Consider the following 56,214-nt stretch of genomic DNA (forward strand, 5'->3'; position numbering starts at 1 on the left):
TTGCGGGTCTGCTTGCGCTTACCGGCGTACTCGGCATCGGCGAAGGTCATTTGTTTCATCATCGAAAAGCTCGGCGATTGGTGTCCGGGGATTTTGCCAAATCAGGAAGTCTTTTTCAGGATTTCCCCAGCTGCGCCACAACGGCCATGGCAGGCTCCATTCTCTCCCCGCTTCAACGGCCACGACCCGAACAGCTCAAGAGCTTAGCACCGCCTTTTGCGGTTGCGTGCCTCACCACTCACGCTTACTCCCTTCCAGAACGCGCCAACTGCTAAGCTACATGAGGACGACTCGCCCACAGCGCAAAGCACCTGTGTTCGCGCTATTGGCTGTCCCGTGCGTTGTGGTGCTGACCGTCGATGACGAGTCGAACCTACTGTATGGGCACTGCGCGCGGCAGCCTTTCATGCGTGCCAGCTACGTGCCCAAGGTTGGACGCGGATCGAAGCGTGCGCAGGGTTTTTCGTGAAAGTATAAAATCTAATCAACTTTATCAGAAGAAAATATATGATCGTAAGAAACTTTGAATACTTGCTTGCTTTGCACCGTGAAGGCCATTTTGGCAACGCGGCCAAAAGCTGCAATGTTTCTCAGCCGACACTCTCCGCGGGCATTAAGCAATTGGAGGAAGACATGGGTGTCGAGATCGTGCGTCATGGCCGACGCTATGACGGCCTCACTTCTGAAGGGATGCGCGTACTGTCTTGGGCTCAGCAGATGTATGACGACTGCAAAGGGCTGGAGCGAGAACTCTCCGCACTACGGCGAGGTATAGAGGGGCAATTCCGGCTAGGGATACTCCCAGGAACTGCCGGTGTAGCGCCCACATTAAGCATCGCCCTTGCTGAAAAAACACCCTTACTTCAACAATCAGTTCTGGTTTCCGGCGCTTCTTCCCTGCTACAGGCGATTCGAGAAAACAATTTGGATATCGCACTCATGCATTTGGAGGATATCCCAGGGGAAGACTTCGATACTCACCTTCTGTACCGTGAACGCATTTTCCTTTTTCACGCCGCGAGAACACAGCAACCCCGAAGCACAACGTGGGACCATGTTCTCAATAGACAACTCTGCGTGCTGAACTCGGCAGTACCTGAACCCATTCAAGATAGGCTGATGCAATGTACCGCGCAGACTATTCGCACTGATTCAATTGACGTGCTATCGGCACACGTGGCGACAGGAAAATATTCGGCAGTTCTTCCGCAATCTCTCGCCGGCCAACTCGCGCACATTCCAAATCTCCACGCAATCGCAATCAATGGACCAATGTCGCACTCAAATGTCGGATTCGTTGCTGGGAAAAATGCGTTCGAGGCACCGTCATCGCGTGCATTGCTCGAAATGGTGCACACCCCCGAACTCGCCGCCACTCTTCAATCCGTTATATCGATCCATCGTCGGTTCCAGCCCAAAGCAGACTCATCTCAAAGCCCCCTGAAATAGCGAGTCTTGAAGAGCAACTCTGTATTGCTTCAACCAGGCGAAGATTGCAGGCATGCCGTGTGCGCCGCTAACAGGCGCCACGTGCTGAGCAACCCATCGAAGGCCACTAGGTCCAGGGGCAACTCGGGGGACAGGAGTACCTGCTGCATGCGGCCTCCTCATGTCTCGCTGGGTCGAGCTGACTGTTCCTAGATCAAGCTAGGAGGCGCGATGTAGCGATGATCGTTGCCCTCTCCCGGCTAGGAGACGAGCACGGCTCGACGATCCCGCGTAGATAGATCGTGCCTATCTGTACATAGATTATTCCAGTTTGACCACTTCTGAGCTTGATCCGATGCTGTCAAGACCGCAGAAGGAGACGCGGCCAACGGCTAGGCAGTACCACGATCGTTCTTCTTGACAGCGGTAAATTTCGTTTCCCACTTCGATTTAGAAGATGGAAACATTAACGCACAGAGGTGACGAAATGACTCCGACCGGTAACCGAATCGTGACTTTCGAGAAGCCCTTGGAAATGAAGGTCAACACCTTCAAATTTCCAGAGCTGATAACCCCTCAAGGGAAAAGCGCACCCCATGGCGCTATCCTCAAAATAGTTACCACAAATATCTGTGGCAGCGACCTTCACATTTATCGCGGTTCGTTTGCTGTTCCCAAGGGAATGACCATGGGCCATGAAATGACCGGCGAAGTGATCGAAGTGGGATCAGACGTCGAAGTCGTGAAGAAGGGCGACATCGTTTCCGTTCCCTTCAATGTGGGGTGTGGGCGTTGCTACAACTGCAAGCATATGCGCTCCGATGTATGCGAGAACACCAACCCCGAAATCGACTGCGGAGCCTACGGGTTCAACCTCGGTGGCTGGACGGGGGGGCAAGGTGATTATCTCTTCGTACCGTATGCGGATTTCAATCTCCTTCGCTTCCCTGACAAGGATGCCGCCATGGAAAAAATCCGCGACCTGACCCTTCTCTCTGACGTATTACCCACAGCTTTCCATGGGTTCGCTGGCCCAGACTGGCCAGCCGCGCCGGCCTACGTCGTCGGCGAAAACATCCTGATCTTCGGTGCCGGGCCGGTCGGCAGAGCGGGTGCCGCCTGCGCCAGACTTCTGGGTGCAGGCGCCATCATCGTTGCCGATTACATTCAAGAGCGGCTGGACCTTCTCAAGCCACACGGCGTGGAAACCATCAACCTTTCCGACGGCGTGCCGATCGAGGAGCATCTCGAACGCATTACCGGGCACAGGGAGGTGGATCGCGTCATCGACTATGTTGGTGTGGACTGCCGCGGGTTTGGCGCGGAGGCTGACAAGATCGTGGAGAGCGCTGTTACCAACGCAATGCTCAAATATGTCCGCTTCGGCGGAATGACCAGTACGGTCGGTGTGTACTGCGCAAACCCGATCTCGAAAGACCCGAAAGCCAAGAAAGGCCATATGGATCTGGAATGGTCCAACGCCTGGATCAAGTCGCCGCGAATGTCGGCTGGTCAATCTCCGACGGCCAACTACAACCACGCGTTAATGCGGGCGATACTGAACGATCGCATGCCTTACCTTTCGCCGATGATGAACACTAAGTTCATCAAGCTCGAAGACGCGCCCGCCGCGTACAAAGAGTTCGACGCGGGTTCTGCATACAAGTACGTCATCGACCCGCATGGTTCAGTGCGGCATTAAGCATCCGGCGCGGGCTAAGCATCAGGATGTCTCACACTTTCTGGTGAGAGGCATTCTGGTCCCGCCAGTCTCCGGGCAGCAACTGGAGCCGGCGAATATTTTCGCCGGCATTTGCCGTCTGCCCCAGGGTACTTGCCTTGGCTCGGACCAGGAGCAGAGCCTCAGCAATCCGCAGGTGATGATCAACCGCAAGCGTGTTCAAGCGCTTGGTTCGCAATCGGCCAAGGGTCAGACGGGGACGATGCACGGCATCCATTGACGTGCGTGGCTGGAGATAGCCTTCGTCTGATCCTTATCACCCCACGGACTTGATCAGGCTCGCCTAGTGTTGTGCCTGCCTCGGGCCATCGCACGGTCAACCCAGCCCTGGCTCATTCAGCCAGAAGTTTCCAATGATGTGGCCGAACTCGCCGCCGCCAGAATGGCAGTCACTTCTATAGGGAGATAGCACAGTGTTGGATAAGTCGGAACGGGAGGGTGGCCTATGGAGCTGCGCCATCTTCGCTGCTTCGTAGTTCTTGCTGAGGAGCTACATTTCACGCGGGCGGCTGAGCGCCTGCATATCGAACAACCACCGCTATCACGAGCCATCAAGGAACTTGAGGACGAGTTGGGCGTAGTGCTCTTCGACCGAAACCGACGAGGAACAGTTCTAACGGCGGCGGGCGCGGTCTTCTTGCAAGATGTTCGCCGTCTATTCACAGTGCTGGAACAGGCTCGTGAAAATGCCAAGGCTGTGGCATCGGGCTTGCGCGGTAGCCTGCGCATCGCTGTATCAGATGGGGCTATCGATCCACGGCTGTCGGCATTTCTGGCTCGTTGCCGCGCCGAGGAGCCGGAGATCGAAATACGCTTGTCAGAAGTGCCTCTGGCAGAGCAAGTGCGTGGCTTGCGTTCGGGCGACTTCATGATCGGGTTCGCGCACACGGGCGATGTCGGCGACGGTATCGCTGCCGAACCAATCTGGCACGACCCGCTGGTGATTGCGGTGCCAGCTCGTCACTCATTGCTCACCTACAAGGAGGTGCCACTTCAAGAACTTCAAGGCCATCCACTTGTCCTGTGCGACCCGCAGGTATGCGAGGGCTATTGCCGCGAACTCAAGCGGCTGCTCAACACGTTGGAGCACAAGCTGAATGTTGTCGAGGAAGTGTCCTCGCTGGACATGATGCTCACGTTGGTCGGCGCCGGCTACGGCATCGGCTTCATGACGGCGACCAAGATTCCCATCTCCCAACGGCCGGATGTGGTGATCCGCCCCTTGGCGATGGATTCTGCCGTGATCACCACCTACCTGCTTCGGCCGGACGGCGGCAATTTATCGGCTTCGGTGGAGCGATTTATCGTTCGCCTTCGCGACTCTTCGGACGGTTGACGGAGCCTGGCAGGCTAGACACTCAGGGATCAGTGTCGGCACGCAGATTGCGTTCGGTCGCCGTCATCAGGTCAGCCGCGCTTATTCCAAGTGCCGTAGAAATTTTCAGTATGAGCGGAAGCGTGGGCACGTGCTCACCACGCTCGATCTTACCCATGTGAGAACGCGAAATGCTTGCCCGAGATGCGAACTCGTCTTGCGCGACTCCTTGAGCGACGCGCGCAGCGCGCACGGCCTGTCCGAAGGCTAACGCCGACTCGGATTCATACGTCGATGTGCCAGAAGGACGGCCTGGCTGAATTGTTGATTTCTGCATTAGCAGAAGCGTCAAACAATCTGCCACAATTAACCACGTTAAAGATAACGACGTTAAACTTCACTCTTTCCTGAAACGCTGGTTTGCCTTTCTGGACAGATCGCTTATTGGGGGCCCTCATGCATGACGCCACCAGCCAGTTTTCCCATTTCAGGCTTGCTATCGCGCCCGGAGTGCCATCCTCTTGCCTCACAACGCTTCTTGCCCTACAGCGCGCGGAGGAACCAGAAGTCACCATCACGTTCTTTGAGACCTCAGCCGATGATCTGTTGACGGGCCTTGAGGAAGGCCGCTACGACGCTGGAATGACGCTTCGGAACGCTGGTGCTCCGGCTGTGAAAAGCCAACCGCTCTGGGTGGAGAACGTGGCTGTTGCAGTGCCGCTGGGGTCCCCCTTAGTTGCCCAGGCGAAGATCACGCTTGCCGAGCTTCTGGACTATCCGGTGTTTCGCTGGCCGGCGGAGGCTTGCCTACTGCTGGATCAGCGACTGTCCTTTCTTCCGTTGAGCCAGCAGAGCATTCAGCACGTGACTTCGTTCGAGATGATGGCGCTTTGGGTGACCGCTGGCTACGGAGTGGGGCTCTCCGCGCAATCGCGCATTGAGCGTGCCCATGCGTGGGGGATCACTATGCGACCGCTTTCAGACGGCCCCTACGAGATCGTGACATACCTGCAGCGACCCCACGGACGAGCCAATGTTGTTTCTGAGCGGTTCGAGCACAGGGCAATGCTGGTTGCCAGGGACAGGGCGGCTTGCTCGAATACCCCATAGCCCGCTCTCGCCGAGGCTGCGTGCGGGTAATTGCAGCGGCACGCGCCTGTTAGCGCGCCAGTGATAGCGCTTCCATCTCTGGCAATATGATGAATTAACATGGTCTTTGGAGGCACGAATGGTTGGAAGTGGTTGGGATCGAGTACCAATTGACTCGCAAAGCATCGATGCGCCGCTGTCGCGCGCGGCGGTGTTTCTCACGTTGACGGTCGCCGAGGGCCACGAGGCCCTTCAGGCGGTCGCCGGCGTCTTGGACGGGCTGGACGACCTGATCAAAACGGTGGGCTTCCGCGATCTCAACGGCCGGCTGTCGTGCATCACTGCACTGGGATCGGCGCTATGGGACCGTTTCCAGACCGGGAAGCGCCCGAAGGAACTACGGCCCTTCGTGCCCATCGAGGGTGCCAAGCACACCGCGCCTGCCACGCCCGGCGACCTGTTCTTTCACATCCGTGCCGAACGCGAGGACCTCTGTTTTGAATTCGAGCGCCTGCTGCTGGACCAACTGGGCAGCAGCGTGACGGTGGCCGACGAGGTGGTCGGTTTTCGCTACTTCGACTCCCGCGACCTGCTTGGCTTTGTCGATGGCACGGCCAACCCGACCGGGCACGACATCGGCGCCTCGACGCTGGTCGGCAGTGAAGATCAGGCGTTCGCCGGCGGCAGCTACTTGGTGGTGCAGAAGTATCTGCACCAAATGCAGCCGTGGGCTCGGCTCGCCAAGGACGAGCAAGAGCGGATCATCGGCCGGGAGATCGTCAGCAATGTCGAATTGCCCGACGCGACGAGCGGCCAGAAATCGCACAAGACCCTCGCCACGATCGTGGACGACGACGGCACCGAGCACGACATCCTGCGCGACAACATGCCCTTCGGCCGCCCCGGCCAGGGCGAATATGGCACCTACTTCATCGGCTACTCCAGGCATCTGTGGGTGACGCAGAAGATGCTGGAGCGCATGTTCCTCGGCGATCCGCCAGGCATGCACGACCGCCTGCTCGATTTCTCGACGGCGCACACCGGCGCCGTGTTCTTCGCTCCCGCACCGCGCACGCTGAGCGAACTCGTGGAGGCGGTGCAAGCGTAATGCAGGGGCCGCAAGGCCCCTGCAAGGTTTGAGAGCCCTATGCTCCGTCTAGAACTACTGCGCTATCCACCAGCCGACGAACGCTTTGCCGCACATCCTCGGGGATGGGGTACGGGGCAATGGCCTCGGGCATATCCGCATAGTGCTGGTAGTCGCCCATGATGACCTGGATGATCGCCGGTACGTTGGTCGGCGTGACCGCATCAATGGCCGCGCGGTCCCCCAGGTCAGGGTGCGGCTGGGTCAGCATGCGGTACAGATCCCACGAATCCGCGTGCGGGCACTGGTTCATGAGCACCTGGGCCAGCTTGTGCTTGAGCGGCACCAGTTGCCAATCGGGAACACGCTGCCCCCGATTGCCCAAACTGATGGACAGCAACTTGCCCGCTTTCAGTTCGCGGTTGATCTGGTCCTTGGACTTTCCGGCCAGCTTGCCGAACAGCGGGACCGGCAAGCTGCTTGGAGACTCGTAGATGGTCAGCATTTCCTCGCGCTCGCGCTGGATCGCGGACACTTCCGGCTCTGGGGCATGCGTCGGAGGCGGCGGTACCTGAGACAGCCGCTGGAACGTGATGCCGCCGCTGCTCGGGGTTACGACAATAGGCGTGGCCACGACGGGCGGGACGCCGGGAGGAGTGGGCTCGGCCATCGCGAGGGTCGCATCCACCGCTTCCTCCACTTCTGCCATCGCCGGCGCCCCGTCGATACGGATGGTCAGATGCGCGCTCGCGGCTTCCACTTCGCCCTGTTCGAGCAGGTCGAGCCGATCGGCCCAGTCCTGCATCATCCGACGGCGCGGCTCAACGTACTTGGCGTGGTTGTAGGACGAACTCACCTTGTTGGGGTCGGAATGGGAAAGCTGCGCGTCCACCCAAATCTTCGGGTAGCCAATCTCGTTGAGCGCCGTCGAGATAGTGCCGCGGATGCCGTGGCCGGTCAGGCGCCCCTCATAGCCCATGAGCTGCACGGCCTTGTTGAGGGTGTTCTCGCTGATGCGCTTCTTGAGTTCGCTGCGGTGTGACAGCAAGTACTTCTGCGCCGGCCGCATCACCCCCAGGAGATAGCGCACGATCTCGATGGCCTGCAGGGATAGCGGCACGATATAGGGGGGCACATCCTGCGGCCGCTTCCCTGCCTTGCGCATTTCATCCTGGAGCTGCTTGACGATCTGCGGTGGGATGATCCACAAGCCCCTGTCGAGGTCGAACTGTTCGGGTTCGGCCAATCGCAGTTCGCCGGTGCGCACCCCGGTCAGGAACAGCAGCCGGACGCCAAGCTGGGTCTGCCAGCCACGGGGGTTGTAGAGCCGGAGCTTCTGGAGGAACTCGGGCATCTCGGGCAGGTGCAGGTAGGGATTGTGGGCTACGGGGGGCTTGGGCTCTGCCACCACGTCCAGGTCGGCGGCCGGGTTGACTTCCAACCCCTCGGCAATGACCAGGGCATAGCGGAACAACTGGTTGAACCAGGTGCGGACCTTCTCGGCGGTGGTGAACGCCTTGCGTTTCTCGATCGCCGCCAAGACGCCCAGGAGTTGGGGGCGGCGAATGTCGTAGATCGACATTCTTCCCAGGGTGGGCAACACGTCCTTGTTGAAGATGCGCAGGATCTGCGACAGCGTGCTTTGACGGCCTTCCTTGAGTTCCTTGCGGCGATGCTCGACCCAGGCATCGAAGACGGTCTTGAAGGTGTATTCGCCCGCCAGCTTGGCCGCGTGCCGTTTCTGGTCGCGCTCGACCTGAGGATCGATCCCCCTGGCGAGCAGGGCCTGGGCCTTGTCTCGCTCGATCCGGGCCTCGCGCAGGCTGAGAGCAGGATAGCCGCCCAGGCACAGGCGCTTTTGCTTGCCCAGCCAGTAGTAGCGGAATTGCCATGACTTGCCGCCTGCGGCTGAGACCATCAGGCCCAGGCAGTCGTTGTCGGAGAGGGTGTAGCGTTTTCCGGTGGTCTTCGCCTGCCGGACGGTCAGATCAGAGAGCGCCATTTCGAGACTCCTAAGTAATGACTTAGGCCCTATGCTCGTCATGGTCCCCGCTCAGCCCCAGCAACTATCCGGTAGCCGACCCACCCGTATTCTTGTGCCTTATTTGGTCACTCAAAAACGGTAGCTGTGGGTGGATTTCCGTGGCACTCGCTGGAATGAAAAAAGGAGCCGAAGCTCCTTTTTTCAATGACCTACAGACCCCAGTAGAAGTCTGTGGATCAAAATTTGGAGCGGGAAACGAGACTCGAACTCGCGACCCCGACCTTGGCAAGGTCGTGCTCTACCAACTGAGCTATTCCCGCTTTGGTGTTGCCTGGTTACCACGACTATCCGGTATCGGATAAAAAAATCCAGTTACCAATCAGCAACTGGATTTTCGGGGATTTTTGGTCGGGACGGAGTGATTCGAACACTCGACCCCTTGCACCCCATGCAAGTGCGCTACCGGGCTGCGCTACGCCCCGACTGCATTCTCGATGTTGCTGAGAACGATGAGGAATCTACCTTAAGCTTTTGAATTTTGGAAGGATTATTTTCATAACCCTGGCAAAACCTGTCTCAGGTCACTTCTTCAGCACCACCAGCACGTCTTCCAACTCGACAATCATCTGCCGGATCAGCTGTTTATACTGGGTGGTGTCGTCCTTGGCTTCATCACTGGACAGGCGCAAACGCGCACCGCCGATGGTGAAGCCCTGGTCGTAGAGCAAGGCGCGGATCTGACGGATCATCAGCACGTCCTGGCGCTGGTAATACCGACGGTTGCCGCGGCGCTTGACCGGGTTGAGTTGCGGGAACTCCTGCTCCCAGTAACGGAGCACGTGCGGTTTTACCGCACAGAGCTCACTGACCTCACCGATGGTGAAGTAACGTTTTCCCGGGATAGGCGGGAGTTCGTCGTTATGGCTTGGTTCCAGCATAAGCCTCAACCCGGGCCTTCAGTTTCTGCCCTGGACGAAAGGTGACGACGCGGCGTGCCGTGATCGGGATTTCTTCCCCGGTTTTCGGGTTGCGTCCCGGACGCTGGCGTTTGTCGCGCAGGTCGAAATTGCCGAAACCGGACAATTTGACCTGCTCGTTGTCTTCAAGAGCGTGCCTGATTTCCTCAAAGAACAGTTCGACCAGTTCTTTGGCTTCACGCTTGTTCAGGCCCAGCTCCTCGTACAGCCGTTCTGCCATCTCAGCTTTCGTCAGAGCACCCATACGCTATTTCCTTAACGTGGTGTTCAACCTTTGTTCGAGCGAGGTGAGGATGTTTTGGGTCGTGGCATTCACCTCATCGTCGTTAAGAGTGCGCGATGGATGCTGCCAGGTCAAGCCGACTGCCAGGCTTTTTCTATCAGGATCAATACCTTTACCCTGGTAGACATCAAACAGCCTGAGGTCCGTGAGCCATTCCCCTGCATTGTCACGAATTACTTCAAGTACTGCACTCGAAGCCACATCACGATCGGCGATCAAGGCCAGGTCACGACGCACTTCCGGGAACTTCGAGAGTTCATGGAACTTCGGCAGGCGCCCTTCCACGACTTCGTCCAATACCAACTCGAAGAGGAACACGCTGCGGTCCAGGCCGAGGGTCTTGGCCAGTTCCGGGTGCAGCGCACCGAGGAAGCCGACTTCGCGACCATTGCGCTCGATGCGCGCGGTCTGGCCCGGGTGCAGCGCCGGGTGCTTGCCCGCAGCGAAGGTGAACTCGCCCAGCGAACCGGAAGAATTCAGCAGCGCTTCGACATCCGCTTTCACGTCGAAGAAGTCGATGCCTTCACGGCCGTTGGCCCAGGCTTCCGGCAGACGGCTGCCGCAGACCACACCGGCCAGCATCGGCTGCTGTTGCAGGCCTTCCAGTTGACCGACGAAGCGCAGGCCGCTTTCGAACAGGCGCACGCGGTCCTGCTGGCGGTTGAGGTTGTGCTGCAGCGCCTTGACCAGACCTGGCCACAGGGACGCACGCATGGCGGCCATGTCGCTGGAGATCGGGTTGGCCAGCAGCAACGGCTCGACGCCCGGAGTGAATAGTTCGAACAGTTTCGGATCGATGAAGCTGTAGGTGATCGCTTCCTGGTAACCACGGGCAACCAGCAGACGGCGCAGGGCCGGCAGCTCGCCACGGGCTTCGGCACGGGCCTGAGGCGCCAGGCGTGCTTGCGGGTAACGAACCGGCAGGCGGTTGTAACCGTACAGGCGGCCCAGTTCTTCGATCAGGTCGACTTCGAGGCTGATATCGAAGCGATGGCTTGGCACGTCAACCTGCCATTGGCCTTCGCCGGCGGTGGTTTTCAGGCCCAGGGCGTTGAGCAGTTGCTCGACTTCGGCGCTGGCCATTTCCATGCCCAGCATCTGGCTGATGCGCTCGGCACGCAGGGTGATCGGCGCCACTTGCGGCAGGTGCTGCTCGCTCAGGGCCTCGATGACCGGACCGGCTTCACCGCCAACGATTTCCAGCAGCAGGCCGGTGGCGCGCTCCATGGCTTCGCGGGCCAGTTGCGAATCGACACCGCGCTCGTAGCGGTGCGAGGCATCGGTGTGCAGGCCGTAGGAACGGGCCTTGCCGGCGACGGAAATCGGCTCGAAGAAAGCGCTTTCCAGGAAGATGTCACGAGTGGTCGCGGACACGCCACTGTGCTCGCCGCCCATCACTCCGGCGATGGCCAGGGCGCGGCTATGGTCGGCGATGACCAGGGTGTCGGGACGCAGGGTGACTTCCTGGCCGTCCAGCAGGACCAGCTTCTCGCCCTCTTCCGCCATGCGCACGCGGATGCCGCCGTTGATCTCGGCAAGATCGAAGGCGTGCAGCGGCTGACCGAGTTCGAGCATCACGTAGTTGGTGATATCCACGGCCGCATCGATGCTGCGCACGTCAGCGCGACGCAGGCGCTCGACCATCCACAGCGGGGTCGGACGCGACAGATCGACATTGCGGATCACCCGGCCCAGATAACGTGGGCAGGCAGCAGGGGCCAGCACTTCGACCGGACGTACTTCGTCGTGCACGGCGTTGACCGCAGGCACCACCGGACGGGTGACCGGCGCGGCGTACAGGGCGCCGACTTCACGGGCCAGACCGGCCAGGGACAGGCAGTCGCCGCGGTTCGGGGTCAGGTCGACCTCGATGCTGGCGTCGTCCAGGTCCAGGTACACACGGATGTCCTGGCCGACCGGCGCATCGGCAGCCAGCTCCAGCAGGCCGTCGTTGTCGTCGCTGATCTGCAGCTCGGAGGCCGAGCAGAGCATGCCGTTGGACTCGACACCGCGCAGCTTGGCCTTCTTGATCTTGAAGTCGCCTGGCAGCTCGGCGCCGATCATGGCGAACGGAATCTTCAGGCCCGGGCGCACGTTCGGCGCGCCGCAGACGACCTGGAAGGTCTCGCTGCCATTGCTCACCTGGCAAACGCGCAGCTTGTCGGCGTCAGGGTGCTGCTCGGTGCTCAGCACCTCGCCCACCACGATACCGCTGAATTGGCCGGCGGCCGGGGTCACGCTGTCGACTTCCAGACCCGCCATCGACAGACGGGCTACCAGCTCGTCACGGGAAACCTGCGGGTTGACCCAACCGCGCAGCCACTTTTCACTGAATTTCATCCTGCTCTCCTAAAGATTCGTTACGGGTGCGCGACCTAGCGAAATTGCGCGAGGAACCGCAAATCGTTGTCGAAGAACAGGCGCAAATCGTTGACGCCGTAACGCAGCATGGCCAGGCGCTCGGCCCCCATGCCGAAAGCGAAGCCCGAGAACTCTTCCGGGTCGATGCCGGACATGCGCAGCACGTTCGGGTGCACCATGCCGCAGCCCATGACTTCCAGCCAGCCGGTCTGCTTGCACACGCGGCAGCCTTTGCCGCTGCACATCACGCACTGGATATCGACTTCAGCCGAAGGCTCGGTGAAGGGGAAGAACGAAGGACGGAAACGCACCGCCAGCTCTTTCTCGAAGAACACGCGAAGGAACTCTTCGATGGTGCCCTTGAGGTCGGCGAAGTTGATGTCGCGATCGACCAGCAGGCCTTCGACCTGGTGGAACATCGGCGAGTGGGTCAGGTCCGAGTCGCAGCGATAGACGCGGCCCGGGCAGACAATGCGGATTGGCGGCTGCGAGGATTCCATGGTCCGCACCTGCACCGGCGAGGTGTGGGTACGCAGCAGCATATTGGCATTGAAATAGAAGGTGTCGTGCATTGCCCGGGCCGGGTGGTGGCCGGGAATGTTGAGCGCTTCGAAGTTGTGGTAGTCGTCTTCGACCTCAGGGCCTTCGGCGATGCCGTAGCCGATATGGGTGAAGAACTGCTCGATGCGCTCGAGGGTACGGGTGATCGGGTGCAAACCACCGGAAGTCTGGCCACGGCCCGGCAAGGTCACGTCAATGCATTCGGCCGCCAGGCGAGCGCTGAGCTCGGCTTCTTCGAAGGCGGCCTTGCGCGCATTGAGCACTTCGGTGACGCGTTCCTTGGCGTCGTTGATCAGCGCGCCGACTTTCGGGCGCTCGTCGGCAGGCAGGTTGCCCAGGGTCTTCATCACCTGGGTCAGTTCGCCTTTCTTGCCAAGGAATTGAACCCGGATCTGCTCCAGGGCATTGATGTCTTCAGCGCGTTCCACAGCCTCCAGGGCTTGGGAGACCAGCGCATCCAGGTTTTCCATGTACAGACTCCAGATACGAAATAGGGGAAGAGCTTACAGGCTCTTCCCCTATTTATGACGTTTAACATTCGCCGCCGGAATCGACGGCGAATGATTGTCGTGGGTACTTAAGCCAGGACGGCTTTAGCTTTCTCGACAATCGCAGCAAACGCCGCTTTTTCGTTCACTGCCAGATCAGCCAGAACCTTACGGTCGATCTCGATGGACGCCTTTTTCAGACCGGCGATCAGACGGCTGTAGGACAGACCGTTGTTGCGAGCACCAGCGTTGATACGAGCGATCCACAGAGCGCGGAACTGACGTTTTTTCTGGCGACGGTCGCGGTAGGCGTATTGGCCTGCCTTGATGACCGCTTGCTTGGCAACACGGAATACGCGGGAACGCGCGCCGTAGTAGCCTTTAGCCAGTTTCAGGATTTTCTTGTGACGCTTACGAGCGATGACGCCACGCTTTACACGAGCCATGAGTTACTTCCTCTATCTTTGACCGAAATTAACGTACGCGCAGCATGCGCTCGACTTTTGCAACGTCAGACGGGTGCAGCAGGCTGCTACCACGCAGTTGACGCTTACGCTTGGTCGACATTTTGGTCAGGATGTGGCTCTTGAAAGCGTGCTTGTGCTTGAAGCCGGAAGCGGTTTTCAGGAAACGCTTCGCTGCACCGCTTTTGGTTTTCATCTTTGGCATGTTCGGATACTCCGCATTCAGTGGATAAACATAACCGCAAGGCCTGCCGTGCCCTGGTGGTTATTTCTTTTTCTTGGGGGCGATGACCATCATAAGCTGGCGTCCTTCCATCTTCGGATGCTGCTCAACGGTGCCGTATTCGGCGAGGTCAACCTCGACCCGCTTCAACAGCTCCATGCCCAGCTCCTGGTGGGCCATCTCACGGCCACGGAATCTCAGAGAGATCTTGGCCTTGTCCCCATCACTAAGGAAACGTACCAGGTTGCGTAGTTTTACCTGGTAATCCCCTTCCTCCGTCCCTGGACGAAACTTGATTTCTTTGATCTGGATCTGCTTCTGGTTCTTCTTCGCCGCAGCCTGCTGCTTCTTCTTCTCGAAGAGGCTCTTGCCGTAGTCCATGACCCGGCACACAGGGGGTACAGCGTCAGCAGAAATTTCTACCAGGTCCAGCTTCGCTTCATCAGCGATACGAAGCGCTTCATCAATCGAGACGATGCCAATCTGCTCGCCGTCAGCGCCAATTAACCGAACCTCGCGTGCCGAGATATTCTCGTTGATCGGGGCCTTCGGTGCAGTTCGTTTATCCTGTCTCATATCACGCTTAATGGTAATTACTCCGAATCTTGGCGACCACGCCGGGAAACCGCTTGCGCAAGCAAGTCCGCGAACTGGGCGACGGGCATGGAACCCAGGTCAGCACCTTCACGGGTACGCACAGCGACAGTTTGCGTTTCGACTTCCCGATCTCCAATAACCAAGAGATAGGGAACCTTGAGCAAGGTATGCTCGCGGATTTTAAAGCCGATCTTTTCATTTCTCAAGTCGGACTTGGCACGGAATCCGCTATTGAGCAGTGTTTTTTCCACCTGGAGGGCGAAATCAGCCTGCTTGTCGGTGATATTCATCACCACAGCCTGGGTTGGCGCCAGCCAGGCCGGGAATGCACCTTCGTAGTGCTCGATCAGAATTCCGACGAAACGCTCGAACGAACCGAGGATGGCGCGGTGCAGCATCACCGGATGCTTGCGGCCGTTGTCTTCGGAAACGTACTCGGCGCCGAGACGGATCGGCAGGTTGAAGTCCAACTGCAGGGTACCACACTGCCAGACACGGCCCAGGCAGTCCTTGAGCGAGAACTCGATCTTCGGACCGTAGAAGGCGCCCTCGCCCGGCTGCAGGTCATACGGCAGGCCGGCGTTGTCCAGGGCAGCGGCCAGCGCAGCCTCGGCACGATCCCACAGCTCGTCGGAACCGACACGTTTTTCCGGACGGGTGGACAGCTTGAGCTGGATGTCCTGGAAGCCGAAGTCGGAGTACACGTCCATGGTCAGCTTGATGAACGCCGCCGATTCGGACTGCATCTGCTCTTCGGTGCAGAAGATGTGCGCGTCGTCCTGGGTGAAGCCACGCACGCGCATGATGCCGTGCAGTGCACCGGACGCTTCGTTGCGGTGGCAGGCACCGAACTCGGCCAGGCGCAGCGGCAGCTCGCGGTAGCTCTTCAGACCCTGATTGAACACCTGCACGTGGCACGGGCAGTTCATCGGCTTGACCGCGTAGTCGCGGTTTTCCGACTGGGTGGTGAACATGTTGTCGGCGTAGTTGGCCCAGTGACCCGACTTTTCCCACAGGGTGCGATCGACCACCTGCGGCGTCTTGATCTCCAGGTAGCCGTTCTCGCGCTGGATCTGGCGCATGTACTGCTCCAGCACCTGGTACAGGGTCCAGCCGTTCGGGTGCCAGAACACCATGCCCGGGGCTTCTTCCTGGAGGTGGAACAGGCCGAGGCGCTTGCCGATCTTGCGGTGATCGCGTTTTTCCGCTTCCTCGATGCGCTGGATGTAGGCAGCCAGTTGCTTCTTGTCGGCCCAGGCGGTGCCGTAGACACGCTGCAACTGCTCGTTCTTGGCGTCGCCGCGCCAGTAGGCACCGGACAGCTTGGTCAGCTTGAACGACTTGAGGAAACGGGTGTTCGGCACGTGCGGACCGCGGCACATGTCGACGTATTCTTCGTGATAGTACAGGCCCATGGCCTGCTCATCCGGCATGTCCTCGACCAGGCGCAGCTTGTAGTCCTCGCCACGGGCCTTGAACACTTCGATCACCTCGGCGCGCGGGGTGACCTTCTTGATGACGTCGTAGTCCTTGTCGATCAGCTGCTGCATGCGCTGCTCGATCGCCGCCATGTCGTCAGGCGTGAAAGGACGCTCGTAGGCGATGTCGTAGTAGAAGCCTTCGTCGATGACCGGACCGATGACCATTTTTGCGGTCGGGTACAGTTGTTTCACCGCGTGACCGACAAGGTGCGCGCAGGAGTGACGAATGATTTCCAGCCCCTCTTCGTCCTTGGGCGTAATGATTTGCAGACGGGCGTCGTGTTCGATCAGGTCGCACGCGTCGACCAGCTTGCCGTCGACCTTGCCGGCGACGGTGGCCTTGGCCAGACCGGCACCAATGGATGCGGCGACCTCGGCGACGGTAACCGCCTGGTCGAACGTACGTTGACTGCCATCGGGAAGAGTAATTACGGGCATGGCGCCTCCTCTCCTAGTGGTGACCCCTACCAAAGGTCACGTGGGTTGGGATGAGCCAGTACGCGATTCGCCCCTGTCCTTTCTTGCGAAAGGCCTGCCTCACAGTGGCAGAAGTCGGATGCCTGTCAGGGAACGAACCAGAGTGACTGGAACAGAAATAAGTAAGTACGGAAACGCACGGAACAGACGTCCAGCGAACCCGAGCCGGGCATGCTAGCACATGGATTGGCACCTGCGTCGCGCCTGAGCGGCGCCAAGTGGAAATATTTGGAAAAAGGACCGATCGGTGAACTCCTGCGGATTTTTCCCGCTCAGAGTTACTGAAGCGTCCTACTCTTCCATGAGACCAAAAACCCAAGGAGTGCCTGGTTATGCGACTTCATTCTCTTCTGGCCCTGACGGCCGCTGGAGCCCTGCTGCTGCCCCTGGCTGCCAATGCCGGACCATGGCCTGATGGCAAGAAAGGCGAATACATGGACCAGTGCGTGCAGGTTGCCAGCAGCCAGCAGGGTGTCACCGCCGTCCAGGCGGACAAGCACTGCAAGTGCGGCGCAGACGCCATCGAGAAGAACTTCACCACGGCGGAAATCGAACAACTGGACAGCAAGACCGGCATCGACCCCAAGCTGAGGGACCGGGCCCAGGCTGCGGTGACGGCCGCCTGCAAGTCTAAATAATGAAGATGATCCGGCTCAATCTTGCGCCAGATCAGCATTAGATGAAGCTAAAAGCCACCACACGCGAATATTTAGACTATGATGTCCCGGTGCATCCTGTTGGCTCTCGGCGACACCGCACTACCGAAAAAAATCAAGTTTCCTGGAGATACACCCCATGTCCAATCGCCAAAACGGCACCGTCAAATGGTTCAACGATGAGAAAGGCTACGGCTTCATCACTCCTGCAGGCGGCGGCGACGATCTGTTCGTACACTTCAAGGCCATCGAATCCGACGGTTTCAAATCGTTGAAAGAAGGTCAGACCGTATCCTTCGTGGCCGAGAAAGGTCAGAAAGGCATGCAGGCTGCACAGGTTCGCCCAGAGTAATTTCTCTGCCGAATTAAAAAACCCGTCGCTCGCGACGGGTTTTTTATGCCTGCAATTGGCTGCTCAACCGCAGTTGACGCGGCTGATCACGCCCTTGTCATCGGCATGCAGGTTCAGACGCTCGGAGCGGTACTCCAGGGTAATCGCGTCAGTCGGCTTGAGGATGCGGGCCAGTTGTGCCCCGCTCGCCTTGCGCGCCTGCTCGAGCAGATCTGCAGACGCTGGCTTGCCGACCGCGAATCCGGCATTGCTGGCTTCGCAACGACCATCGGTGTTGGCAGGCGCTGCGGGCTCGGGCGTTTTCGATGCGCTACCGCCGCTGCTGCAGCCAACCAGGACTGCGGCGGCCAACAGGCTCACCAGTGATGCACGCATGGGAAACATGAATCCTCCTTAGGGATGCTGAATGCTGTTCGATCCGACAGCACTTGATGCGAGTTGTTGCAAAAGCATGTCAGTCTGCCCGAGTCGTCCCTGCAGGGGAAATGACAATAGTGTCTGGATTTTGCGCAGCAACGGCAGCTCAATACAGGTCGATATAGTCGCTGGACGGCTTGGGCCAGTTGTCCTGCAAGGCCTTGAACACCTGCCGCACCCAGCGCTCATCCTCTGCGGCCACCGGGCCGACGCAACCGGAGCCGGCGGCCCAGGTCTCCAGGCGGAACAGCAAGCCGTCAAGCTGGGCACCGCCGACCACCTCGGACAACCAGGCCTGCCCCGCCCGGTTGACGCGCAGCTGGTTGTGCCTGGCCCCATTGCCACAGGCAATCAGTTGGCGAACCTGTTCGAGAGTGAATTGCTGCGGGTCCTTGAGATCGATAGTCATGCTGTGGTCGCGCTGCTGGATAAATACCGATAGTTTGCCACGCTGCCGCTCTTATGCCTAAGTCGCAGAGCCGCATTGCACCCGGGATGGGTAAACTGGAAGCGTAGCGACAGACAATGGCGAACGGCCGCCGAACCGCCCAGGGCCCGGCCTTCAACCTCGACAGAATGGGCCACCCAGAGACTTCCATGACCAGCCACAGCATCGATGCCGACATCAAGGTGAAATGGCCCGAAGGCCAGAGCGCCTACAGCCCAGGGACAGCGGAAGAGCTGAGCCTTATCGCGATCGACCTGCTGGTCAAGGAAATGGGCAGCGACGCTGCGCGCAGCTTTATCGACCAGGTCTTCGAACGCTACCGTCACGAGCCGATCGCAGCGCCCGCCCAGGTGCTCACGGGCCGACCTCAGCCAGACCCGGAATCGACGGCTGAGCCCCTGCACGAGTGACGGAGATAGCCGCTGCACGCTGACCGAAAGCGACTGCCTCGCGCTCGCTGCAACCCCGTGCCAGCGCCGCAGCGAAGGCACCGACAAAGGTGTCACCGGCCGCCGTGGTGTCCAGCGCCTGCACAACCGGCGCGGCAAAGTGCTCACTGGCCTGCCCGGTTACCAGCAAGGCGCCCTGCGCACCCAGCGTGACAATTACCCGTGCCAACCCGAGATCGCACAAATGCCCGGCCGCCAACTGCGCCGAGGACTGGTCATGTACCGGCAAGCCAGCCAGGGCCGCCGCTTCGCTTTCGTTGGGAATCAGGTAGTCGATATTGCCCAGCCACTCTCCAGGCAAAGGCCCGCTGGCCGGCGCCGGATTGAGAATCACCGTCTTGCCCAGCGCACGCGCCCGCGCAAGCGTGAACGCAACGGTCTGCGGCGGGACTTCCATCTGGCAAACGACCACATCGGAAGCCTGCAGCAAGGCGTCGAAGCGTTCTATCGAGGGCGGCAACAAGTGCCCGTTGCTGCCGGCGACAATGACAATGGCATTCTGGCTTGCCGCATCCACCACGATCAGCGCCACGCCGCTGGAGACACCGGCAACCTCCTCCACCGCCTGGCAATCGATACCCTCGGCGCACAAGCCAGCCAGCAGTTGCCGGCCATAGGCATCGTCGCCCACGCAACCGACCATCGCCACCTGCGCCCCCAGCCGTGCAGCCGCAACCGCCTGGTTCGCCCCCTTGCCGCCGGGGACGGTGAAGAAGGAGTCGCCTGCCAGCGTTTCACCCGCCTGCGGCAAACGTCCGGCACGCACTACCAGGTCCATGTTGAGACTGCCCACCACCACTACCCTGCCTTGCATGATGCGCCCTCAGTCTTGTTCAGCGAACAGGTCCGGGCTACGCCCGGTGGACTCGCGCAGGACGATCTTCGGCGCGACGATCCGCTGCTCCACAGGGAGCACCCCGGGGCCGCCGATACGCCGCAGCAACATCGAGGCAGCCATTTCGCCAAGGTCACGAATCGACTGCCCGACCGTAGTCAGCGCCGGATAGACGTACTGACACATCTGGATATCGTCGAAGCCGATCACCGACAGTTCACCCGGCACCGTGATATGACGCTCGGCAGCGGCACGCAGTACGCCCATGCCGATCATGTCGTTACCGGCAAAGATCGCCGTCGGCCGATTGCGCCCGAGCAACTGAGCCGCCACGCCATAACCGCCAAGGCTGGTGAAGTCGCTGTTCACCACCCGCCCCTCGCCCAGCGTCACACCGGCCTCGACCAGCGCACGCTGGAAGCCGGCCAGGCGCATCTTCGCCACGCTGGTGTCCGCCGGGCCGTTGATGCAGGCAATATCCACATGCCCCAGGTCGAGCAGGTGGCGGGTTGCCAGATACGCACCCTGCTCGTGGTCGATGCGCACGAGGTCGGCGTCCACGCCTTCCAGCGCGCGATCAAGGATGACCATCGGGGTGCGTACGCTGGACAGGCTGGCGAGCAGGTCGCGGTCCTCACCGACCGAAGCGACGATGAGGCCGTCGATACGCTTCTCCAGCAACACGCGCAGGTAGCTGCGCTGCTTCTGCGGATTGTCGTCGGAGTTGCACAGGATCACGCAGTAGCCATTGCGTTCGCAGGCATCCTCGATGCCCCGGGCCAGCTCGGCGAAATACGGGTTGACACTGTTGGGCACCAACAGGCCGATGGTCGCGGTGCTGCGCGCCTTGAGCGACCGCGCCACGGCACTGGGCACGTAGTCGAGCTCGGCAATCGCGGCCTCGACCTTCAGGCGCACCGGCTCGCTGACCGGACGGGTCTTGTTCAGCACATGGGACACGGTGGTGTAGGAAATGCCGGCCAGCGCCGCTACGTCTTTAATGGTTGCCATGCTTTCAATTCCGTCGGCCCGCGCGCCGGCTGCGATAAGTGTCGAGCACCACGGCGATCACGATGACCGCCCCGGTGATGATGCGTTTGGTCGGTTCGGAGGCGCCGATCTGCGCCAGCCCCGCCGCCAGTACCGAAATGATCAGTACGCCGAAGAAGGTGCTGACGACCGAGCCACGCCCGCCCATCAGGCTGGTCCCACCGATCACCACCGCGGCGATGACCTGCAGTTCCAGGCCGGAGCCGGCATTGGGGTCGGCCGCTTCCAGGCGAGAGATCTGGAACAGCGCGGCCAGCCCGGCCAGCAGGCCCATCAGGGCAAACACCATGATCTTCCGGGGGCGCGGATCGACCCCGGCCAGGCGCACGGCCTCTTCGTTGGTACCGATGCCCACAAGGTAGCGTCCGAACACCGTGCGACTTAGCACCAGTTGCGCCACGACCACCACAGCCAGGGCAATCAGGAAGGACGGCGAGATGCCCAGGGCAACGGGGTTGGATAACCAGGCCAGGGCATCGCCGATATACGCGGTGCGCGAATCGGTGAGCTGATAGGCCGCGCCCCGGGCAATCTCCAGCACGCCAAGGGAGACGATGAAGGAGGGAATACGCCAGGCCACGGTAATCGCCCCGGTCAGGCTGCCGACCAGCGCCGCGCAGGCCATGCCCAGCAGGGCCGCCGGCAGGACACCCCAGCCCCAGCCGAGCATGGCCACGCTCACTACCGAGCCGGCCAGGGCCAGTACCGAACCGACGGACAGGTCGATGCCGCCGATGATCAGCACGAAGGTCATGCCCACCGCCAGCACCATCAGGTCAGGAATCTGGTTGGCCAGGGTGCTGAAGGTGGCGTACGAGAGAAAGTGGCTGCTGAGCAAGGAAAACAGCACCACCATGCTTAGCAAGGCGCCGGAAAGGCCAAGGTAGGTACCGAGTGAAAGCTGGCTGGCGCCGCGCCGGGCGGCCGCTGCCGGGCCAGGAGAGGATGTCTTCATGAGGCGCTTCCATGCGCTGCGTCGGACAGCAGCGCGTCACGTTTCTGATAGCCGGAAAAGGCCGCAGCCAGCAACGCATCCTGGCTCCAGTCATCCCGTCCGAAGGTGTCCACCAGGCGTCCCGCGCTGAGCACACCGATGCGGTCGCAAATCAGCATCAACTCGCGCAAGTCGCTGGATACCACCAACAGTGCCTTGCCCTGGCGCGCCAGCTCGGCGAGCAGAGCGTAGATGTCCAGCTTGGCCCCGACATCGATACCCCGGGTCGGCTCGTCGAACAGCAGCACCTGACAGTCACGCTCGAGCCAGCGCCCGATCACGACTTTCTGCTGGTTGCCACCCGACAGTTCGCCAACCGCCTGCCAGGCACCCGCGCTGCGAATGCGCAGGGCGGCGATACGACGCTCGGCCAGTGCCTGTTCGGCATTGCGGTCCAGTACGCCTGCGCGGGACACCGCCTCGAGATTGCCCAGCACCAGGTTGGCACTGATCGATTCGCCCAGGAGCAAGCCTTCGCCCTTGCGGTCCTCGCTGACCAGGGCGATGCCCTCGCGCACCGCCGCCATCGGCGAATCGATGCGACAGACCCGCAAGGGACGCCCCAGCTCCAGCGTGCCCCGGTCGGCAGGGTCGGCGCCGTAGATCAGACGCAAGAGCTCGGTTCGCCCAGCTCCTACCAGCCCGCACAAACCGAAGACTTCGCCGGCTCGCACCTCGAAGGAAACATCGACGACCTTGTCGCCGCGCCCGAGGCCGCTGACCCGCAGCAGCGGCTCGCCGATCTGCCGGTCCGGCGCCTCGATATGCTCGCCCAGCTCGCGCCCCACCATCAGCCTGACCAGTTCCTCGCTGCTGTAGCGCTCGATCGGTTCGACGCAGACCAGGCGCCCATCGCGCAGCACAGCGATGCGCTGGGCCACGCGCTTGAGCTCTTCAAGCCGGTGGGAAATGTAGATGATCGCCACCCCGCGCTGACGCAAGGCGTCGATCTGCACGAAAAGCAGTTCCACCTCCCGCTCGGTGAGCATCGCAGTGGGTTCGTCGAGAATCAGCAGGTGGCAGTCGCCGATGAGGTTGCGGGCGATCTCGACCATCTGCTGGTGGCCGATCCCCAGCTCAGCCACCGGCGTGTCCGGATCGATCGCGTCCAGCCCCATGCGCGCCATCGCCACCTCGGCCTGCTGGCGCAGGCGGGTGCGGTCGATCCAGCCGAAGCGTCCGGGCAGGTCGTGGAGAAAGAGGTTTTCCGCGACGCTCAAGGTCGGCAGCAGGTTCAGTTCCTGCATCACCATGCGCACACCGAGACGTTCGGCCGCGGCGCGACCGCCGGGCTGATAGGGTTGCCCCTGCAACGTCATGCTGCCGACGCTGGCGGCTTCGAGACCGGCAATGATCTTCGACAGCGTGCTCTTGCCCGCGCCGTTCTCGCCTGTGAGGGCCAGCACCTCGCCCCGCCGCAGGCTCAGGTCGATGCCATCGAGCACAGGGTGCGCGTAGGTCTTGCCCACTGCGTTGACGGTGAGCAGCACGTCGCCGTTCATTGCTTGCCGGTCACCAGGTCAACCGGGGTCTGGATGACATTGTCGGCATCCACTTCGGGCTTCTCGCCCTTGAGCATCTTCAACGCGGCCTCGATGCCGAACACCGCCTGCCGGGCGGCGTACTGGTCGGCGGTAGCGAGCACGCGGCCATCCGCCAGCATCGGTGCGATGGCCTTGATATTGTCGTAACCCACCACCTGCACCTGACCGCTACGGCCGGCGGAACGCACCGCCGATACCGCGCCCAGGGCCATGCTGTCGTTGCCGGTGAGCAGGGCCTTGAGGTTCGGGTACTCGTTGAGCATCGCCGAAGCCACCGCATTGCCCTTGTTGATCTCCCAGTTACCGGACTGCACCGAGACGATCTTCATCTGCGCCGCCTCCATCGCATCCTTGAAGCCGGCGGTGCGCTGCTGGGCATTGGTGGTGGTCGGCACACCCTCGATGATGCCGACCTCGTCACCGGCCGTAAGCCTGCCGGCCAGGTAGTCGCCGACCAGACGGGCACCCTTGCGGTTGTCCGGCCCTACGAACGGCACGCTGAGCTGCTTGCTTTTCAGAACGTCGGGATCGAGACGGTTATCGATATTGACCACCGTGATACCCGCATCCATGGCGCGCTTGATCACCGGCACCAGGGCCTTGGAGTCAGCCGGGGCGATCACCAGGGCGTTGACCTTCGAAACGATCATCTGCTCGACGATACGGATCTGCGCCCCGGTATCGGACTCGTCCTTGATACCGTTGGACACCAGATCGAAGTCGCCGGCGTGTTCTTTCTGGTAGGCCTTGGCCCCGTCTTCCATGGTCAGGAAGAATTCGTTGGCAAGGGATTTCATGACCAGCGCGACCTTGGGGCGGTCTTCGGCATGTGCGAAAGAGGCAAGTGAGAGAACGGCGAGCAAGGCCACGGCCTGAATCCGTCCACGGGAAGGCAAGTGCATGTAGTTTACTCCGCATTTTATGCTTTTTATCGGATCGCAAACGTTTGCGTTACCCCACTATGGGAACGGAACCTGACTTTGTCAAATGTGCGGAAAGGCACCAGGCAGGAACCGCGGCGCGGGAATTGTCACTCAAACGCTCGGAAAACCGAACTTTTAATTGGAATCGTCCGGATTTCCGGAGGCAGACAAAGTGCCCTTCCGATTCTAGGCAATGGGCCAGCGTTTGCTGAGTCCTACGCGACCTTGTTGAACGCTGGTGGAAAATTGTTTTGCCACCCATGCAGCAAATACGCGGCGAAGCGGTCATACAGCCTCTTTGAACCGACGAGCTGTTGCGAAAACTCCTACAGTTAAATACTGTATGCGCATACAGCAAAAACAAGGAACCCTTGCGTGGCCACTTCCTCCGCAATCACTCCCGCCAGCAGCTACGAACAGCTCGGCGTGCGCATCCAGAAAATCATCAACTCTCCGACTGCCCAGCGCTCGAAGGCCGCACTGATCTTCCGCCTCGAACACGAGTCGGTGGATGACTGGGAAACCCTGCTCGAAGAAATCGCCGAGAACGACAACGTCACCCTCGCCCACCGCGACGATGGCGGCGTGCAGATTTTCTGGACGGTACCGAAGGAAGACTGACGCGGATGAGATTCATGGTATTGGCAGCCAGCTGCCTGTTGTTCAGCCTCACCGCCCACGCCGATGCACCCCGTACCTTCAGCGAAGCGAAAAAGGTCGCCTGGCGCCTGTACGCGCCGCAATCGACCGAGTTCTATTGCGGCTGCAAGTACAACGGCAACAAGGTCGACCTCGCCGGCTGCGGGTATGTCCCGCGCAAGAATGCCAATCGCGCCTCGCGCATCGAGTGGGAACACATCGTGCCGGCCTGGCAGATCGGCCATCAGCGTCAATGCTGGCAGAGCGGCGGTCGCAAGAACTGCTCGCGCAACGACACCGTCTACCAGCGCGCCGAAGCCGACCTGCACAACCTGGTACCGAGCATTGGCGAGGTCAATGGCGATCGCAGCAACTTCAGCTTCGGCTGGCTGCCCGAGCAGCATGGGCAATATGGCTCATGCCTGACCCAGGTGGATTTCAAGGCGAAGAAGGTCATGCCGCGTCCATCCATTCGAGGGATGATCGCACGCACCTATTTCTACATGAGCAAGCAATACAACCTTAACCTGTCCAGACAGGATCGGCAGTTGTACGAAGCCTGGAACAAAACCTATCCGGCCCAGGCCTGGGAAATCCAGCGCAACCAGCGCGTTGCCTGCGTGATGGGGCATGGCAACGAATTCGTCGGCCCGGTGAACCTCAAGGCCTGTAGCTGAAGTTCAGGCCAGCGTCTGCAGGTAGGCGCTGGCCTGCTGGCAACGTTGCAGGCGGGCGATGTCGGCGGGACCGGGCACCACGATGCGGGTCGGGTCACTTTCATCGGCCAGGTCCGCCAGCTTGACCACCCGCGCCAGGGGATCGCTGCCGATCCTGATGACGAATTCCTCATCGCTTTCATCGCAACGCGGACTCAGGGCCTGCACCGCCGCGAGGATCTTCAGGGCGAAGCCCTCGCGAGCCAGGTCGGACAGCGTCATGGGCGACTCCTGCAGCACTTCGTGCAGCACCGCGACGATACGCTGCTCGGTGGTCGACACCCGCAGCATCACCCGCAGTGGGTGCAGGATGTATGCTGCGCCCCCTTTGTCCCTGTGCCCCTCATGGGCGCGGGCTGCAACCGTAATGGCTCGCTCCAGCGTGGACATGGCCCCCTCCTCACCGTTGCTGCACTCAGCGATAAACACCTTCCTCAATGAGCATAGCTGGCAGGGGCGCAATGGACAGGTCTATCGCGGCGCGTCGTGCTGGATGACCACCGAGTCGGTACCCAGGCGGGCCATCACGTCGTTCTTGCTGGCTTCGGCTTCGGCCTTGTCCATGAACGGGCCAAGCAACACCACGGGCTTCTCGTTGCGGTAGACCACGGAAGAAGGAATGCCCTTCTCGATCAGGCGCGCGGTGATGTCGCTGAGGGCGCCCATGTTCGGGCCCTGGACGATCTCCACATCCCAGCCCTGCGGCGCCGGCTCGTTGGCGATGGCCTCGGCGCGGCGCTGCAGGTCGGCACCGCCGCACACTTCACGGATGCGCAGGTCGTTGCCGGTTTCGTCGATGATGATGTTGTAATCCGCGCCGTTCTTGATCGCCACGTAGCTGCGATACGGCAGGTAGTTGCCGCTGTCGTCCTTGCCACGGAACTGGCCGCAGATGTCGCCCTGGGTGTTGAACCGCACGTTGGCGAACTTGGCCGTCTTGGGGTTCTGCAAGTGCTCGGCAACCTGCTTGTGAACCCGCTCGGCATCGTTGTTACAGCCGGCCAGGGCCAGGACTGCCATTACCATCGCCACTTTGCGCACGCGTCTACCTCCTGAATTCAAGCGGCGGATTCTAGCACCTGGCCGCCAGCCGGGTCCGCTACTCCTTGACGCAGTCCACGGTGTAGACCCGTACTCCTTCTATTTCCTCATGTTGCAGACCATGCACATCGGCGACGAATCCGGGGAAACCGGTATCGAAGGCGCGGGCGAAAGCGAGGTAATCGAGAATGGACCGGGTCGCCTCGGTGAAGCGCTCGCCAGGCATGATCAACGGGATGCCCGGCGGATACGGGACCAGCATCACCGCCGCGACGCGCCCCAGCAGTTGCTCGATGGGCACGGCTTCGACGTCGCCGCGAACCAGCTTGTCGTAGGCCATCGACGGTTTCATCACCGCTTCCGGCAGGCGCGTGTAAAGGCGCTTGAGCTGCTTGGCGGTGGCGTTGCTGCGATAGCAGGCGTGCAATTCATCACAGAGATCGCGCAAGCCCATGCCGCGATAGCGCTGCGGGTCCAGGCCAGCGACACAGGGCAGGCACTGGCTCAGCTCGGTGTTGGCGTCATAGTTGCGTTTGAACTCCAGCAACTCGGTGAGCAAGGTGCTCCACTTGCCCTTGGTGATCCCCATCGAGAACAGCACCAGGAAGGAATACAGCCCGGTCTTCTCCACCACCAGCCCGCGCTCCCAGAGAAACTTGCTGACCACTGCCGCCGGGATGCCATGGCGGTCCAGGCTGCCTCCGGCGTCCAGGCCAGGCATGACCAGGGTCACCTTGATCGGGTCGAGCAGCACGTAGTCCTCGCTGACGTCGCCGAAGCCGTGCCAGTGCGCCTGGGGCTCGAGCAGCCAGTCCTCGGTGGCGACGCGATGGATGCCTTCGACCCGCGGCGGCTGCCAGACGCTGAACCACCAATCCTCGGCAGCCAGGTGCTCACGCAGGTTGGCCAATGCACGGCGGAAGCTCAGGGCCTCGTCGAACATCTCCTGCAGCAGCGAACGCCCCGCCGGCCCTTCCATCATCGCCGAGGAGACATCCAGCGAAGCGAGGATGCTGTACTGCGGCGACGTGGAGATATGCATCATGAAGGCTTCATTGAAACGGTCGCGGTCCAGTTGCCGGCGACCGCCATCCTGCACATGGATCATCGACGCCTGGCTGAAGGCGGCGAGCAGCTTGTGGGTGGAATGGGTACTGAAGACCAAAGGGCTATCGTCGCTGCGCGAGGTGCCCATGGCATAACGCCCGGCGAAGAATTCATGGAAGGCCGCGTAGGCGTACCAGGCCTCGTCGAAATGCAGGACCTCGACACTGTTGCCCAGGGTCTGCTTGATCATCTCGGCGTTGTAGCAAAGGCCGTCGTAGGTGGAGTTGGTCACCACCGCCATCTTCACCCGCGGCTCGCGATCACGGGTCAGCGGATTGGCGAGGACCTTGGCCTGGATCGATTCGGGACTGAATTCGCTGAGGGGGATCGGGCCGATGATGCCCAGCTCGTTGCGCTCCGGGCACAGGTACAGAGGAATCGCGCCGGTCATGATGATCGCGTGCAGCACCGACTTGTGGCAGTTGCGGTCCACCAGCACGAGATCGTCGCGCCCCACCATCGAGTGCCAGACGATCTTGTTCGCTGTCGAAGTGCCGTTGATCACGAAGAAGGTGTGGTCGGCGCCGAAGTTGCGCGCTGCGCGGGCTTCGGCCTCCGCCAGCGGGCCCGTGTGGTCCAGCAGCGAGCCCAGTTCAGGCACCGAGACCGACAGGTCGGAACGCAGGGTGTTCTCCCCGAAGAACTGGTGGAACGCCTGCCCGACCGGGCTCTTGCGATAAGCCACCCCGCCGCCATGGCCGGGTGTGTGCCAGGAATAGTTGGACTGCGCGGTGTGCTGTACCAGCGCCTTGAAGAAGGGTGGCAGCAAACCGTCGAGGTAGTTGTGCGCGGCGCGGGCGACCTGACGGGCGAGAAAAGGCACGGTGTCTTCGAACAGGTAGAGGATGCCGCGCAACTGGTTCAGCTCGCTCATGGCATCGGCCGGGGCATTTTCCAGGGTGACCTGCTCGCCCAGGGCGAATATGGGCAGATGAGGTGCCCGGGACCGGGCCAGGCGAATCAGCTCGACCATGTTCTGCAACAGGTGGGTATTTTCGCCTGCGCCTTCGGCAGCGATCAGCATGCAGGCGAGGCCATGATGGGTCGCCGCGACCAGGCGGCCTTCGGCGTAATCCACGGCGCTGAGGATGGTAAAGCCATCCTGCGCCAGCTCCTGGGCGATACCGCGGACGCGGTCGCCGGCTACGGTGTCGGACTTGATATCACGGTGAACGATCAGAACGGGGAACTTGAGATCCTTGTACATGGGCGGCGCTACCTTGTTCCTGCGACGGGCCTCGTGGGCCGTTCATCTCAGGGTAGAAGGTCGCCGCCATCACGTGCGGGAAATGCCTTGGGGACTGATGCCATTAACCCGTTCGAAAGCACGGCGCGGACCCTGTGGGAGCTGGCTTGCCAGCGATAGCGGTAGTGGATTCACCGACGTCATCGCTGCGGTGCGGCGGTCCGACAAGCCAGCTCCCACAAGGTTCGTGCAGGACCTCAAGATTTTATTGAAGTTGTTGCCACAGCGCCGGGCCACCGGCCGACTTGGCCACGGCCTCGAGGCGCGCGACATGGGCTTCCAGTTCTTCCGGCGTAGCGCGAATGATCCGCCCGGCCTGACGGCTCGCAGGCAACCGGCGGATCTCGCTGCCCTGATTGGCGGCGCCCTCGCCTTCACCATCGTTGCCAGCCAGCGAAAGGCTGGTCTGGCCACCGGTCATGGCCAGGAAGACATCCGCCAGCAACTCGGAGTCGAGCAAGGCGCCGTGCAGTTCACGGCCGGAGTTGTCGATGCCGTAGCGTTTGCACAAGGCATCGAGGCTGTTGCGCTGGCCCGGATGACGCTCGCGGGCCATCACCAGGGTGTCGAGGATGTCGCAATACTGCGACAGATCGGCGCGATCCTGCTGGCCGATCAGGGCGAATTCGTTATTGAGGAAGCCGACGTCGAACGCCGCGTTGTGGATGACCAGGCGCGCGCCCTGGATAAAGTCGAAGAACTCGTCGGCGACTTCGGCGAAACGCGGCTTGCCCACCAGGAAGGCATCGGTGATGCCGTGGACGCCGATGGCGCCTTCGTCACTCGGGCGGTCCGGCTGCAGGTAGACGTGGAAATGGCGCCCGCTCAAGCGGCGGCCAATCAGTTCGACGCAGCCGATCTCGATGACCCGGTGGCCATCGGTTACCGGCATACCGGTGGTTTCGGTATCGAGGACTACCGACCTGTTGTTCTGCAAATCCACGCCGGTGCTCTCCTGCCGTGTTGCTCAAAGCGACGAATCTTAACCCAGCTTCGCCGCGGCGTCCCGGAGATTCATCGGCACGCGCTCAGCGCACGCCGCGAACCTCGTCGACCCCGCGATTGGCCAACTGGTCGGCGCGCTCGTTGCCATGATGGCCGATATGCCCACGCACCCACTGCCACTTGACCTTGTGTCGATTGACCTGCTCGTCGAGCAATTGCCAGAGGTCGGCGTTCTTCACCGGCTCCTTGGCCGCGGTTTTCCAGCCGCGTTTCTTCCAGTTGGTCATCCATTCGGTGATGCCTTTCATCACGTACTGCGAGTCGGTCACCAGCAACACGTCACACTCGCGGCGCAGCGCCTCGAGGCCCTTGATCGCCGCCATCAGCTCCATGCGGTTGTTGGTGGTCTCGCGTTCGCCGCCCCAGAGCTCCTTCTCGACGCCCTTGTAGATCATCAGGACGCCCCAGCCGCCAGGGCCCGGATTGCCCTTGCAGGCGCCATCGGTGTAGATCTCTACGCTATCGCTCATGTACAGCCTTTTTCATCGTTGAAGGGTCTGCCTTCCGGGTGCGGCGCCTGGCGGTTGACCTTGGCCAGCGGCAGCGGCAGAAGCTTGCCCATTGGCTCGCGGCGCTCGCGGCGAAGCGGGCGCAGGCCGACCACCATCTTGCGCGCCACCAGCAGGTAGACACCGCCGCCGGAGCCTTGCCAGCGTCCGGCCAACCGCTCCCAACCCGCCAGGCGGGCCTGCCAGGCCGGTGAGGCAAGCGGCGGACGATAGCACCCGAACCGGCGTTTCTCCAGCGCGAAACCGAGCAGGTTGAGCCAGTCACCAACCCGCGATGGCGAGATGCAGCGCGCCTTGCGCAGCGCGTCATGGGCGAAGACCCGGCGCACGCCCCAACTGCTCCAGGGGTTGATCCCGACGATCAGCAGATGCCCGCCGGGACGCACGCTGCTGGCCGCCTCGCGCAGCAGCCCGTGGGGAGACAGGGAAAAGTCCAGGCCATGCTGCAGCACCACCACGTCGGCCGCGTGCTCGCTCAACGGCCAGGCCTGTTCCTCGCAAACGATCTCCACCCCAGGCAGCGGCGCGCCGAGGCGCACGTTGCGCTGCACCTGCGGCGCGGTGGGCGGCGGCTCGGCGCCAGGCCCGTAATGCACCAGGTAGCCGCCGAAATAGCGGCCAAGCTCGTCCTCCAGAAGGCGCTGCTCTTCGGCGAGCATCAATTGCCCCAGCGGACCGGCGAACCAGTCACGGGCCAGGCTGATCAGTTCGAGCCACTCAGGATCGGCCTGGGCGAAGGCTTGATCGGTCATTGCGTTCTCCCTGGAAGGTTCTCGACGGGACACATAGCTACTAAGATGCACCCTTGTCCCACGTTTGGCGAATCGCTCGATGATACAGATAGAAGCCTTGCCCGCTTTCAATGACAACTACATCTGGTTGTTGCAGGATCCCGCCAGCCGCCGCTGCGCGGTGATCGATCCGGGCGACGCGGCACCGGTGCTGGCGTGGCTCGAAGCCCATCCGGACTGGCGCCTGGAAGATATCCTGATCACCCATCATCACAACGACCACGTCGGCGGCGTCGAGGCCCTCAAGGCCAGGACCGGGGCGCGGGTCAGCGGGCCGGCCAGCGAACGCATTCCGGCGCGTGACGTAGACCTGGAAGACAACGCCGTGGTCCGGGTCCTGGATACCGATTTCCAGGTGTTCGCGGTGCCCGGCCATACCCTCGGGCATATCGCCTATTTCAGCGACCAACCGGAGACGCCCCTGCTGTTTAGCGGCGACACCCTGTTCGCGGCCGGCTGCGGCCGTCTGTTCGAGGGCACGCCGGAGCAGATGCACCGCTCGCTGCAGCGCCTGGCGGCCCTGCCCGGGGCCACCGAGGTGTATTGCGCCCACGAATACACCCTGAGCAATATGCGCTTCGCCTGTGCCGTCGAGCCGAACAATCCGCAGGTTCTCGCACGGTTCGAGGAAGTTTCCCGCTTGCGCGCGGAAAATCGCATCACGTTGCCATCAACCATCGAGCTGGAGCGGCTGACCAACCCCTTTTTACGGGTCGACGAAACATCCGTTAAAGAAAAAGCAGACGAACGGACCGGCGCCTTAAACCCTACGCCAAGTGCTGTTTTTGCTGGGTTGCGGGCTTGGAAGGATAGGTTCTAAGGATTGCCGCTTGATGACTGCACAGTTCTGAAAGGTTGACCCGGTTGGGGGCGCTTTCTAGAATCGCCCGACATTTTCGCCCGGAACTCTCTCCCAGCCAATGTCGTCCAATCGCCGCAGAACCTTCAAATCCGTCGCCCTGACGCGCCTGGCACAGGCCGTCGCGCTCGGCCTGACAGCCACCCTCGTGGGCTGCCAGAGCACCAGTCACCTGGGTGACGACGAAAGCGTTCGCGTCCACGTCCAGCCCCGCGTGAAGCACAAGCCTGTGTTCGTCCAGGCCAAGCCCGCGGAGCAGGTGCCACAGGACGTCTGGGAACGCATTCGCCAGGGCTTCCAGCTGCAGGACGATATCGGCGTGAACCCGCGTATCGAGCAGCAGCGCCTGTGGTTCGCCAGCAACCCGAGCTTCCTGCAGACCGCAGGCGACCGCAGCAGCCTGTATATCCACTACATTGTCGAGCGCCTCGAAGAGCGCGACATGCCGCTGGAACTGGCCCTGCTCCCGGCCATCGAGAGCGCCTACAACCCGATGGCCTACTCCCGCGCCCATGCAGTCGGCCTGTGGCAGTTCATTCCGTCCACCGGGCGGCACTACAACCTGCGCCAGACCAATTTCTACGATGGCCGTCGCGACATCACCGCCTCGACCAACGCCGCACTGAACTACCTGAGCCGCCTGCACGACATGTTCAATGGCGACTGGCTGCTGGCCCTGGCGGCCTACAACGCCGGCGAAGGCACGGTCAGCCGGGCGATCGAGCGCAACGAGCGCGTCGGCCTGCCCACCGACTATTGGAACCTGCCACTGCCCCAGGAAACCCGTGACTACGTGCCGAAGCTGCTGGCCCTGTCCCAGGTGGTGCTGACCCCGGACGCCTACGGCGTCAACCTCAACCCGATCGCCAACGAACCCTACTTCGAAGCGGTGGCCATCAAGGACCGCCTCGACCTGTCGCGGGTCGCCGCCCTGGCGGAGATCGACGAGGACGAACTGTTCCAGTTGAACCCGGCCTTCAAGAAGCGCATGACCGTGGATGGCCCGCACCAGCTGCTGGTACCGACCGCCAAGGCGCAGTTGCTGACCAGCAGCCTGTCGAGCATGAAGCCCGAGGAGCTGCTGGCCCTGCAGCCCAAGGCTGCCGTGTTCGAGGCCGCCCTGGCCGAAGCCAAGGCCCCGCCAGCGCGTAGCGTGCGCTACCGGGTCAAGCGCGGCGACAGCCTGGGCAGCATCGCCCAGGCCAACCGGGTCAGCGTCAAGGACCTGCAGCGCTGGAACAAGCTCAAGGGCAATCGCCTGACCGCCGGCCAGACCCTGGTCATGCAAAGCAGCCAGCCAGCGATCAAGCTGGCCTCCGCATCGAAGCCTGCTCCTGCCTCCAGCAACAAGCAGCGCGCGACCCAATACAAGGTGCGCAAGGGCGATTCGCTGTATCTGGTCGCCAAACGCTTCAACGTCGAAATGCAGCACCTCAAGCGCTGGAATCCGCGTAGCGGCCAGGCGCTGAAGCCCGGTCAGACCCTGACCGTCTACCTGCCTCACTGATATAAGGAAGGCACCGCCCGAGGGCGGTGCCAGACGCCACGGATGCGCTCTTTTTCCTGTCGATACAAGCTGTTACTGTAGGACGCATAAAGCCCAAGCCGCCTGGACCGGATCGCCGACTTGATACGTCCCCTCCTGCTGTCACTCAGCCTGGTCTTGAGCTTTCCCGCAGGCGCGACCATCACCGAGAGTCACGGTTACGCCCAGTTCGGCACGCTCAAGTACCCAGCCAAATTCACCCACTTCGACTGGGTCAATCCGCAAGCGCCCAAGGGCGGTACCTTGCGCGCGATGGCGTTCGGCACCTTCGACACCCTCAACCCCTACACCTTCAAGGGCAGCAGTCCGGTGACCACACCGAACTTCCTGCAATACGGGGTCAACGAGCTCAACGAAACCCTGATGGTCGGCACCGGCCAATATGATCCGTCCGGGGACGAGGCCACCTCCAGCTACGGGCTGATCGCCCGTTCGGTGGAGTACGCCGAAGACCGCAGCTGGGTGGTGTTCAACCTGCGCCCGGAAGCACGCTTCCACGATGGCAAGCCTATTACCTCCGCGGATGTGGCGTTTTCCTACCGCACCCTGCTCAAGGAAGGCCACCCGATCTACCGCACCAACCTCCAGGAAGTGGCACGGGTCGATGTGCTCAATCCGCTGCGAATCCGCTTCGTCTTCAAGCGTGCCGGCAACCCCCTGCTGATCCTGCGCCTTGGCGAAATGCCGGTACTGCCACAGCACTATTGGAAAGATCGCGACTTCAAGGCCACCACCTTCGAGCCGCCGCTGGGCAGCGGCCCTTATCGCATCACCGAGGTCCAGCCGGGCCGGCGCCTGGTGTTCGAGCGGGTCAAGGACTGGTGGGGCAAGGACCTTGCGGTCAATCGCGGCAAGTACAATTTCAACCGCGTCGAGTACGAGTTCTACCGCGACAGCGACGTGGCCTTCGAAGCCTTCAAGGCCGGCGAGTTCGACATCTATATCGAGCACCAGGCGAAGAACTGGGCCAACGGCTACAACTTCCCGGCGGTTCGCCGCGGCCAGGTGATCCAGGCGCAGATCAAGCACCAGATCCCGACCCAGACCCAGGGCCTGTTCATGAACAGCCGGCGCGCCGCCTTCGCCGATCGCCACGCGCGCGAGGCACTGGGCCTGATGTTCGACTTCGAATGGACCAACCGCGCCCTTTTCAGCAGCGCCTATCGGCGCGCCACCAGCTTCTACCCCAACAGCGAGTTCAGCGCCGAGGGTTTGCCGGTGGGCAAGGAATGGCTGTTGCTGGCGCCCTATCGTGATCAACTGCCCGCTGCCCTGTTCACCAAGCCCTTCGCCGTCAGTCAGACCGATGGCCGCGGTATCGGCCGCGACAACCTGCGCCGGGCCCTGGAGCTGCTGGGCAAGGCCGGCTGGAAACTCAACGGCCAGCGCCTGCTCAACAGCAACGGCCAGCCGCTGAAGCTGGAGATTCTCCTGGTCAATCCCAACCTGGAACGCATTCTCCAGCCTTATGTGGAGAACCTTGCCAGCATCGGCGTCGACGCGCGCCTGCGCACCGTCGACCGCGCCCAGTACAAGCAGCGTCTGGATCAGTTCGACTTCGACATGATCCTGATGACCATGGCCCAGACCCTCAGCCCCGGACTGGAGCAATGGCAATACTTCCACTCCAGCCAGGCCAGCACCAAGGGCAGCAAGAACTATGCTGGCGTCGACGACCCGGTGGTCGACCACCTGCTCGACGCCCTGCTCGCCGCCCAGACCCGCGATGACCAGGTGGCGGCCACCCGCGCCCTGGATCGGGTCCTGCTGTGGCAGCACTACATGATTCCCAACTGGTATCTCGACTATCACCGCCTGGCCTACCGCAACCGGTTCGCCTTCGTCACCACGCCGCCCTACACCCTGGGGCTGAACAGCTGGTGGCTCAAGCCTTCGGAGAACGCCCAATGATGCCGATGCCCCGTTTGCGCCTGATGCTCGGCGGCCTGCTGCTGGCCGGCCTGAGCCTGCCGGCCCTGGCCGCGCCGCAGCATGCCGTGACCCTGTACAACGAAGCACCGAAGTACCCGGCGGACTTCAAGCACTTCGACTATGTGAACCCGGATGCGCCCAAGGGCGGCATCTTCCGCGAAAACGGATTCGGCAGCTTCGACAGCCTCAACCCGTTCATCAGCAAGGGCGTGCCGGCGGACAATATCGACCTGGTCTACGACACCCTGGCCCGGGCGAGCCTGGACGAGCCGTTCACCGAATACGGCCTGCTCGCCAGGCAGATCGAGAAAGCCCCGGACAACAGTTGGGTGCGCTTCTACCTGCGCCCGGAAGCACGCTTCCAGGACGGCACGCCGGTCCGCGCCGAGGACGTGGTGTTTACCTTCAACACCCTGATGAAAAGCGGCGCCCCGCTGTTCCGCGGTTATTACGCCGACGTCGCCGAAGTGGTCGCCGAAGACCCGCTCAAGGTGCTGTTCAAGTTCAAGCACAGCAACAACCGTGAACTGCCGTTGATCCTCGGCCAGATCGCGGTACTGCCCAAGCACTTCTGGGAAGGCAAGGACTTCACCAAGGGCGGCCTGGAGATCCCGGTGGGCAGCGGGCCGTACAAGGTCGGCGAGGTCAAGCCGGGGCGTTCCATCCGCCTGGTGCGGGACAAGAACTATTGGGGCAAGGACCTGCCAATCAACCGCGGCTTCTACAACTTCGACACCATCAGCGTCGACTACTACCGCGACAACACCGTGGCGCTCGAGGCCCTCAAGGCCGGGCAGTTCGATTACTGGTTCGAGACCAGCGCGAAGAACTGGGCAACGGCCTACAACATCCCTGCAGTAAGGGAAAAACGCCTGATTCGCGAAGAAATCCTCAACGGCACCCCGACCGGCATGCAGGGCTTCGTGTTCAACCTGCGCCGCCCGGTGTTCCAGGACGTGCGGGTGCGCCAGGCGCTGAGCCTGCTGCTGGACTTCGAATGGACCAACAAGCAACTGTTCAACGGCGCCTACACCCGCACTGGCAGCTACTTCGAGAACTCGGAAATGGCCGCCCAGGGCCTGCCGGGGCCGGATGAGCTGAAACTGCTGGAGCCACTGCGCGGCCAGATCCCCGAGCAGGTGTTCACCGAGGCATTCAAGAACCCGGTCACCGATGCCAGCGGCATGATCCGCGACCAGCAACGCCAGGCCTACAAGCTGCTGCAGGAAGCCGGCTGGCGCATCGAGAACGACAAGATGGTGGATGCCCAGGGCAAGCCGCTGACCATCGAGTTCCTCCTCGCCCAGACCGAGTTCGAACGCATCCTCCTGCCCTACAAGCGCAACCTCGCCGACCTCGGCATCACCCTCACTATCCGCCGCGTCGACGTCGCCGAGTACATCAACCGCCTGCGTTCGCGGGACTTCGACATGATCGTCGGCGGCTTCCCCCAGTCCAACTCCCCGGGCAACGAGCAGCGGGAGTTCTGGCAGACCGGCAGCGCCGACAATCCCGGCAGCCGCAACTACATGGGCCTGAAGGACCCGGCGGTGGACAGCCTGGTGGAATCGCTGATCAATGCCGACTCGCGGCAGAGCCTGGTCGCCCATACCCGCGCCCTCGATCGCGTGCTGCTGTGGGGCTACTACGTGGTGCCGAACTGGCATATCAAGACCTGGCGCGTGGCCTACTGGAATCACATCGGCCACCCGGCAACACCGCCCAAGTACGACATCGGCATCAATACCTGGTGGGTCAAGCCCGAGGTGAAACCCGCTACCCCGGAGGCGCCTGAAGACGCCACCGCGAACGGGGACCACTGAGATGCTGGCCTATATCCTGCGACGCCTGCTGCTGATCATTCCGACCCTGTTCGGCATCCTGATCATCAACTTCATCATCATCCAGGCCGCGCCCGGCGGCCCGGTGGAACAGATGATCGCCAAGCTCGAAGGCTTCGAAGGCGCCACCAGCCGGATCGCCGGCGGCGGCGCCGAAGTCTCGGTGGCCGGCTCCAACTACCGCGGCGCGCAAGGCCTGGACCCGGCGCTGGTGAAGGAGATCGAGCGCATGTACGGCTTCGACAAGTCGGCACCGGAACGCCTGTGGATCATGGTCAAGAACTACGCCCAGCTGGACTTTGGCGACAGCTTCTTCCGCGATGCCAAGGTGGTCGACCTGATCGCCGAGAAGCTGCCGGTGTCCATTTCCCTCGGGCTATGGAGCACCCTGATCATGTACCTGGTGTCGATCCCCCTGGGGATCGCCAAGGCCACCCGGCACGGCAGCCATTTCGATGTGTGGACCAGCTCGGCGATCATCATCGGCTACGCCATTCCCGCCTTCCTCTTCGCCATCCTGCTGATCGTGGTGTTCGCCGGCGGCAGTTACCTGGACTGGTTCCCGTTGCGCGGATTGACCTCGAGCAACTTCGACGAGCTGAGCACCTGGGGCAAGATCGGTGACTACTTCTGGCACCTGGCACTGCCGATCACCGCTCTGGTCATCGGCAACTTCGCCACCATGACCCTGCTGACCAAGAACAGCTTCCTCGACGAGATCAACAAGCAGTACGTGGTCACCGCCAAGGCCAAGGGCCTGACGCCGAATCGCGTGCTCTACGGTCACGTATTCCGCAACGCCATGCTGCTGGTGATCGCCGGCTTTCCCTCGGCCTTCATCGGCATCTTCTTCACCGGCTCGCTGCTGGTGGAGGTGATCTTCTCCCTCGACGGCCTCGGCCTGATGAGCTTCGAAGCGGCGATCAACCGCGATTACCCGGTGGTCTTCGGCACCCTGTTCATCTTCACCCTGCTCGGGCTGGTGGTGAAATTGATCGGCGACCTGACCTACACCCTGGTCGATCCACGCATCGACTTCGAAAGCCGGGAGCACTGAGATGAACCTGTCCCCTCTCAACCGCCGCCGCTTCGAGCGCTTCAAGGCCAACCGCCGCGGCTGGTGGTCGCTGTGGCTGTTCCTGATCCTGTTCGGCCTGAGCCTGGGCGCCGAGCTGATCGCCAACGACAAACCGCTGGTGGTGCGCTACGACGGCGAGTTCTACTTCCCGGCGTTCAAGCGCTACCCTGAAACCACTTTCGGTGGTGAGTTCCCCCTCGAAGCCAACTACAAGAGCCCGTATATCCGCGACCTGCTGGAGAAAAAGCAGAGCTGGGTGGTCTGGGCGCCGATTCCGTTCAGCTACCAGAGCATCAACTACGACCTCAAGGTCCCGGCCCCTGCCCCGCCCTCGGCGCAGAACTGGCTGGGCACCGATGACCAGGGCCGCGACGTGCTCGCGCGGGTGATCTACGGCTTCCGCATCTCGGTGCTGTTCGCCCTGACCCTGACCGTGCTCAGTTCCATCATCGGCGTGATCGCCGGCGCCCTGCAGGGCTTCTATGGCGGCTGGGTGGATCTGGCCGGACAGCGCTTCCTGGAGATCTGGTCGGGCCTGCCGGTGCTCTACCTGCTGATCATCCTCGCCAGCTTCGTGCAACCCAACTTCTGGTGGCTGCTGGGCATCATGCTGCTGTTCTCCTGGATGAGCCTGGTGGACGTGGTGCGCGCCGAGTTCCTCCGTGGGCGCAACCTGGAGTACGTGCGTGCAGCACGGGCGCTGGGCATGCAGAACGCGGCGATCATGTACCGGCATATCCTGCCCAACGCCATGGTCTCGACCATGACCTTCCTGCCGTTCATCCTCACCGGCGCCATCGGCACCCTGACGGCCCTCGACTTCCTCGGCTTCGGCCTGCCGCCGGGCGCGCCGTCGCTGGGCGAGCTGGTCGCCCAGGGCAAGTCCAATCTGCAGGCGCCGTGGCTGGGCATCAGCGCCTTTGCCGTACTGGCGCTGATGCTGAGCCTGCTGGTATTTATCGGCGAATCCGCTCGCGACGCCTTCGACCCGAGGAAATAAGATGAACACGGACACCTTGATCGAAGTGCGCGACCTCGCCGTCGAGTTCGTCAGCGGCACGCAACAGCAACGCGTGGTGGAGAGCGTGAACTTCGATATCCGCCGCGGCGAGACCCTGGCCCTGGTCGGCGAAAGCGGCTCGGGCAAATCGGTCACCGCCCACTCGATCCTGCGCCTGCTGCCCTATCCGCTGGCCCGCCATCCGGCCGGGACCATCCGCTACGACAACCAGGACCTGCTGCACCTGGACGAGAAGAAGATGCGCCATATCCGGGGCAACCGCATCGCCATGATCTTCCAGGAACCGATGACCTCGCTGAACCCGCTGCACAACATCGAGAAGCAGATCAACGAAGTGCTGATGCTGCACAAGGGCCTGCGCGGCAAGGAAGCCACCGCGCGGACCCTGGAGCTGCTGGAACTGGTCGGCATCCCCGACCCGGTCAAGCGCCTCAAGGCCCTGCCCCACGAACTGTCTGGCGGCCAACGGCAACGGGTGATGATCGCCATGGCCCTGGCCAACGAGCCGGAGCTGCTGATCGCCGACGAGCCAACCACGGCCCTGGACGTCACCGTCCAGTTGAAGATCCTGGAGTTGCTCAAGCATTTGCAGGCCAAACTGGGCATGGCGCTGTTACTGATCAGTCACGATCTGAACCTGGTGAAAAGAATTGCGCACCGCGTATGTGTCATGCAGCGCGGTTGCATCGTCGAACAGGCGTCGTGTGAAGAACTGTTCCGCGCTCCGCAGCATCCGTACACGAAAATGCTGCTCGGCGCCGAGCCCAGTGGCGGGCCGGCCGGCAACCCGGAAGGCGCGCCATTGCTGGAAGTCGAGGACCTGCGCGTCTGGTTCCCGATCAAGAAAGGCCTGCTGCGCCGCACCGTGGACCATGTAAAGGCGGTGGACGGCATCAACTTCAGCCTGCCCCAGGGCCAGACCCTCGGGATCGTTGGCGAAAGTGGCTCGGGCAAGTCTACGCTGGGTCTGGCGATCCTGCGGCTGATCGCCAGCCAGGGCGCCATCCGCTTCGAGAACCAGCGGCTGGATGGCATGAGCCAGCAGCAGGTACGCCCGCTGCGGCGGGAGATGCAGGTGGTGTTCCAGGACCCCTTCGGCAGCCTCAGCCCGCGCATGTGCGTGAGCGATATCGTCGGGGAAGGCCTGCGCATTCATCGGATAGGCACGGAGGCGGAACAGGAACAGGCCATCATGGAGGCACTCAGGGAAGTAGGTCTGGACCCGGAAACCCGGCACCGCTACCCTCACGAGTTTTCCGGAGGCCAACGACAACGGATTGCCATTGCCCGGGCACTGGTATTGAAACCGGCGCTGATCCTGCTGGACGAGCCCACTTCGGCGCTCGACCGCACCGTTCAGCGCCAGGTAGTGGAACTGCTGCGCGCGCTGCAGACCAAGTACAACCTGACCTACCTGTTCATCAGCCACGACCTGGCGGTGGTCAAGGCGCTCAGCCACCAGTTGATGGTGGTCAAGCAGGGTCAGGTGGTGGAACAAGGTCCGGCCGCACAGATTTTTGCTGCACCACAACATTCCTATACACAGCAGCTGCTGGAAGCCGCCTTTTTGGCTCCCACGGCTGTCGATATAACCTGAAGAGGAACAACACATGGGTTTTCTCGCCGGTAAGCGCGTACTGATCGTCGGTGTCGCCAGCAAACTGTCCATCGCATCCGGCATCGCTGCCGCCATGCATCGCGAGGGTGCAGAACTTGCCTTCACCTACCAGAACGAAAAGCTCAAGGGCCGCGTCGAAGAGTTCGCCGCTGGCTGGGGCTCCAACCCTGAGCTGTGCTTCCCTTGCGACGTTGCCAACGATGACGACATCGCCAAGGTCTTCGAGGAACTGAGCAAGAAGTGGGACGGCCTGGACTGCATCGTCCACTCCGTAGGCTTCGCTCCGGGCGACCAGCTCGACGGCGACTTCACCGAAGTCACCACTCGCGAAGGCTTCCGCATTGCCCACGACATCAGCGCCTACAGCTTCGTGGCCCTGGCCAAGGCCGGTCGCGACATGATGAAAGGCCGCAATGGCAGCCTGCTGACCCTGTCGTACCTGGGCGCCGAGCGCACCATGCCGAACTACAACGTCATGGGCATGGCCAAGGCCAGCCTGGAAGCCGGCGTTCGCTACCTGGCCGGCAGCCTCGGCCCGGAAGGCACTCGCGTCAACGCCATCTCCGCGGGCCCGATCCGCACCCTGGCCGCTTCCGGCATCAAGAGCTTCCGCAAGATGCTCGCGGCCAACGAAGCCCAGACTCCGCTGCGTCGCAACGTCACCATCGACGAAGTCGGCAACGCCGGCGCCTTCCTCTGCTCCGACCTGGCGTCGGGTGTCAGCGGTGAAATCATGTACGTGGACGGTGGCTTCAACACTACCGCCATGGGCGATATCTCGGAGTAAGACTTCGGGAAACGAGAAAAGGCCGCTGATGCGGCCTTTTCTTTTGCCTGGTGTTTTGTTGTCGCTCTTTCGGGCCTCATCGCCGACAACGCCGGCTCCCACAGGTATTGTGTGCACCACCGAACCTTGTGGGAGCCGGCGTTGCCGGCGATGAGGCCATTGAATCCAGCACATGAAAAAGGCCGCTTGCGCGGCCTTTTTCATTGCGGTGGGAACACTCAGTAACGAGTGATCTCCGCCTTGGCTTCCAGCTGCTTGCGATAAGCCGCAAAGTCCTGCTGGCCGGCACGCGAAGCCAGGTAGCGGCGGTACTCGCCCTTCTCCTGCTCGCTCGCCGCGCTGCCTTCGTTGACGCCATTCAGGCGCAGGACGACGACGCTGCCATCCGCCAGGGTGACGGTGGAATACACCGCCTTGTCCTTGGCCTCAGGCTTGCCCATGCGGAACAGCGCCTGCAGTGCAACCGGGTCGACACCCTCCTGCATCCGGGTAGCCGCTTCCTGAACCTTCCAGGCCTGGCCTTCCTGCGTTGCCGTATAAGGGATGCTGCCATCGCGCAGACCCGCCACCAGGGCATCGGTCTTGCTCTTCACGGCAGCGGTCGCCTGCTCCTGGGCCAGATGGTCGCGGATCGGGCCGGAAACGGCTTCCAGCGGCAGTTGCGCGGGCTTGCGGTGTTCCTTCGCACGGACCACCACGACGGTCTCGGGATCCAGCTCGATCGCCGAGCTGTTGGAGCCTTCGTCCAGCACTTCAGGGCTGAACGCCGCCTGGATCACCTGACGGTTGGCAGTGATGCCATCGCCACCTTCACGACCGAACGGCGCGGAAGTCTGCACCTTCAGGCCCAGGTCCTGGGCCGGCTGGGCCAGGTCCGAGGCTTCGAACGCCGAGTCTTCCAATTGCTTGGTCGCTTCGACGAAGCGCTGCTCGACCTGCTGGGTCTTCAGTTCACGGGTCAGCTTGTCCTTCAGGCTGGCGAAGGTAGGCACCTCCGGCGCCTGCACACCCAGCAGCTTGATCAGGTGGAAACCGAACTCGGTACGCACCGGAGCGGAAACCTGGTCCTTGTTCAGCGCATACAGCGCGTCTTCGAAGGCCTGGTCATAGACGCCCTTGCCAGCGAAACCAAGGTCACCGCCATTGTTGGCCGAACCAGGGTCCTGGGAGAACTCCTTGGCCAGCGTGGCGAAGTCTTCACCCTTGGCCAGGCGCTGCTGGATCTCGTCGAGGCGGGCCTTGGCCTTGGCTTCATCCTGCTGGTCATTGACCTCGACCAGGATATGCGCGGCATGGCGTTGCTCGGCGAGGTTGGCGATTTCCTTCTGGTACAGCGCCTGGAGCTCGTCGTCGTTGACCTTGACCGCGTCGAAGAACGCCGCCTTCTTGAGCTCGATGTAGTCGATCACGACCTGGTCGGGGCTCATGAACTCCTTGGCATGCTGGTCGTAGTGGGCCTTGATCTGCTCGTCGGTTACGTTGACGGCGGCAGGGTCGGCCTTGAAGGTCAGCGAGGCGAAGTCACGAGTCTGCTTTTCCAGACGGGCGAAAGCGTCGACCTGGGCGTCAGTGACGAAACCGCTGCCGGCCAGACCGGCACGCAGCTGACCGATCAGCATTTCCTGGGCGAGCATGTCGCGGAATTGCATGCGGCCGTAACCCAGTTGGCGAATGACCTGGTCGAAACGCTCGGCGCTGAACTTGCCATCCACCTGGAATTCAGGGGTCTGCAGGATCACCTGGTCGAGTGCAGCTTCGGAGAAGGCGAACTTGGCATCACTCGCGCCCTGCAGCAGCAGTTGGCGCTCGATCAGGCCTTTGAGTGCCGCTTCGCGCAGCATCTTGTCGTCCAGCAAGGAAGGATCGAAATCCTTGCCCAGCCGTTGCATCAGTTGACGACGCTGGGTATCGACGGCCTGGCTCAGCTCGTTCTGGCTGATGGTGTCGCCGTTGACCTTGGCAGCATCCTTGTCGTGGCTGACGGCCTGGAAGATGGCATCGAAGCCGGTCAGCGCCATCAGTACCACGATGACACCGATGATGGTCTTGGCAATCCAACCTTGTGAATTGTCCCTGATATTTTGCAGCATGCGTCCCCCAGAAACGGCTGTGGCGGCTGCACAACCGCGGAGCGTGGGTAGAGTCCTGATAGAAGAAAGGCGCATCCGGGGATGCGCCTTCTCGTAACAGACGGAGCAGAGGAACTCTTTTTCCTCTCCACTCCGCCTACGGGCCAGTCGCGGGAACCGGCCCGACCAGGCTGAAGCCTGAAAAAAGCGTCTTAGTTGACCGCGTCTTTCAGTGCCTTGCCAGCCTTGAAGCCAGGCTTCTTGGCAGCTGGGATTTCCAGAGTCTTGCCGGTCTGCGGGTTGCGACCGGTACGAGCAGGACGGTCGGTGACCGAGAAGGTACCGAAGCCAACCAGAACCACGGAATCACCGGCCTTCAGGGCACCGGTGACGGACTCGATGACTGCGTCCAGCGCACGGCCGGCGGCAGCTTTTGGAATATCAGCAGATGCAGCGATAGCGTCAATCAGTTCCGACTTGTTCACTCTAAGTCCCCTTATCTCTATTTTGAGTTTGTTTCTAACTATGTAAATTCAATCAACGCTGAATGGCCCGTGACACTTGAGTGCCTTTTAATGGCAAGGACCTGGAAAACAGTCAGGCGGGCCACCCAGCTAAATACTTTCAATGCGTACTGATTCGTTCCTTTGAATCACCGTCGCGTTTTTCATCCTTGGCAACGATCTCGGGAGCCACATCCGGCAAGGGCTCCGGGGCGTATTGCAGCGCAATTTGGAGGACTTCGTCAATCCATTTAACCGGCTTAATCTGAAGATCCTGCTTTATATTGTCAGGAATCTCTTTCAGATCACGCACGTTTTCTTCCGGAATGATCACGGTCTTGATTCCGCCACGGTGTGCGGCCAGCAATTTTTCCTTCAGGCCACCGATCGCCAGGACCTGGCCACGCAGGGTGATTTCACCGGTCATCGCCACATCGGCACGCACCGGGATTTGCGTCAGCGCGGAAACCAGGGCGGTGCACATGCCGATACCGGCACTTGGACCATCCTTTGGCGTCGCACCTTCCGGCATGTGGATGTGGGTGTCGCGCTTCTCGTGGAAATCAGCCGGGATACCCAGGCTTTGCGCACGGCTGCGCACCACGGTCTGCGCGGCCGTGATCGATTCGACCATGACGTCGCCAAGGGAACCGGTCTTGATCAACTGACCCTTGCCCGGAATCACCGCCGCCTCGATGGTCAGCAACTCGCCGCCCACCTGGGTCCAGGCCAGGCCGGTGACCTGGCCGACCTGGTCCTGCTGCTCGGCCAGGCCGTAGCGGAACTTGCGTACGCCGAGGAAGTGCTCAAGCTGGTCGCTGCCGACCTTGACCTGGGCCTGCTTCTGCCCGGTGTATTCCTTGACCACCTTGCGGCAGACCTTGGCGATCTGCCGCTCCAGGCCACGCACACCGGCTTCGCGGGTGTAGTAGCGGATGATGTCGCGGATCGCCGCGACCTCCACGTCCAGCTCGCCTTTCTTCAGGCCATTGGCCTTGATCTGCTTCGGCACCAGGTACTTCACCGCGATGTTGATCTTCTCATCCTCGGTGTAGCCCGGGAGACGGATCACTTCCATCCGGTCCAGCAGCGCCGGCGGGATGTTCATCGAGTTGGAGGTACAGAGGAACATCACGTCCGACAGGTCGTAATCGACCTCCAGGTAGTGATCGTTGAAATTGTGGTTCTGCTCGGGATCGAGCACTTCCAGCAGCGCCGAGGCCGGATCGCCGCGCATGTCGCTGCCCATCTTGTCGATTTCATCAAGCAGGAACAGCGGGTTGCGCACCCCGACCTTGGTCATTTTCTGGATCAGGCGACCCGGCATCGAACCAATGTAGGTGCGGCGGTGGCCGCGGATCTCGGCTTCGTCACGCACACCACCGAGGGCCATGCGCACGAACTTGCGGTTGGTGGCACTGGCGATGGACTCGGCCAGGGAGGTCTTGCCCACCCCAGGCGGTCCCACCAGGCAGAGTACCGGTCCACGGATCTTCTTCACCCGCTTCTGCACCGCGAGGTATTCGAGGATCCGCTCCTTGACCTCTTCCAGCCCATAGTGGTCGGCATCGAGGATTTCCTCGGCCTTGGCCAGGTCCAGGCGTACCTTGCTCTGAGCCTTCCACGGCACCTGCACCAGCCAGTCGAGGTACGAACGCACCACGGTGGCTTCGGCCGACATCGGCGACATCTGCTTGAGCTTGTTCAGCTCGGCCTGGGCCTTGGCGTAGGCATCCTTGGGCAGGCCGGCGGCATCGAGGCGCTTCTTCAGCTCTTCGACTTCGTTATGACCTTCATCACCATCGCCGAGCTCTTTCTGAATGGCCTTCATCTGCTCATTCAGATAGTACTCGCGCTGGCTGCGCTCCATCTGCTTCTTGACCCGCCCGCGAATGCGCTTCTCGACCTGCAACAGGTCGATCTCTGCATCCAGCAGTGCCAGCACGTGCTCGACACGGGCGGCCAGGTCGATGATCTCGAGGATTTCCTGCTTCTGCTCGATCTTCAGCGCCATGTGCGCCGCCATGGTATCCACCAGGCGACCAGGCTCATCGATGCTGTTGAGGGAAGACAGGACTTCGGCAGGAACCTTCTTGCCGAGCTGGACATATTGCTCGAACTGGGACAGCAGGCTGCGCACGAACACTTCGGATTCGCGGTCAGGGGCTTCGGTTTCATCGATCAGGGCGACCTCGGCACGGATGTGCCCTTCGACCTCGACAAAACGCTCGACAGCACCGCGCTGCTCGCCCTCGACCAGCACCTTGACGGTGCCATCGGGCAATTTCAGCAACTGCAGGACGGTAGCGATGGTGCCGACCCGATACAGGGCGTCTTCGCCTGGATCATCGTCAGCGGGATTCTTCTGAGCCAGCAAAAGGATTTGCTTCTCACCGGTCATCGCGGCCTCGAGGGCCTCGATGGACTTTTCACGCCCCACGAACAGCGGGATAACCATGTGCGGGTAAACAACGACATCGCGCAATGGCAAAAGAGGCAAGTCGAGGGTTGTCTTCATGATTTCGCCTCTACAGCGGCCTTGTGGCCGTAATCCGATGGAAATTTGAGCTTGGACTTAATGTGGGGGCAGCCCCGGAAAAAAACAAGCTCTGCGACAGGAAAAGCAAAGGGGCCCGTAGGCCCCTTGCTGGTTTCGCTGTCTTTCAGACTCAGGCGTCTGGTGCGACCTTGGCTGGCGGCTCGCTGTTCTCATAGATCAGCAGCGGCTGCGAAGTGCCATCGATGACGCTCTCGTCGATCACCACCTTGCTGACATCCTTCTGCGAAGGAATCTCATACATGGTGTCGAGCAGGATGCCTTCGAGGATCGAACGCAGGCCACGGGCGCCAGTCTTGCGCTCCAGCGCCTTGCGGGCCACGGACTTCAGCGCATCGCTGCGGAACTCCAGGTCCACGCCTTCCATCTCGAACAACTTGCCATATTGCTTGGTCAAGGCGTTCTTCGGCTCGGTAAGGATCTGCATCAGCGCAGCCTCGTCCAGTTCGTCGAGGGTTGCCAGAACCGGCAGACGCCCTACGAACTCGGGGATCAGGCCGAACTTGACCAGATCGTCCGGCTCGACTTCACGCAGCGACTCGCCGACCTTCTTGCCCTCCTCCTTGCTGCGCACTTCGGCACCAAAGCCGATGCCGCCGCGGGTGGAGCGCTGCTGGATGACCTTCTCCAGACCGGAGAACGCACCGCCGCAGATGAACAGGATGTTGCGCGTATCGACCTGCAGGAACTCCTGCTGAGGATGCTTGCGACCACCTTGCGGTGGCACCGAGGCGACAGTGCCCTCGATCAGCTTCAGCAACGCCTGCTGCACGCCTTCGCCCGAGACATCGCGGGTGATCGACGGGTTGTCGGACTTGCGCGAGATCTTGTCGATCTCGTCGATGTAGACAATGCCCATCTGGGCCTTTTCCACATCGTAGTCACACTTCTGCAGCAACTTCTGAATGATGTTCTCGACGTCTTCGCCCACATAACCAGCTTCGGTCAGGGTGGTGGCGTCAGCGATGGTGAACGGAACATTCAGCAGTCGGGCGAGGGTTTCCGCGAGCAGGGTCTTGCCCGAGCCGGTCGGGCCGATGAGCAGGATGTTGCTCTTGCCCAGTTCGACGTCGTCGGCTTTCTTGTCGCGTTGGTTCAGGCGCTTGTAGTGGTTGTACACCGCTACGGCCAGAACCTTTTTCGCGCGCTCCTGACCAATGACGTACTGGTCCAGGATGGCGCTGATTTCTTTCGGCGAAGGCAATTTATGCGCGCTGCTCTCGGCCTGGGCTTCCTGCACCTCCTCACGGATGATGTCGTTGCACAGGTCGACGCACTCGTCGCAGATAAATACCGAGGGGCCGGCAATCAACTTGCGCACTTCATGCTGGCTTTTGCCGCAGAAGGAGCAATAGAGCAATTTGCCGTTGTCCTCGCCGTTACGGGTGTCAGTCATTCGATCGATCCAATCCGGTAGGCTTGCAACACAAGATGAAGGCAATTGCGGGCTTTTTCAAGTCCGCGGGTAGGCACTTTCCGCGCCTACCCGCTCTGGCACCCAGGATCAGGAGACCAGTTGCCGCTTGTCGTAGACCGAGTCGATCAGGCCGTACTCGGCCGCGCGCTGGGCGCTCATGAAGTTGTCGCGTTCGGTATCGCGCTTGATGGTTTCGAGATCCTGGCCAGTATGGTGTGCCAGCAGTTCGTTCAGGCGCGACTTGATGTTGAGGATTTCCTGGGCGTGGATCTCGATATCGGTCGCCTGACCCTGGAAACCACCCAGTGGCTGGTGAATCATCACCCGCGAGTTGGGCAGGCAGTGACGCTTGCCTGCAGCACCGGCAGCAAGCAGGAACGCGCCCATGCTGCAGGCCTGGCCGATGCAGATGGTGGACACGTCCGGCTTGATGAACTGCATGGTGTCGTAGATCGACATGCCTGCAGTGACCGAACCGCCTGGGGAGTTGATGTACAGATGGATATCCTTGTCCGGGTTTTCCGCTTCAAGGAACAGCAGTTGCGCCACTACCAGGTTGGCCATGTAGTCTTCTACCGGACCCACCAGGAAGATCACGCGCTCCTTCAGGAGGCGCGAGTAGATGTCATAGGCGCGTTCGCCACGGGCGGACTGCTCGATAACCATCGGGACCAGGCCACCGGCGGCCTGGATGTCAGAGCTCTGCTGAATATAAGAATTGCGGGACATGTCCTGCACTCACTCCCAAATAGTCATGGCTTGAATACGCACAAGCCAGCGCGAAGGCTGGCTTGTGGGGTTTTCCTACGAAGGAGGAAATCACTCAGCGGCGGCAGGTGCCTGTGCTGGCTTGACAGCTTCTTCGTACGAGACCGACTTGTCGGTCACAGTCGCTTTCTGCAGGACAGTATCTACAACTTGTTCTTCCAGCACAACCGAACGGACTTCGTTCAGTTGCTGGTCGTTCTTGTAGTACCAGGCCACGACTTGTTCTGGTTCCTGGTAGGCCGAAGCCATTTCCTGGATCAGTTCGCGAACGCGGGCTTCGTCCGGCTTCAGCTCGTTCTGCTTGACCACTTCGGCGACGATCAGGCCCAGCACGACGCGGCGCTTGGCTTGCTCTTCGAACAGTTCGGCCGGCAGTTGCTCAGGCTTGATGTTGCCACCGAATTGCTGAACGGCTTGAACGCGCAGGCGGTTCACTTCGTTTTCCAGCAGGGCTTTCGGAACTTCGATCGGGTTGGCAGCCAGCAGGCCGTCCATTACCTGGTTCTTGACCTTGGTCTTGATCGCCTGGCGCAGCTCACGCTCCATGTTCTTGCGAACTTCGGTGCGGAAGCCGTCGATGCCGGTTTCCTTGATACCGAACTGGGCGAAGAACTCTTCGTTCAGGTCAGGCAGTTTCGGCTCGGAAACGCTGTTGACAGTAACGGTGAACTCGGCGGCTTTGCCAGCCAGGTCCAGGTTCTGGTAGTCCTCGGGGAAGGTCAGGGTCAGAACGCGCTCTTCACCCGCCTTGGCGCCAACCAGGCCTTCTTCGAAACCAGGGATCATGCGGCCGGAACCCAGGACCAGCTGGGTGCCCTTGGCGGAACCGCCAGCGAAGGCTTCGCCGTCGATCTTGCCGACGAAATCGATATTCAGCTGGTCTTCGTTCTGGGCAGCGCGGTCAGCGGCTTCGAAACGGGTGTTCTGCTTGCGCAGGACTTCCAGCATGTTGTCCAGGTCGGCGTCGGCAACGTCAGCGCTCAGGCGCTCGACGGCGATCGATTCGAAGCCGGCAACAGCGAACTCAGGGAACACTTCGAAGATGGCGACGAACTCGAGGTCCTTGCCTTTTTCGAAGGATTTTGGCTCGACGGCAGGCGCACCGGCCGGGTTCAGCTTCTGCTCGACAACGGCTTCGTAGAAGGAAGCCTGGACCAGGTCGCCGAACGCTTCCTGACGGGCAGCGTCTTCGTAACGCTGACGGATCACGCTCATAGGTACTTTGCCAGGGCGGAAGCCTGGAACCTTGGCGCGACGGGCAGTCTGTTGCAGACGCTTGTTGACTTCAGTCTCGACGCGCTCTGCCGGTACGGCGATGGTCATACGACGCTCGAGAGCGGAAGTATTTTCAACAGAAACTTGCATGAATATTCCTCGTTGCACAGACGTTAGCCGGCGATACCCGACTCCAGAATCAAGGGCAAGCATTCTAGTAGTTCAGACACCAGAAGTCACCCTGTTCGACCCGGAGGCGAACAGCACCGGCCCTCAATAATTTTCAGAAAAGCCCGGACCGCGCCAGAGCAGCACTGCAACCTGCAAAACAGAGCCTGTGCGCAACCCGGAAAAGCAATCGACAAGCCATCCGGAATCAGGAGGAAAGACCGTCGACCTCGTTGAAGTCGCAATACTCTTCCCAGCTCATGCCCAGTGCCTCGGCCACCTCGCGGTGGACCTCCGTGCGCATGACCTGCAGCTCCTCGGCAGACTCTGCGACCAGGCGCAATGTCAGCTCCCAGGGCTCGATACCCTGCTCCTGCGCCTCATCCTCGAACGCCCACTGGATCTGCTGGCGCTGTTCAACCTCGTCCAGCGCAGCAATTTCCGCCAGCAAATGCGGATTCGCCTGGGTGAAACGCTCCAGCGCAACCGCCTGGCGGGATTCTTTAGCAATCATTTTTCACTACCTGCTCGCCAGGGCCCTGGCATCGGATCAAACCACTGAAACTTATCAGCTTTCAGTGGAACGTTGCCAGCCATCCGGCGTCTGATATTGACTGAGTCGCGGCGAATAATTCCGTCAGCAAAAGAGGAATTATCCTACGAACGGCATGGAACTTCGTTTGCAAAGCCAGGTCTGGCCCCGCTACCCTAGCGCCCCGCGCCTAGCCAACGCGTTTCATTTACATTAACGCCATTCAGGCATGAAGAGCGAAACCGCAAGGACGTACCTGTGTTGAAAAAACTCCTGATCGTCAGCGCCTGGCCCTTTCACTGCTCACTCGCACTCGCCACCCCTCTTCACGCCTCGTTCGACCCAGGCGCGCAGTACGCCATCGTCGAAATCAGCGGCGCACCGGAAAGGCTCTCGGTGATCACCCAGCGCACAGGCATCAGCGGAACCAGTTACTCCGCGCGCCAATTCAACTGCCTCACGCACACCGTTCGCTTCATGGGCTCCGCAACATCTCTCAAGGACCTGGCCAGCGCCCGGCCCGATGATGAGGCAACACCGATCTTCAAAGGCTCGCTTTCACGCGATATCAGCGATGTCGCTTGCGACAGCACCTCACCGACCGACCCCGCCCAGCAACGCGCAGAACTGAGCGCGAACACCCGCTGAACACCACCTTAACAACGGAACATGTCGCACCAAGGGCGGGCAAGCCGCCCGATAAAAACGAAAAAGGCGCCTGGTTTTCACCAGGCGCCTTTTCACAATATGGGGTGGACGAAGGGAATCGAACCCTCGACCACAGGAATCACAATCCTGCGCTCTACCAACTGAGCTACGTCCACCATAACGCTGACTTGCTGCTTTCCCACACTTCAGTGCAAGGCGGTGAAAGCTTGAATGGTGCGGACGAAGAGACTCGAACTCTTACAGCTTGCGCCGCTGGAACCTAAATCCAGTGTGTCTACCAATTTCACCACGTCCGCGTGAAGCATTTAAAGCAAAGGCGCCAGACTTTCATCAGGCGCCTTCTGGAATATGGGGTGGACGAAGGGAATCGAACCCTCGACCACAGGAATCACAATCCTGCGCTCTACCAACTGAGCTACGTCCACCATATTGCATGCTGCTTTTTACTTGTGCCAAAGCTGCCTTGATTGGCGCACCCGGCAGGACTCGAACCTGCGACCATCCGCTTAGAAGGCGGATGCTCTATCCAGCTGAGCTACGGGCGCATATTTAATCTGCTTTCGCTTGCGATTACAAATTAACGTTAGCCGTACCGAACAAGCCAAATCCGCTCATTCTGCCCGACCTTGCTAACCAGTGCTAGGCCCTGCCCGACAAGTGAGGCGCATCTTATAGACGCCCTTTTGGAGCGTCAACATGTTTTTCAAAAAAATTCATTTTATTGAAGGGCTTAGGGCAATTGCCGGACCAAGCGCCTTTGCCCTGCGCGCGGCTCATGCGAGAATGCGCGCTCTTTTTTTCTCTCGATGGTTAATCACCCGTCATGACTGCACAACTTATCGACGGCAAGGCGATCGCCGCCAGCCTGCGCCAGCAGATCGCCCAACGTGTCGTTGAACGTCGCCAGCAAGGTCTGCGCACCCCCGGCCTGGCGGTGATCCTGGTTGGCACCGACCCGGCGTCCCAAGTCTACGTTTCGCACAAACGCAAGGACTGCGAGGAAGTCGGTTTCATCTCGCAAGCCTTCGACCTGCCCAGCAGCACCAGCCAGCAGGAACTGACCGACCTGATCGATCGCCTCAACAATGACGCGGACATCGACGGCATCCTCCTGCAACTGCCGCTGCCGGCCCACCTCGACGCCTCCCTCCTGCTGGAGCGCATCCGCCCGGACAAGGACGTCGACGGTTTCCACCCGTACAACATCGGCCGCCTGGCCCAGCGTATCCCGCTGCTGCGCCCGTGCACCCCGAAGGGCATCATGACCCTGCTGCAAAGCACCGGCCAGGACCTGTACGGCATGAACGCCGTGGTCGTCGGCGCCTCCAACATCGTCGGTCGCCCGATGGCCATGGAACTGCTGCTGGCCGGCTGCACCGTCACCGTCACCCACCGCTTCACCCAGGACCTCGCCGGCCATGTCGGCCGTGCCGACCTGGTGGTGGTCGCCGCCGGCAAGCCGGGCCTGGTGAAAGGTGAGTGGATCAAGGAAGGCGCCATCGTCATCGACGTCGGCATCAACCGCCAGGAAGACGGCAAGCTGGTCGGCGACGTAGTCTACGAGACCGCCCTGCCCCGCGCCGGCTGGATCACCCCGGTACCGGGCGGCGTCGGCCCGATGACCCGTGCCTGCCTGCTGGAAAACACCTTGTATGCGGCGGAAGAGCTGCACAAGTAGGCGATACCGCCTGCGCCACTGGATTTGTCATCCAGTGGCGCAAGCATCGACGTTGCTCATGCAGCTGCCTTCTGTTTCACCGTAAAGTCGACTTCCAGGCCCGCACAGGCCAACATGTTCACCAGCGCATCCAGGGAAAACCTGTCGATCTTCCCGTTCATCAATGCACTGAGCCGCGGCTGAGTGACCTGCAACCTGAGCGCCGCATCCCGCTGCGGAAGCCCCCAGGACCTCACCGTCTTGCTCAAGACCCGCATGAGCTTGGAGCGCAGCCGAAGGTTCTCGGCTTCTTCCGGCGAGTCAATCAGCGCATCCCATACCGAGGTAGCGCGCTCGTTTGTCATTCAATATTCCTCTTTATCCCGGAATGCATGAAGCACGTATATAGCCTCAGGCCGGTTGATGACGTAGAACACCCGAAAAGCCCCATCCCTGCATTTGATACGAATCTCCCGAACGCCTTGTCCCACATTTTCCACAGGCTTCCAATCGGCAGGCTCTTCACCGTCCTGAATCAGTTCCAACTGATAACCGGCTCGCTGCCGAGCGATTGGCGGAAAACCCTTCAGATCTTCCTTGCTATTACCCACCCATTGGATCGGTTTTAAATCATCCTCCACCTCTTTTGCTCCCTTGGCCGTTGTCGACATGCAACCTTGTGCCAGCGACAGCAGCACTAAAAAATTATATCCATTTCGATATAAATTCAAGAGCAGGTTTTCTTGTCGGGATCTTTCATATCCCCTCCCAGGTTGACGAACGGTCACCCCAATGGTCAGATGCCGCCCGTTTCAGGTGTCTGCCGCCGCCGCGCGGCAGGTGAAACGGGAAGCCGGTGAGTCTTCGATGACGAGTCCGGCGCTGCCCCCGCAACGGTAAGCGAGTGAAGCCTTCAACAGAGCCACTGTGCGCAGGACGCATGGGAAGGCGAATGGCTTCGAGACTCGCAAGCCCGGAGACCGGCCTGAAGCATCACGACTGAAGAACGGATGCGTCAGTCATTTGGCAAACCTGCGGTGGGCGGGCACGAGCCGGTAGTCTGGCGCGCGTTCGCCAGCTCCCTCCTGTGCGCTTCCCGAAAATTCCTTTTCGAGAAGTCAGTGAATACACGTTATCTCTCCTTGATTGGCTGCCTGCTGGGCGGCAATACCCTCGCGTTCGCGCAAACCCTGGAACTGGAGCGACAGTTCGTCTCGGCGCCACCAGTGGAGTCCAATACCATCGCGCAGATGGCCCGCTACGGCAGCAAGGTCGAAGTGGTGGAGCGCGAGCAGATCGAACGCGCCGGCCCCAGCGCCGATATCACCCGGGTTCTGCAGATGTTCGTCCTGGGCCTGTATGTCGCGCCCAAGCAAGGCCCCTTCGACTACGGCACCTACTCGCTGCTGGGCGGACGCAACGACGACACCCTGATCCTGCTCGACGGCGTGCGCCTGAATAACCGTCTCTATGGCGGCATCTACATCGACACCCTGCCAGCCGCCGCCATCGAGCGCATCGAAGTGCTCAAGGGCGGCCAGAGCCTGTTGTTCGGCACCCAGGCAGTATCCGGGGTGATCAATATCGTCACCCGCAACGCCCAGTCCCGGGATGCGTCGGGCCAGGTCAACCTGGGCGTGGACAGCTTCGCCGGGCGCAATGGCGATGCGCGCATCGAACGGATCTTCAGCAACGGCTTCGGTGACCTGGGCCTGCTGGCCTATGTCAGCCACAACATCTCCGAGGGCTACCAGCCGTACCACAGCAGCGACATCACCGCGACGGTCAGCGACCGCAAGCGCGGCTACGAGGTCAACACCTTCGGGGCCAAGGCCACCCAGGGCTTCGGCGATGATAGCCGCCTGGAGCTGTTCTACCAGTACAGCGCCGCCAGCCTCGACTTCCTGCGCCCCGACGCCAACCGCAACACCACCAACGACCGCATCCAGCAGATCGCCACGGCCACCTTCCAGCAGCATCTGAACGAGCGTTTCAGTTACTTCGTCAAAGGTCACATGAACGACTGGGACACGAATTACAACCGGGTCTACAACAACGCCGATGGCACGCCACGCGTGCTCAACCACAACGACTACTGGGGTTTCAGCGACTGGGGCGTGCAGGCCGAGGGCGAGGCCGTACTGCCCGGCGACCACACCCTGGTGTTCGGCAGCGACAACCAGTGGTTCAAGGGCAAGGACGATGTGCTGAAGATCGACCAGAACCAGGCCGAGGCCCATGCCCTGTACCTGCAACTGCGCCCCGAGATCGCCGCCCTGCCCGACTGGCACCCGAGCATCGGTGTGCGCCGCGAGCACCTGAGCAGCGGCGACAGCGCCACGGTCGGCATGATCACCTCGCTTTACGACGTGACCGACAACCTCAAGCTGCGCGGCCAGTTCGGCTCGGCCTACAAGCTGCCCAATGCCGAGCAACTGTATGTCAACGAGCCCGGCGACGAGATGGGCAACCCCAACCTCAAGCCGGAGAAAAGCCGCAACGCCGAGCTGGGCCTGGACTACAGCAACCTGCTCAACGGCCAGCCGTGGAATGTCAGCGGTACGCTGTTCCATCGACGCATCGAGGACCTGATCACCCTCGTCGACACCCAGTGGGTCAACGGCGACGGCGAGATCACCGTGCGTGGCTTCGAACTCGACGGCAAGGTGCAGCTCAGTGACCGCTGGCAGTTGCAGGCG

At 61.3% G+C, this 56,214-nt stretch carries 54 protein-coding genes, 6 tRNA genes and 1 riboswitch (1 of these 61 only partly in view); of the genes, 22 read left to right on the forward strand and 38 right to left on the reverse strand.

Translation table 11 applies throughout. The features are described from left to right. The 4 genes from PSEMO_RS33670 to PSEMO_RS07040 form a co-directional block, all read left to right on the forward strand. On the forward strand, positions 1-275 hold a 275-nt coding region (locus PSEMO_RS33670), incomplete at its 5' end, for a hypothetical protein (RefSeq protein WP_205710468.1). A 232-nt stretch (positions 276-507) separates the two neighbouring features. Continuing rightward, entirely contained in the window at positions 508-1,449 is a 942-nt protein-coding gene (locus PSEMO_RS07025; protein WP_028698648.1) for a LysR family transcriptional regulator, read from the forward strand. 466 nt (positions 1,450-1,915) lie between these two features. Beyond that, the gene (locus PSEMO_RS07030; protein ID WP_023093406.1) at positions 1,916-3,130 is read left to right on the forward strand and encodes a glutathione-independent formaldehyde dehydrogenase; all 1,215 of its coding nucleotides are present in this window, start codon (positions 1,916-1,918) and stop codon (positions 3,128-3,130) included. Positions 3,131-3,614: 484 nt separating this feature from the next. Further along, positions 3,615-4,505, forward strand: a complete 891-nt coding sequence (locus PSEMO_RS07040) for a LysR family transcriptional regulator (protein ID WP_023103878.1) — start codon at positions 3,615-3,617, stop codon at positions 4,503-4,505. A gap of 22 nt (positions 4,506-4,527) precedes the next feature. Here PSEMO_RS07040 and PSEMO_RS07045 read toward each other — a convergent pair whose 3' ends face one another. Beyond that, positions 4,528-4,821, reverse strand: a complete 294-nt coding sequence (locus PSEMO_RS07045) for a helix-turn-helix domain-containing protein (protein WP_009459591.1) — start codon at positions 4,819-4,821, stop codon at positions 4,528-4,530. A 119-nt stretch (positions 4,822-4,940) separates the two neighbouring features. Between PSEMO_RS07045 and PSEMO_RS07050 the strand changes: the two genes are divergently transcribed. Beyond that, the gene (locus PSEMO_RS07050; RefSeq protein WP_023106332.1) at positions 4,941-5,594 is read left to right on the forward strand and encodes a substrate-binding domain-containing protein; all 654 of its coding nucleotides are present in this window, start codon (positions 4,941-4,943) and stop codon (positions 5,592-5,594) included. A gap of 118 nt (positions 5,595-5,712) precedes the next feature. Next, the gene (locus tag PSEMO_RS07055; RefSeq protein ID WP_020924940.1) at positions 5,713-6,681 is read left to right on the forward strand and encodes a Dyp-type peroxidase; all 969 of its coding nucleotides are present in this window, start codon (positions 5,713-5,715) and stop codon (positions 6,679-6,681) included. A 37-nt stretch (positions 6,682-6,718) separates the two neighbouring features. On the opposite strand, the gene PSEMO_RS07060 is transcribed toward PSEMO_RS07055, so the two are convergent. The 11 genes from PSEMO_RS07060 to thrS all read right to left on the reverse strand — a co-directional run bounded on the left by PSEMO_RS07060 (position 6,719) and on the right by thrS (position 16,517). Then, positions 6,719-8,662, reverse strand: a complete 1,944-nt coding sequence (locus PSEMO_RS07060; protein WP_023103875.1) for a tyrosine-type recombinase/integrase — start codon at positions 8,660-8,662, stop codon at positions 6,719-6,721. A gap of 226 nt (positions 8,663-8,888) precedes the next feature. Continuing rightward, positions 8,889-8,964 (reverse strand) — tRNA-Gly (locus tag PSEMO_RS07065). Positions 8,965-9,049: 85 nt separating this feature from the next. Then, positions 9,050-9,126, reverse strand: a tRNA-Pro gene (locus tag PSEMO_RS07070). Positions 9,127-9,225: 99 nt separating this feature from the next. Beyond that, positions 9,226-9,582 (reverse strand): MerR family transcriptional regulator, encoded by a 357-nt coding sequence (locus PSEMO_RS07075; protein ID WP_009394050.1) that lies wholly within the window; start codon positions 9,580-9,582, stop codon positions 9,226-9,228. Beyond that, positions 9,563-9,865: an integration host factor subunit alpha gene (gene ihfA, locus PSEMO_RS07080; RefSeq protein ID WP_009394049.1), complete on the reverse strand. Its 303-nt coding sequence runs from the start codon at positions 9,863-9,865 to the stop codon at positions 9,563-9,565. The genes PSEMO_RS07075 and ihfA overlap by 20 nt, the downstream gene beginning before the upstream one ends. A gap of 3 nt (positions 9,866-9,868) precedes the next feature. Then, positions 9,869-12,244, reverse strand: a complete 2,376-nt coding sequence (gene pheT, locus PSEMO_RS07085; RefSeq protein ID WP_075802417.1) for a phenylalanine--tRNA ligase subunit beta — start codon at positions 12,242-12,244, stop codon at positions 9,869-9,871. Positions 12,245-12,279: 35 nt separating this feature from the next. After that, positions 12,280-13,296: a phenylalanine--tRNA ligase subunit alpha gene (gene pheS / locus PSEMO_RS07090; RefSeq protein WP_009394047.1), complete on the reverse strand. Its 1,017-nt coding sequence runs from the start codon at positions 13,294-13,296 to the stop codon at positions 12,280-12,282. Between the two features lie 107 nt (positions 13,297-13,403). Further along, a complete protein-coding gene (gene rplT / locus PSEMO_RS07095) occupies positions 13,404-13,760 on the reverse strand; it encodes a 50S ribosomal protein L20 (RefSeq protein ID WP_009394046.1) in 357 nt (118 codons plus the stop codon). A 28-nt stretch (positions 13,761-13,788) separates the two neighbouring features. After that, positions 13,789-13,983, reverse strand: a complete 195-nt coding sequence (rpmI, locus tag PSEMO_RS07100; RefSeq protein ID WP_009394045.1) for a 50S ribosomal protein L35 — start codon at positions 13,981-13,983, stop codon at positions 13,789-13,791. A gap of 60 nt (positions 13,984-14,043) precedes the next feature. Then, positions 14,044-14,595: a translation initiation factor IF-3 gene (gene infC / locus PSEMO_RS07105; protein ID WP_170395068.1), complete on the reverse strand. Its 552-nt coding sequence runs from the start codon at positions 14,593-14,595 to the stop codon at positions 14,044-14,046. Next, positions 14,595-16,517 (reverse strand): threonine--tRNA ligase, encoded by a 1,923-nt coding sequence (thrS, locus tag PSEMO_RS07110; RefSeq protein ID WP_075802418.1) that lies wholly within the window; start codon positions 16,515-16,517, stop codon positions 14,595-14,597. Before thrS ends, infC begins: the two co-directional genes overlap by 1 nt. Positions 16,518-16,888: 371 nt before the next feature. Here thrS and PSEMO_RS07115 point away from each other — a divergent pair, with 371 nt between their 5' ends. Together PSEMO_RS07115 and PSEMO_RS07120 are read left to right on the forward strand one after the other, a co-directional pair. Continuing rightward, positions 16,889-17,194 carry a hypothetical protein gene (locus tag PSEMO_RS07115; protein WP_075802419.1) on the forward strand — a complete coding sequence of 102 codons (306 nt, stop codon included), beginning with the start codon at positions 16,889-16,891 and terminating at the stop codon, positions 17,192-17,194. Positions 17,195-17,351: 157 nt separating this feature from the next. Further along, positions 17,352-17,564 (forward strand): cold-shock protein, encoded by a 213-nt coding sequence (locus tag PSEMO_RS07120; RefSeq protein ID WP_064301762.1) that lies wholly within the window; start codon positions 17,352-17,354, stop codon positions 17,562-17,564. Positions 17,565-17,627: 63 nt separating this feature from the next. Here PSEMO_RS07120 and PSEMO_RS07125 read toward each other — a convergent pair whose 3' ends face one another. Next, positions 17,628-17,948 (reverse strand): I78 family peptidase inhibitor, encoded by a 321-nt coding sequence (locus PSEMO_RS07125; protein WP_075802420.1) that lies wholly within the window; start codon positions 17,946-17,948, stop codon positions 17,628-17,630. A 139-nt stretch (positions 17,949-18,087) separates the two neighbouring features. Then, on the reverse strand, positions 18,088-18,390 hold the full coding sequence (locus PSEMO_RS07130) for a hypothetical protein (protein ID WP_075802421.1): 303 nt from the start codon (positions 18,388-18,390) through the stop codon (positions 18,088-18,090). Positions 18,391-18,578: 188 nt separating this feature from the next. On the opposite strand from PSEMO_RS07130, the gene PSEMO_RS07135 reads away from it, so the two are divergent. After that, positions 18,579-18,839, forward strand: a complete 261-nt coding sequence (locus PSEMO_RS07135) for a hypothetical protein (RefSeq protein ID WP_075802772.1) — start codon at positions 18,579-18,581, stop codon at positions 18,837-18,839. On the opposite strand, the gene rbsK is transcribed toward PSEMO_RS07135, so the two are convergent. Genes rbsK through PSEMO_RS07160 form a run of 5 tightly spaced genes read right to left on the reverse strand, consistent with a single transcriptional unit; the run spans position 18,784 to position 24,203 of the window. Continuing rightward, a complete protein-coding gene (gene rbsK, locus PSEMO_RS07140) occupies positions 18,784-19,692 on the reverse strand; it encodes a ribokinase (protein ID WP_075802422.1) in 909 nt (302 codons plus the stop codon). The genes PSEMO_RS07135 and rbsK overlap by 56 nt on opposite strands. 9 nt (positions 19,693-19,701) lie before the next feature. Continuing rightward, entirely contained in the window at positions 19,702-20,724 is a 1,023-nt protein-coding gene (locus tag PSEMO_RS07145) for a LacI family DNA-binding transcriptional regulator (protein ID WP_075802423.1), read from the reverse strand. Positions 20,725-20,728: 4 nt separating this feature from the next. Then, positions 20,729-21,718, reverse strand: a complete 990-nt coding sequence (locus PSEMO_RS07150) for an ABC transporter permease (protein ID WP_075802424.1) — start codon at positions 21,716-21,718, stop codon at positions 20,729-20,731. After that, a complete protein-coding gene (locus tag PSEMO_RS07155) occupies positions 21,715-23,259 on the reverse strand; it encodes a sugar ABC transporter ATP-binding protein (protein WP_075802425.1) in 1,545 nt (514 codons plus the stop codon). Before PSEMO_RS07155 ends, PSEMO_RS07150 begins: the two co-directional genes overlap by 4 nt. Then, positions 23,256-24,203 (reverse strand): sugar ABC transporter substrate-binding protein, encoded by a 948-nt coding sequence (locus tag PSEMO_RS07160; protein WP_075802426.1) that lies wholly within the window; start codon positions 24,201-24,203, stop codon positions 23,256-23,258. The genes PSEMO_RS07155 and PSEMO_RS07160 overlap by 4 nt, the downstream gene beginning before the upstream one ends. 396 nt (positions 24,204-24,599) lie before the next feature. On the opposite strand from PSEMO_RS07160, the gene PSEMO_RS07165 reads away from it, so the two are divergent. Next, complete coding sequence (locus tag PSEMO_RS07165) at positions 24,600-24,845, forward strand: DUF1654 domain-containing protein (protein WP_075802427.1); 246 nt, start codon at positions 24,600-24,602, stop codon at positions 24,843-24,845. A 5-nt stretch (positions 24,846-24,850) separates the two neighbouring features. Further along, positions 24,851-25,540 (forward strand): endonuclease, encoded by a 690-nt coding sequence (locus tag PSEMO_RS07170; protein ID WP_075802428.1) that lies wholly within the window; start codon positions 24,851-24,853, stop codon positions 25,538-25,540. 3 nt (positions 25,541-25,543) lie between these two features. On the opposite strand, the gene PSEMO_RS07175 is transcribed toward PSEMO_RS07170, so the two are convergent. From PSEMO_RS07175 to PSEMO_RS07200, 6 genes are all read right to left on the reverse strand, one after another. Beyond that, positions 25,544-25,969: a GTP pyrophosphokinase gene (locus PSEMO_RS07175; protein WP_075802429.1), complete on the reverse strand. Its 426-nt coding sequence runs from the start codon at positions 25,967-25,969 to the stop codon at positions 25,544-25,546. 81 nt (positions 25,970-26,050) lie between these two features. Further along, complete coding sequence (locus tag PSEMO_RS07180; RefSeq protein ID WP_075802430.1) at positions 26,051-26,620, reverse strand: SPOR domain-containing protein; 570 nt, start codon at positions 26,618-26,620, stop codon at positions 26,051-26,053. A 58-nt stretch (positions 26,621-26,678) separates the two neighbouring features. Further along, a complete protein-coding gene (locus tag PSEMO_RS07185) occupies positions 26,679-28,934 on the reverse strand; it encodes an Orn/Lys/Arg family decarboxylase (protein WP_075802431.1) in 2,256 nt (751 codons plus the stop codon). Between the two features lie 244 nt (positions 28,935-29,178). Then, positions 29,179-29,916 carry a DNA polymerase III subunit epsilon gene (gene dnaQ / locus PSEMO_RS07190; RefSeq protein WP_075802432.1) on the reverse strand — a complete coding sequence of 246 codons (738 nt, stop codon included), beginning with the start codon at positions 29,914-29,916 and terminating at the stop codon, positions 29,179-29,181. A gap of 85 nt (positions 29,917-30,001) precedes the next feature. Continuing rightward, entirely contained in the window at positions 30,002-30,448 is a 447-nt protein-coding gene (gene rnhA / locus PSEMO_RS07195) for a ribonuclease HI (protein WP_075802433.1), read from the reverse strand. Further along, positions 30,445-31,239, reverse strand: a complete 795-nt coding sequence (locus PSEMO_RS07200; RefSeq protein ID WP_075802434.1) for a methyltransferase domain-containing protein — start codon at positions 31,237-31,239, stop codon at positions 30,445-30,447. Before PSEMO_RS07200 ends, rnhA begins: the two co-directional genes overlap by 4 nt. 79 nt (positions 31,240-31,318) lie before the next feature. On the opposite strand from PSEMO_RS07200, the gene gloB reads away from it, so the two are divergent. From gloB to fabI, 8 genes are all read left to right on the forward strand, one after another. Beyond that, the gene (gene gloB, locus PSEMO_RS07205) at positions 31,319-32,098 is read left to right on the forward strand and encodes a hydroxyacylglutathione hydrolase (RefSeq protein ID WP_075802435.1); all 780 of its coding nucleotides are present in this window, start codon (positions 31,319-31,321) and stop codon (positions 32,096-32,098) included. Positions 32,099-32,198: 100 nt separating this feature from the next. Then, a complete protein-coding gene (locus PSEMO_RS07210; RefSeq protein WP_075802436.1) occupies positions 32,199-33,644 on the forward strand; it encodes a lytic transglycosylase domain-containing protein in 1,446 nt (481 codons plus the stop codon). 120 nt (positions 33,645-33,764) lie between these two features. After that, on the forward strand, positions 33,765-35,594 hold the full coding sequence (locus PSEMO_RS07215; protein WP_075802437.1) for an extracellular solute-binding protein: 1,830 nt from the start codon (positions 33,765-33,767) through the stop codon (positions 35,592-35,594). Continuing rightward, a complete protein-coding gene (locus PSEMO_RS07220) occupies positions 35,591-37,438 on the forward strand; it encodes an extracellular solute-binding protein (RefSeq protein WP_075802438.1) in 1,848 nt (615 codons plus the stop codon). Before PSEMO_RS07215 ends, PSEMO_RS07220 begins: the two co-directional genes overlap by 4 nt. 1 nt (position 37,439) lies before the next feature. Then, positions 37,440-38,513 carry a microcin C ABC transporter permease YejB gene (locus tag PSEMO_RS07225; RefSeq protein WP_075802439.1) on the forward strand — a complete coding sequence of 358 codons (1,074 nt, stop codon included), beginning with the start codon at positions 37,440-37,442 and terminating at the stop codon, positions 38,511-38,513. Position 38,514: 1 nt separating this feature from the next. Further along, positions 38,515-39,534: an ABC transporter permease gene (locus PSEMO_RS07230; protein WP_075802440.1), complete on the forward strand. Its 1,020-nt coding sequence runs from the start codon at positions 38,515-38,517 to the stop codon at positions 39,532-39,534. Position 39,535: 1 nt separating this feature from the next. After that, positions 39,536-41,152, forward strand: a complete 1,617-nt coding sequence (locus tag PSEMO_RS07235) for an ABC transporter ATP-binding protein (RefSeq protein WP_075802441.1) — start codon at positions 39,536-39,538, stop codon at positions 41,150-41,152. Between the two features lie 13 nt (positions 41,153-41,165). After that, positions 41,166-41,960 carry an enoyl-ACP reductase FabI gene (gene fabI / locus PSEMO_RS07240; protein ID WP_075802442.1) on the forward strand — a complete coding sequence of 265 codons (795 nt, stop codon included), beginning with the start codon at positions 41,166-41,168 and terminating at the stop codon, positions 41,958-41,960. 218 nt (positions 41,961-42,178) lie between these two features. On the opposite strand, the gene PSEMO_RS07245 is transcribed toward fabI, so the two are convergent. From PSEMO_RS07245 to PSEMO_RS07275, 7 genes are all read right to left on the reverse strand, one after another. Further along, the gene (locus PSEMO_RS07245) at positions 42,179-44,050 is read right to left on the reverse strand and encodes a SurA N-terminal domain-containing protein (RefSeq protein WP_075802443.1); all 1,872 of its coding nucleotides are present in this window, start codon (positions 44,048-44,050) and stop codon (positions 42,179-42,181) included. Between the two features lie 191 nt (positions 44,051-44,241). Continuing rightward, complete coding sequence (locus tag PSEMO_RS07250; RefSeq protein ID WP_075802444.1) at positions 44,242-44,514, reverse strand: HU family DNA-binding protein; 273 nt, start codon at positions 44,512-44,514, stop codon at positions 44,242-44,244. A 139-nt stretch (positions 44,515-44,653) separates the two neighbouring features. Continuing rightward, positions 44,654-47,050, reverse strand: coding sequence for an endopeptidase La (lon, locus tag PSEMO_RS07255; protein ID WP_075802445.1), 2,397 nt, complete (start codon positions 47,048-47,050; stop codon positions 44,654-44,656). Between the two features lie 151 nt (positions 47,051-47,201). Then, positions 47,202-48,485: an ATP-dependent Clp protease ATP-binding subunit ClpX gene (clpX, locus tag PSEMO_RS07260; protein WP_075802446.1), complete on the reverse strand. Its 1,284-nt coding sequence runs from the start codon at positions 48,483-48,485 to the stop codon at positions 47,202-47,204. 108 nt (positions 48,486-48,593) lie between these two features. Then, entirely contained in the window at positions 48,594-49,235 is a 642-nt protein-coding gene (gene clpP, locus PSEMO_RS07265; RefSeq protein WP_075802447.1) for an ATP-dependent Clp endopeptidase proteolytic subunit ClpP, read from the reverse strand. 90 nt (positions 49,236-49,325) lie between these two features. After that, entirely contained in the window at positions 49,326-50,639 is a 1,314-nt protein-coding gene (gene tig, locus PSEMO_RS07270; RefSeq protein WP_075802448.1) for a trigger factor, read from the reverse strand. Positions 50,640-50,865: 226 nt separating this feature from the next. Beyond that, positions 50,866-51,171, reverse strand: a complete 306-nt coding sequence (locus PSEMO_RS07275) for a DUF6388 family protein (protein WP_075802449.1) — start codon at positions 51,169-51,171, stop codon at positions 50,866-50,868. 279 nt (positions 51,172-51,450) lie between these two features. On the opposite strand from PSEMO_RS07275, the gene PSEMO_RS07280 reads away from it, so the two are divergent. After that, on the forward strand, positions 51,451-51,837 hold the full coding sequence (locus PSEMO_RS07280) for a hypothetical protein (RefSeq protein WP_144443552.1): 387 nt from the start codon (positions 51,451-51,453) through the stop codon (positions 51,835-51,837). A gap of 100 nt (positions 51,838-51,937) precedes the next feature. Here PSEMO_RS07280 and PSEMO_RS07285 read toward each other — a convergent pair. From PSEMO_RS07285 to PSEMO_RS07300, 4 genes are all read right to left on the reverse strand, one after another. Then, positions 51,938-52,013: transfer RNA gene (locus PSEMO_RS07285), tRNA-His, on the reverse strand. A gap of 56 nt (positions 52,014-52,069) precedes the next feature. Next, positions 52,070-52,154: transfer RNA gene (locus PSEMO_RS07290), tRNA-Leu, on the reverse strand. Positions 52,155-52,207: 53 nt separating this feature from the next. Beyond that, positions 52,208-52,283, reverse strand: a tRNA-His gene (locus PSEMO_RS07295). Between the two features lie 43 nt (positions 52,284-52,326). After that, positions 52,327-52,403: transfer RNA gene (locus tag PSEMO_RS07300), tRNA-Arg, on the reverse strand. A 278-nt stretch (positions 52,404-52,681) separates the two neighbouring features. On the opposite strand from PSEMO_RS07300, the gene folD reads away from it, so the two are divergent. Continuing rightward, entirely contained in the window at positions 52,682-53,536 is an 855-nt protein-coding gene (folD, locus tag PSEMO_RS07305) for a bifunctional methylenetetrahydrofolate dehydrogenase/methenyltetrahydrofolate cyclohydrolase FolD (protein ID WP_075802451.1), read from the forward strand. 56 nt (positions 53,537-53,592) lie between these two features. On the opposite strand, the gene PSEMO_RS32505 is transcribed toward folD, so the two are convergent. Continuing rightward, a complete protein-coding gene (locus tag PSEMO_RS32505; protein WP_075802452.1) occupies positions 53,593-53,880 on the reverse strand; it encodes a helix-turn-helix domain-containing protein in 288 nt (95 codons plus the stop codon). Further along, complete coding sequence (locus PSEMO_RS32510; RefSeq protein WP_086937207.1) at positions 53,881-54,186, reverse strand: type II toxin-antitoxin system RelE/ParE family toxin; 306 nt, start codon at positions 54,184-54,186, stop codon at positions 53,881-53,883. It lies immediately after the preceding gene. A 126-nt stretch (positions 54,187-54,312) separates the two neighbouring features. Then, a riboswitch (cobalamin riboswitch) is annotated at positions 54,313-54,518 on the forward strand. A gap of 118 nt (positions 54,519-54,636) precedes the next feature. Here PSEMO_RS32510 and PSEMO_RS07320 point away from each other — a divergent pair. Then, positions 54,637-56,214: the 5' portion of a TonB-dependent receptor plug domain-containing protein gene (locus tag PSEMO_RS07320; RefSeq protein ID WP_144443553.1), read on the forward strand. Its footprint extends 357 nt past the window's final position; 1,578 of the gene's 1,935 nt are visible here — the first part of the coding sequence; the start codon lies at positions 54,637-54,639; its stop codon lies beyond the right edge, outside the window.

It is taken from the genome of Pseudomonas putida (assembly GCF_001941965.1).
In the GTDB taxonomy this organism is placed as follows: domain Bacteria; phylum Pseudomonadota; class Gammaproteobacteria; order Pseudomonadales; family Pseudomonadaceae; genus Aquipseudomonas; species Aquipseudomonas putida_L.

Bases quoted from the DNA above. Each gene is read 5' to 3' on its own strand.
- PSEMO_RS07025 (WP_028698648.1), top strand. From the start codon at position 508: ATGATCGTAAGAAACTTTGAATACTTGCTTGCTTTGCACCGTGAAGGC.
- PSEMO_RS07030 (WP_023093406.1), top strand. From the start codon at position 1,916: ATGACTCCGACCGGTAACCGAATCGTGACTTTCGAGAAGCCCTTGGAA.
- PSEMO_RS07040 (WP_023103878.1), top strand. From the start codon at position 3,615: ATGGAGCTGCGCCATCTTCGCTGCTTCGTAGTTCTTGCTGAGGAGCTA.
- PSEMO_RS07045 (WP_009459591.1), bottom strand. From the start codon at position 4,821: ATGCAGAAATCAACAATTCAGCCAGGCCGTCCTTCTGGCACATCGACG.
- PSEMO_RS07050 (WP_023106332.1), top strand. From the start codon at position 4,941: ATGCATGACGCCACCAGCCAGTTTTCCCATTTCAGGCTTGCTATCGCG.
- PSEMO_RS07055 (WP_020924940.1), top strand. From the start codon at position 5,713: ATGGTTGGAAGTGGTTGGGATCGAGTACCAATTGACTCGCAAAGCATC.
- PSEMO_RS07060 (WP_023103875.1), bottom strand. From the start codon at position 8,662: ATGGCGCTCTCTGATCTGACCGTCCGGCAGGCGAAGACCACCGGAAAA.
- PSEMO_RS07075 (WP_009394050.1), bottom strand. From the start codon at position 9,582: ATGCTGGAACCAAGCCATAACGACGAACTCCCGCCTATCCCGGGAAAA.
- ihfA (WP_009394049.1), bottom strand. From the start codon at position 9,865: ATGGGTGCTCTGACGAAAGCTGAGATGGCAGAACGGCTGTACGAGGAG.
- pheT (WP_075802417.1), bottom strand. From the start codon at position 12,244: ATGAAATTCAGTGAAAAGTGGCTGCGCGGTTGGGTCAACCCGCAGGTT.
- pheS (WP_009394047.1), bottom strand. From the start codon at position 13,296: ATGGAAAACCTGGATGCGCTGGTCTCCCAAGCCCTGGAGGCTGTGGAA.
- rplT (WP_009394046.1), bottom strand. From the start codon at position 13,760: ATGGCTCGTGTAAAGCGTGGCGTCATCGCTCGTAAGCGTCACAAGAAA.
- rpmI (WP_009394045.1), bottom strand. From the start codon at position 13,983: ATGCCAAAGATGAAAACCAAAAGCGGTGCAGCGAAGCGTTTCCTGAAA.
- thrS (WP_075802418.1), bottom strand. From the start codon at position 16,517: ATGCCCGTAATTACTCTTCCCGATGGCAGTCAACGTACGTTCGACCAG.
- PSEMO_RS07115 (WP_075802419.1), top strand. From the start codon at position 16,889: ATGCGACTTCATTCTCTTCTGGCCCTGACGGCCGCTGGAGCCCTGCTG.
- PSEMO_RS07120 (WP_064301762.1), top strand. From the start codon at position 17,352: ATGTCCAATCGCCAAAACGGCACCGTCAAATGGTTCAACGATGAGAAA.
- PSEMO_RS07125 (WP_075802420.1), bottom strand. From the start codon at position 17,948: ATGTTTCCCATGCGTGCATCACTGGTGAGCCTGTTGGCCGCCGCAGTC.
- PSEMO_RS07130 (WP_075802421.1), bottom strand. From the start codon at position 18,390: ATGACTATCGATCTCAAGGACCCGCAGCAATTCACTCTCGAACAGGTT.
- PSEMO_RS07135 (WP_075802772.1), top strand. From the start codon at position 18,579: ATGACCAGCCACAGCATCGATGCCGACATCAAGGTGAAATGGCCCGAA.
- rbsK (WP_075802422.1), bottom strand. From the start codon at position 19,692: ATGCAAGGCAGGGTAGTGGTGGTGGGCAGTCTCAACATGGACCTGGTA.
- PSEMO_RS07145 (WP_075802423.1), bottom strand. From the start codon at position 20,724: ATGGCAACCATTAAAGACGTAGCGGCGCTGGCCGGCATTTCCTACACC.
- PSEMO_RS07150 (WP_075802424.1), bottom strand. From the start codon at position 21,718: ATGAAGACATCCTCTCCTGGCCCGGCAGCGGCCGCCCGGCGCGGCGCC.
- PSEMO_RS07155 (WP_075802425.1), bottom strand. From the start codon at position 23,259: ATGAACGGCGACGTGCTGCTCACCGTCAACGCAGTGGGCAAGACCTAC.
- PSEMO_RS07160 (WP_075802426.1), bottom strand. From the start codon at position 24,203: ATGCACTTGCCTTCCCGTGGACGGATTCAGGCCGTGGCCTTGCTCGCC.
- PSEMO_RS07170 (WP_075802428.1), top strand. From the start codon at position 24,851: ATGAGATTCATGGTATTGGCAGCCAGCTGCCTGTTGTTCAGCCTCACC.
- PSEMO_RS07175 (WP_075802429.1), bottom strand. From the start codon at position 25,969: ATGTCCACGCTGGAGCGAGCCATTACGGTTGCAGCCCGCGCCCATGAG.
- PSEMO_RS07185 (WP_075802431.1), bottom strand. From the start codon at position 28,934: ATGTACAAGGATCTCAAGTTCCCCGTTCTGATCGTTCACCGTGATATC.
- rnhA (WP_075802433.1), bottom strand. From the start codon at position 30,448: ATGAGCGATAGCGTAGAGATCTACACCGATGGCGCCTGCAAGGGCAAT.
- PSEMO_RS07200 (WP_075802434.1), bottom strand. From the start codon at position 31,239: ATGACCGATCAAGCCTTCGCCCAGGCCGATCCTGAGTGGCTCGAACTG.
- gloB (WP_075802435.1), top strand. From the start codon at position 31,319: ATGATACAGATAGAAGCCTTGCCCGCTTTCAATGACAACTACATCTGG.
- PSEMO_RS07210 (WP_075802436.1), top strand. From the start codon at position 32,199: ATGTCGTCCAATCGCCGCAGAACCTTCAAATCCGTCGCCCTGACGCGC.
- PSEMO_RS07220 (WP_075802438.1), top strand. From the start codon at position 35,591: ATGATGCCGATGCCCCGTTTGCGCCTGATGCTCGGCGGCCTGCTGCTG.
- PSEMO_RS07225 (WP_075802439.1), top strand. From the start codon at position 37,440: ATGCTGGCCTATATCCTGCGACGCCTGCTGCTGATCATTCCGACCCTG.
- PSEMO_RS07230 (WP_075802440.1), top strand. From the start codon at position 38,515: ATGAACCTGTCCCCTCTCAACCGCCGCCGCTTCGAGCGCTTCAAGGCC.
- PSEMO_RS07235 (WP_075802441.1), top strand. From the start codon at position 39,536: ATGAACACGGACACCTTGATCGAAGTGCGCGACCTCGCCGTCGAGTTC.
- fabI (WP_075802442.1), top strand. From the start codon at position 41,166: ATGGGTTTTCTCGCCGGTAAGCGCGTACTGATCGTCGGTGTCGCCAGC.
- PSEMO_RS07245 (WP_075802443.1), bottom strand. From the start codon at position 44,050: ATGCTGCAAAATATCAGGGACAATTCACAAGGTTGGATTGCCAAGACC.
- lon (WP_075802445.1), bottom strand. From the start codon at position 47,050: ATGAAGACAACCCTCGACTTGCCTCTTTTGCCATTGCGCGATGTCGTT.
- clpX (WP_075802446.1), bottom strand. From the start codon at position 48,485: ATGACTGACACCCGTAACGGCGAGGACAACGGCAAATTGCTCTATTGC.
- clpP (WP_075802447.1), bottom strand. From the start codon at position 49,235: ATGTCCCGCAATTCTTATATTCAGCAGAGCTCTGACATCCAGGCCGCC.
- tig (WP_075802448.1), bottom strand. From the start codon at position 50,639: ATGCAAGTTTCTGTTGAAAATACTTCCGCTCTCGAGCGTCGTATGACC.
- PSEMO_RS07275 (WP_075802449.1), bottom strand. From the start codon at position 51,171: ATGATTGCTAAAGAATCCCGCCAGGCGGTTGCGCTGGAGCGTTTCACC.
- folD (WP_075802451.1), top strand. From the start codon at position 52,682: ATGACTGCACAACTTATCGACGGCAAGGCGATCGCCGCCAGCCTGCGC.
- PSEMO_RS32505 (WP_075802452.1), bottom strand. From the start codon at position 53,880: ATGACAAACGAGCGCGCTACCTCGGTATGGGATGCGCTGATTGACTCG.
- PSEMO_RS32510 (WP_086937207.1), bottom strand. From the start codon at position 54,186: ATGTCGACAACGGCCAAGGGAGCAAAAGAGGTGGAGGATGATTTAAAA.